The organism is Rhizobium sp. R86522 (genome assembly GCF_042466255.1).
In the GTDB taxonomy this organism is placed as follows: Bacteria; Pseudomonadota; Alphaproteobacteria; order Rhizobiales; family Rhizobiaceae; genus Allorhizobium.
Genome location: NZ_JAXHBX010000001.1, coordinates 4,362,501 through 4,418,555 on the forward strand (window position 1 = coordinate 4,362,501; position 56,055 = coordinate 4,418,555).

Genomic DNA, 56,055 nt, shown 5'->3' on the forward strand with positions numbered 1-56,055 from the left:
GGCCTGGTGGTAGTGACGGATCGCGTAACTTGTTCATTCTTATTGGATTGAATGGGCGAGGAAGCGGTTCCAGGAAATAGCTCCACCGTACAGACCGTACCCGAAACCGACACAGGTGGTCAGGTAGAGTATACCAAGGCGCTTGAGAGAACTATGTTGAAGGAACTCGGCAAATTGCACGCGTAACTTCGGAAGAAGCGTGACCCCTTTATACGCAAGTGTAATGGGGTGGCACAGACCAGGGGGTAGCGACTGTTTATCAAAAACACAGGGCTCTGCGAAGTCGCAAGACGACGTATAGGGTCTGACGCCTGCCCGGTGCTGGAAGGTTAAGAGGAGAGGTGCAAGCTTTGAATCGAAGCCCCAGTAAACGGCGGCCGTAACTATAACGGTCCTAAGGTAGCGAAATTCCTTGTCGGGTAAGTTCCGACCTGCACGAATGGCGTAACGACTTCCCCGCTGTCTCCAACATAGACTCAGTGAAATTGAATTCCCCGTGAAGATGCGGGGTTCCTGCGGTCAGACGGAAAGACCCCGTGCACCTTTACTATAGCTTTACACTGGCATTCGTGTCGGCATGTGTAGGATAGGTGGTAGGCTTTGAAGCAGGGACGCCAGTTTCTGTGGAGCCATCCTTGAAATACCACCCTTATCGTCATGGATGTCTAACCGCGGTCCGTCATCCGGATCCGGGACAGTGTATGGTGGGTAGTTTGACTGGGGCGGTCGCCTCCGAAAGAGTAACGGAGGCGCGCGATGGTGGGCTCAGACCGGTCGGAAATCGGTCGTCGAGTGCAATGGCATAAGCCCGCCTGACTGCGAGACTGACAAGTCGAGCAGAGACGAAAGTCGGTCATAGTGATCCGGTGGTCCCGTGTGGAAGGGCCATCGCTCAACGGATAAAAGGTACGCCGGGGATAACAGGCTGATGACCCCCAAGAGTCCATATCGACGGGGTTGTTTGGCACCTCGATGTCGGCTCATCGCATCCTGGGGCTGGAGCAGGTCCCAAGGGTTTGGCTGTTCGCCAATTAAAGCGGTACGTGAGCTGGGTTCAGAACGTCGTGAGACAGTTCGGTCCCTATCTGCCGTGGGTGTAGGAATATTGACAGGATCTGTCCCTAGTACGAGAGGACCGGGATGGACATATCTCTGGTGGACCTGTTGTCCTGCCAAGGGCATAGCAGGGTAGCTATATATGGAAGGGATAACCGCTGAAGGCATCTAAGCGGGAAACCCACCTGAAAACGAGTATTCCCTATCAGAGCCGTGGAAGACGACCACGTTGATAGGACGGGTGTGGAAGTGCAGTAATGCATGAAGCTTACCGTTACTAATAGCTCGATTGGCTTGATCGTTCTCATTGACCATGCTCATCGGCCCGGACAAAACCGGGCGATGATGCCAAATACGTGTTCAAAAAGACAAACAGGTAATCCCTGTACCAGCTTCTCAACAACATTGCCCTTAGCCGACCTGGTGGTCATGGCGGGGTGGCTGCACCCGTTCCCATTCCGAACACGGCCGTGAAACGCCCCAGCGCCAATGGTACTTCGTCTCAAGACGCGGGAGAGTAGGTCGCTGCCAGGTCTGCTAAAGGCAATGTTGTCAGGTTTTGTAAAAGCAAATACCTCACGTTTTGCTCACCGCAGAACCACAATCTTCTCAAGACACAATCGGCCCAAGCCGAAAACATCGGGCCGCATAAAGCGGCCCTTTTTGCTTGGTAAGAACTCTCAAGCGCAACAATAATAGTTGCGCTCTTGGCGCGGGGTGGAGCAGCCCGGTAGCTCGTCAGGCTCATAACCTGAAGGCCGCAGGTTCAAATCCTGCCCCCGCAACCACTGAGACTTGTAAATTCTCCCACTCCGGCAATTTGCGTGACAGTTCATCGATATAAGCCTCGATGAGCTTGTTCTTCTTGGCCTCCGTGTCGATCTCACCGGATGCCAGGCGCGTCATCAGATCATTCTGAGCGGCTGCGTAGAACTGCTGCTGCAGGATATCGATCACGTCCATCGATGCCATGATGTGGGCGATGTCCCCATGCACCTGCAGGCTTGCCGGCTGGTGGCCAGGCGTCTTGCCGATGACGACGGTCTGGATGAGGTCACGCACGATCGGCATCAGCCGCTGCTTCACCGCTTCGTCGGCGTTGTTGCGTGCGAGGAAGATGAGTTTGCGGATCCCGATCTCGATGTTTGCCGGGTTAAACTGCGCCTTCAGCTTCTCGATCTTCCCTTGAAAATCCTCTGCCGGCTCCTCGACCGTCGCGAGTTCTCGGGCGAGCTGTTCGCGCTTTACCTCGAGTTCGTCGAGCTGGTCATCGAGGATGGCAAGTCGCGGCCGGCCTTCGGCATGCCGGTCCTGGATCTGCTGCATAAGGCTCGTCTGTGTCGCCTTGATCTTTGCGAGTTCAGCCTCCACTTGCGCCTTGCGAGAAGGGGCGCTCTTAAGTTTGCTCACCTCGTGGGCGATCATCTTCTTGGAAATCCGGTCGAAGATGTCGACCGAGTAAAACGCGACCGGAAGGCAGTTGAGGACGCGCTCTTCCAGTTCATGGCGGGTGATCGTCTTGCTGTTGGTGCAGCATTCCCCGTCAAGCTCATCGATTGGCAGGCGCTTCTTGCGGTTGGTGCAGCTATAGCGATCTTTTCCGCTGATCGCGTAGGGCCCGCCGCACTCGGCACATTGGAGCATCCGGCTGAGGAGATATTCCGGACGGTGCGTCGCGTTGAGACGGTTTGTCGAGTGCCGGTCGAACTCTTCCCGGCTCTCGGCCTGGCGTTGCTTTGCCCGTTCCCACAGCTCATCCGAGATAATGCGCAGCTCAGGCTCGTCCCTGAACTCCCACTCGTCCCTGTCGTTCGCACGAGAGGTTCGCCGTTCTGTCGTCGGGTCCTTGCGGAACTTTTGTTTGTTCCAGACGACTTTCCCGACATAGAGGGAGTTGTTCAGGATGCCGGTCCCGTCAGTGACACTGCCCCGGATGGTGGTGTCGCGCCAGTATTTGGTACGCGCGCCCGGGATCCCCAAGTCGTTCAGCTTCTGTGCAATGGCGGCCGGTGAGACGCCATCGACGTAATCCTTGAAGATCCCGCGCACGATCTCGGCCTTGACCGGATCGATCTCCCTCAACCCCTTGAGGCGATCGCCATTGGCATCGCGCTGCTGGGAAAGCCTGTAGCCGTAGGAGAGGCATGTGGTTGCCTTTCCCTTACGAACGGCCGTCTTCATACCCTCCCGGGTTGCGTGTCCGGCCCTGCTCGACGAGTTCATGGCTCATCGTGGAACGCATGTGCAGTTCCATATCGGTGACCGCGCGGCCGGCTTCGACGGTCCAGATGGCGCAGTCGTGGTAGTTCAGATCCTTCAGGTGTTGATTTCCACTGAGAGCTGACCCGGCGTTTCCACCGAGAATTGACCCGCCTTTAGGTATCGTTCGTGTTGTTGGTCTGGGTCAAGTTCCTGCGTTTCTCCTTTGATGTTTTGGGCTGATGCGCCGAGCTGTTCTTGAAGCGGAAGCTGTCGTTTCCGGTTTCGAGGATGTGGCAGTGGTGGGTGAGCCTGTCGAGCAGCGCGGTGGTCATCTTTGCGTCGCCAAAGACGCTTGCCCATTCACTGAAGCTGAGGTTGGTGGTGATGATGACGCTGGTGCGCTCATAAAGTCTGCTGAGCAGGTGGAAGAGCAGCGCCCCGCCTGAAGTACTGAATGGCAGGTATCCCAGCTCGTCGAGAATGACGAGATCAGAGTGGACGAGCCGATTGGCGATCTGTCCTGACTTGCCTTGTGCCTTCTCTTGCTCGAGCGCGTTGACCAGTTCGACCGTCGAGAAGAACCTTACCCGCTTGTGGTGGTGTTCAATTGCCTGAACGCCGAGCGCGGTGGCAATGTGCGTCTTTCCCGTGCCAGGTCCGCCGACCAGAACGATATTGTTGGAGTCATCGAGGAAGTCACAGCGATGAAGCTGTTGCACGAGCGCCTCGTTAATCTCGCTGCTGGTAAAGTCGAAGCCATTCAGGTCACGGTAGGCTGGAAAGCGTGCTGTCTTGAGCTGATAGGCCGTTGATCGAACCTCGCGCTCCGCCATCTCTGCCTTGAGAAGCTGCGACAGGATCGGAAGGGCAGCCTCGAACGCGGGTGATCCCTGCTCAGTAAGTTCCCCGACGGCCTGGGCCATGCCATGCATCTTCAACTGCCGCAGCATGATGACGATCGCGCCGCTTGCTGGATTATGACGCATGGCGAGCCTCCGTCTTTCTCAAGGTGTCGTATCGTTCAACATTAGCCTTGGGTTCATTGGTGAGCGTCAGTGCCTGAGGGGTATCGAGGGTTGGCGGCGTGAAGGATTTGCCGTCAACGAGCCGATGCAGCAGGTTCAGCACATGCGTCTTGGTCGGAACGCCAGACTTCAGCGCCATGTCGACGGCAGACAGGACTGCCTGCTCGTCGTGCTGAAGGACCAGCGCCAGGATATCGACCATCTCCCGATCGCCCCCCGGCTTCTTGAGCAGGTATTGCTGCAAGGTCCGGAATGCATCGGGAAGCTCAATGAACGGTGCGCCGTTACGAAGAGCACCAGGCTTACGCTGCACCACCGCCAGATAGTGACGCCAGTCGTAGATGGTCTGACCCGGCCGATCATGGGACCGATCTATGACGCGGCGGTGCTCGCAGACGATCTGGCCTTCTGCGGCGACCACGACACGATCCGGATAGACCCGGAGGCTCACCGGTCGATTGGCGAAGGATGACGGAACGCTGTAGCGATTGCGCTCCAGATGCACGAGGCAGGTTGGCGTGACCCGCTTCGTATATTCGACGAACCCGTCGAACGGCCTGGAGAGCGCCATGAGAGCTGGGACTTCCTCGGCCCAGATGTCGGCAATGGTGCCACGCATCTGACCGTGGGGTGTGTTGGCCCAGAACTCCTTGCAACGCTCCTCGAGCCAATCGTTCAGGGCCCCCAGTGATGGAAAGCGCGGGATCGGTTGAAAGAAGCGATGACGCGCATCCTGCACGTTCTTCTCGACCTGTCCCTTCTCCCAGCCGGAAGCCGGATTGCAGAACTCGGGCTCGAACACATAATGGCTGGCCATCGCCATGAAGCGGACGTTGACGTCGCGCTCCTTGCCACGACCGACCTTGTCGATCGCCGTGCGCATGTTGTCGTAGATGCCGCGACCAGGAATGCCACCGAAGACACGGAAGGCATGGTTATGGGCATCGAACAGCATCTCATGCGTCTGCAGGAGGTATGCCCGGACGATGAAGGCCCTGGAGTAGCTCAGCTTCGTGTGGGCGATCTGCAGCTTGGTGCGCTCATTGCCGATGATCGCCCAATCTTCTGACCAGTCGAACTGGAAGGCCTCGCCTGGTTCGAACGTCAGGGGCACAAATGTACCGCGGCCCGTCGTCTGCAATTCCCTCTGACGATCATTGCGCCATTCCCGCGCAAATGCCGCCACACGATTGTAGGACCCCTTGTAGCCGAGGCTGACAAGATCAACGTGTAGCTGCTTCATCGTCCGCTTCTGCTTGCGGCCTTTCTTCGACTTCGTCTTCAGCCAGGCCGATAACCGATCTGCAAACGGATCAAGCTTGCTCGGCCTCTCCGGCACGTTGAACTTTGGCTCCACGCCGTCGGCGCGCAGATATTTGCGGATGGTATTCCGGGACAAGCCGGTCCTGCGGCAAATCTCCCGGATCGATAGATGCTCTCGAAAATGCCAGCGCCGGATCACGCTCAGTAACGCCATGTCGATCACTCCAGAGCCCCCGCTGAAAACATGCGAGGGACGGTTGAAACATGGGTCAATTCTCAATGGAAATATCTGGCTGCGCCGGGTCAGCTCTCAATGGAAATCAACAGGCGCGCCTATTCTTGTGGATGTACCTGCTTTCCGACGCCTTTCGACCTCCGCTCGTCGGTAGATCTGGCCGGATCAGGAAGCTGCGGCCTCTTGCAAAGCGCTTGACCGCTTCTGCTGTTTTTAATTCTCGGAGCTGCCAGTCCGCAATCGGCCCCAAACTTGACGTTCCAGATGCACTAGGTGCTTCATCTGCCGAGTTTATATCCCGGCTCGCATTCGAAAACATTGCGGGCCATAGGTTCAACTCTTTTCAAGACGTAGACCTCCATCAGGCGGCTGGCGCCCGATGCCGTGCCGGCTCGCTGTGCTAAGAGCGGCCGGTGCAGTACGGGCCGTGATCGTAGAGGACGATTACGGCAGTGAATTCGTCTGGGAAGGCCGAGGGATAGCCGCGCTGGCGGAGCTGCCTGATGCCGGCCATGTGGTTTTCCTGGGACGTGTTGCCAAAAGAAGCCTGCTGCCGGGGTTGCGCATCCCCTTGTCTTCACAGTACTGAGCCTCCTTTCTCCAGATCCAGAACGGCTTTGAGTTCACGAGAGCGTAAAACAAGGCGCCAGAACGGCTTTAGCCCCTCTAGCGCCAACAGCACCCCGATGCCGGCCAACGGCGGCGCGGCAAGCCAGGCGCCCTGCAGCACCCCAAAGCCGAACAGTTCACGAGCGGGCGCCCAGAACAGTGTCAGTGCGAGCAGCGCCGCCACAACCGGCAGGACTACCGCCAGCGCCCTGTTTGGCCGCAAGAGTGCCGACAGGATAGAGTTCGAGTTGGACCGGTCGATCAGGATTAGGGCCACGACGCCGAAAACTAGCGTGGCAAATGCCAGCCCGCGCACCTGATCGGGGTCGAGGCCGTAGCCCGGTGCAAACCACGCGGCAGAGCCAGCCGTGCCTAGCACCGTCAAGCCCTGAAGAAGGCTCCAGACAACTGTGGGCCAGGAAAAGAGCGGCTCGTCGATCCTGCGGGGTGGGCGGCGCATGACGCCGTCCTCCTCGCGTTCGGCCTCGAAGACCAGCGCGCAGACGGGGTCGATGACCATCTCCAGAAAGGCGATATGAACAGGGCCGAAGAGCAGCGGCATGCCGAAGAGCAGCGGCATCAGCGCAAGTCCGGCAATCGGCACATGCACGGCCAGAATGAAGCTCATCGCCTTGCGCAGGTTGTCGTAGATGCGACGGCCGAGGCGCACCGTCGTGATGATGGAGCCGAAATCGTCATCCAGAAGGACGATTGAGGCTGCCTCTCTTGCCACATCCGTGCCACGCTCGCCCATGGCAACGCCGATATCGGCAGCCTTGAGGCTCGGTGCATCGTTCACGCCGTCGCCGGTCATTGCCACCACCGCACCATTGGCCTTCAGCGCGTTGACGATGCGCAGTTTCTGTTCTGGCAGGATGCGGGCGAAGATATTGACGGTCGAGACGGCAGTGGCGAGCTCGTCATCCGGCATTGCCGTCAGATCGTCTCCGGTCAACACGGTATCGCCAGGCAGGCCCGCCGCAGCGGCGATCGCGCGGGCGGTGACCGGATGATCGCCGGTGATCATGATTACTCGTATCCCGGCCGCCTGGCACTCGGCCACCGCGGCAGGAACCGAGGCGCGTAAGGGGTCAGCCAGCCCGACCAGCCCCAGATAGACAAAAGTGAACTCAGTCTGAGCTTCAGGTAATGGACTCTCTGTCGGCCAGGAAGATTCGGCCACGGCTAGCACCCGCAGACCATCGCGGGCCATCGCCTCCACTTCCGCGGAAATAGCTTCACGCTGGTCTGCCGGCAGCTTGCAAAGCTCCGCGATCGCTTCAGGCGCACCCTTGGCGGCGATTATCCGGCCATCCGCAACCTGCCAGACTTGCGACATCGCCAGAAGATCGGTGGACAGGGGATAGCTATGGACCAGGGATTTCCCCGCACCCGGTAACGTATCCCCCGCACGCAAATTGCCGGAAGCCAGCGAATGAAATGCCTTTTCCATCGGATCGAACGGTTCCGGGGCGGAAGCTAGAACCCCCATCGACGCCAGGTCTCGAAACGCTGGCGGCAATGGCATGTCTACCGCAACCAGGCATGCTGTGCCCTCGGCCAGTCGCAGTGCTGCGATCGTCATGCGGTTTTCGGTCAGCGTACCGGTCTTGTCGGTACAAAGAACATTTGCTGCCCCAAGCGTCTCGATCGCCGAGGCGCGCCGCGTCAGCACGCGTTTTTTGGAAATGCGCCAGGCCCCCATCGCCATGAAGACTGCGAGCACCATGGGAAACTCTTCCGGCAGCATGGCCATGCCGACGGCGATCCCTGCCAGGACCGCATCCAGCCAGCCGCCGCGCAAGAGGCCATAAAGCAGAACGACAATGACGCTCACCGCGATGCCGATCCCCGCTGTAGCAAGGACCAGCATCCGCATCTGACGCTGAAGATGCGGTGTTTCAGGCTCTATCTGGCTCAGGCTCTTGCCGATCTGGCCAATCTCGCTCGCCGCACCGGTGGCGGTGACCTCGGCGAGAGCTGTTCCTCGCACGATTAGCGTGCCGGAAAAGACCTGCGGCAGATCATGGCCACCCGGACGCACATTGGTTTTGGCGGCGCCTGCCTGTTTGCGCACGGCTTCTGCCTCGCCCGTCAGCAGCGACTCGTCGGCGGAAAGGTCGGCTGCCTCGATCAGCAAGGCATCTGCGGGCACCCGGTCGCCTTCCGACAGCACAATCAGATCGCCGCGCACCACGTCTCGGCCCGCAATACGCTGACGTGCTCCGTCGCGGATTACCAGCGCTCGGGGGCTGGAGAGATCCCGCAGGGCTTCCAGCACGCGGCTGGTTCGGGCCTCTTGTGCTGCGGTGATGGAGATCGACATGCAGGCGAAAGCAAGCAGGATCAACGCTTCGGCCAGGCTCCCCAACAGGAGATAGACCACGCCACCTACCAGAAGCAGAGCCAACATCGGTTCGCGCACCACATCCAGCACGATGCGAAGAACCGATCGGTGCTTTGTCGCGGCAAGTTCATTTGGTCCATCGGCGGACAGTCTTATCCGGACCTCGTCTCCGGTGAGGCCTTTGTGCGTCGGCGTATGCGGGATTGGCGCAGTTGAGCTCGATCTATCCATGTAACTCATCCATCACAGATTGATTTGCAGTCTGGGCAATGCGGCCACACTGGAATTGCCGGGAGGTTTGCCGATCAGATCGTCGACACGGTCACTCGCAGCCATTGAGGCAGATCTAGAAGGCGAGCTCTCACGGCCTGCGGACCGAATTTCCACCCGCGACGATGCGATTGATCAGGGTTGCGACGGCCGTGTGCATTTCAACGTCCTCCGGCGCACCTTTTGCATTCTCATGCGAGGCTGCGGCGTCTTGGAGAATGCCCACGATCTCGCGTTCAGGCAGCACCTTGGCATCGTTCAGCGCAAGAAGCAGAGCCTCGCAGATCGAAAGCGCTGCTATTCCGGAATGGGTGGCATGATCAGACATTTTGAGCTGGCCCTTCTTGATGCATGCTCTCGGAGAGAGAGTCCAATGAGCGCAACAGGCAACATTTCAGATTATCTGCTAGCTTGTGCTGATCGATATCAGCTACCGCTCAGATCTCCGTGCTAGGGTTTGGCTCGTTCAGGAGATTGGTCTGCATTTGGAAAAGACACCGCTCGCCCTTAAGCTTGGCGCTTTCGTTGCCTTGTCTGGCGCTGAACTCACTGTGCTGGAAGCGCTGCACAAGCGGCGCCGAACCTTTATCGCAGGACGCGATCTTGTTCATCAGGGACAATCCGACCAAGCCGCTTACATTCTTGTTTCTGGTTGGGCCTGTTCTTACAAGCTCCTCCAGAATGGGCAGCGGCAGATCGTCGATTTCCAGATTCCTGGCGACTTCCTGGGGCTGCGCAGTGTGTTGCTGCATATGTCGGACCACAGTATTGAGCCGATCACCGACATAGAGGTGACGGAGGTGACTGTCGCCGACCTGCTGGTTGCTTTTTCGCAGACACCCAGGCTGGCCACTGCCGTCTTTTGGGCCGCATCGCGTGACGAAGCGATGGTGGTCGAGCATCTGATCGACATCGGGCGCCGCAATGCCGCAGAACGCATGGCGCATTTCCTTCTGGAACTGGGCGCCAGGCTTTCGCTCGTGGGTTTGGGCAGCAAAGCTGGCTTTGCCTGCCCTCTATCTCAGTACCTTCTGGCTGACGCACTCGGGCTAAGCGCAGTTCACGTCAACAGGGTGCTCAGAACTCTGCGCGAGAAAGGAATGGTCACGTTCCGCGATGGGCTCGTGACGTTCGACTCCTATAGCAGGTTGACGGAGTTTGCCGAATTCGACCCAGTCTATCTTGATCACACCGGGCCGCTTCTCAGATAAGCGGAACTGGTTTTTCCTGTGTCACGCGTGTCCCGGCACGTCCTTCAAGGATGGCGCGGGCGTCAGCCAACTGGCCGATACCGGCAAGCTTGCCGCTTCTCCTGGCGAAGTCAGACGCAGCGGCTACCTTTGGCCCCATGGAGCCCGGCGCCAGATCGAGACCGCCAAGGGCATCCGCCGTAGTCGCGCTGAGGGCGCGTTGGTCAGGGCCACCATAATCTTCAAATACGGCGATCACGTCGGTCAGCAACAAAAGTGCATCCGCCTTGAGTTCCAGGGCCAGCAGTGCTGCCGTCCTATCCTTGTCGATCACCGCCTCCACGCCCTGCATTTCGCCAGCCGAATTTCGGACGACCGGAATGCCGCCGCCCCCGGCGCAGATCACCGTCTGTCCCGCGCCAAGCAGCACCTTGATGGCATCGAGCCCGATTATTCTCTGGGGCAAGGGTGAGGGGACCACGCGGCGAAGGCCGCCGGACACTTCGGTGACCAGTGTCCAGTCGTGTGTTCTCTTTGCCTGCGTTGCCTCTTCCATGGAGTAGACGGGGCCGATGGGCTTGCTTGGTGCCTTGAAGGCCGGATCAGCCGGGTCCACTTCGACCCGGCTGAGCAGGGTGGCACAGTGTGCGCCCTCTGGCAGCGCGTTCATCAGTTCCTGCTCGATCAGATAACCGATCATGCCTTCGGTTTCCGCACCCAGCACGTCCAGTGGCCAGGGCTTGGCTGGATCGTATGCCGCGCCCTGAAGGGCCAGCAGCCCAACCTGTGGGCCATTGCCATGTGCAATCACGATCTGGTGGTCTCGCGCCAGATCGGCCAGCGCAATTGCCGCAATTTTCACATTGGCGATTTGTGCGGCAGCCGTCATAGGCTCGTGACGACGAAGAAGGGCGTTTCCGCCCAGGGCGACGACGACGAGCATCTCAAGACCCCATCGTTGCCACAAGGACGGCCTTGATCGTATGCATCCGGTTCTCTGCCTGGTCGAAGACCACCGAAGCGCGGGATTCAAAGACCTCTTCGGTCACCTCCATGCAATCGATGCCGAACTTCTGGAAAGTAGCTTCGCCGACTTCGGTATCGCGATTGTGGAAGGCCGGCAGGCAGTGCATGAATTTGGCGTAAGGGTTGCCGGTTTTCTCCATCACGGCTTTGTTGACCTGATAGGGCGACAAAAGCGCAATCCGTTCTTCCCAGACCTCGTCTGGCTCGCCCATGGACACCCAAACATCGGTATAGACGAAGTCGGCGCCCTCAAGCCCTTCCGCGTGTTTCTCGGTCAGGGTGATACGAGCACCTGTGGTTTCAGCGATCGCCCTGCATTGCGTGACAAGGTCTGGATCAGGCCAGCAGCTTTGCGGCGCGCACAGACGAATATCCATGCCCATCAAGGCGCCACCGACCATAAGGGACGAGCCCATATTGTTGCCTGCATCTCCCATGAAACAAAGGGCGATGTCAGATAGGTGCTTATGGGTGAATTCGCGCATGGTCATCAGATCGGCGAGGATCTGGGTTGGATGGAATTCATCTGTCAGACCGTTGAAGACCGGCACGCCGGAATATTGCGCCAGCACTTCGGCGTTCGTCTGGCTAAATCCGCGATACTCGATGCCATCATAGAACCGGCCGAGCACGCGAGCGGTATCCTTCATCGATTCCTTGTGACCGATATGACTTCCCGACGGGCCGAGATAGGTCACGTGCGCACCCTGATCGTATGCAGCCACCTCAAAGCCGCTGCGGGTCCGGGTACTGTCCTTCTCGAAGATCAAAGCGATATTCTTGCCCTTGAGCCGTGGCACCTCGAAGCCGCCATGCTTGGCCATCTTCAGGCTTGCTGCCAGTTGCAACAGATGACGGATCTCGTCAGGGGAAAAGTCGAGCAGTTTCAAAAAACTGCGTCCGTGTAGGTTCTGTGGCATGGAATGGTTCCTTAAATGCTGTCGCGGATCAGGGGGCAGGTCATGCAATGCGAACCGCCGCGTCCGCGCCCGAGTTCGGCGCCTGGAATGGTGATGACCTCGACGCCGGCCTTGCGCAGCAGGGTGTTGGAATAGACATTGCGCTCGTAGCCAACGACGACGCCAGGTTCGAGGCACAGAAGATTATTGGCGTCGTCCCATTGCTCGCGCGCCGATTCATAGGCGTCGCCGCCGGTCGGGACAGTCCTGAGTTCCTTGATGCCGAGCGCCTTGGCAACGACTTCAAGGAAGGGCTTCGTCTCCGCCTCCACCACGATATCCGTGCCGTCTCCGGGCCGCAGGCTGTAGCACTTGATGGCATCCGTCACTTCGGCAAAGACAGTCACCAGATCGCGATCGCAGAAGGTGAAGACCGTATCGAGATGCATGGAGCCGCGGGCTCGGGGAAACTGGCAGGCAATCACCCGGGTTGCGCCGCCGCCGGCAAACAGATTGCGGGCTATCTGGCCCACTGCCTGGGGTGTAGTGCGTTCGCCCATGCCGATCAGGACGGTACCATTGCCGATCGGCATAACATCGCCGCCTTCCACCGTTGCCGGTCCATGATCCTGCATCGGGTCACCCCACCAGATGGGAAAGCCGGCATCCTTGAAGTCGGGATGAAAGCGGTAGATCGCGGCCACGTTCAGTGTTTCGAGCCGCCGCGCGGGCCAGTGCATCGGGTTGACCGTCACGCCGCCATAGATCCAGCAGGTCGTGTCGCGGGTGAAAATATGGTTGGGCAAGGGTGGCAGGATGAAGTCCGCAGGCTCCAGCATCGGCGCAAGAACGCCCTTGGAAGTGATGGGGAGTTCTGCGCGGCTCATGCCCCCGATCAGGATTGTGGAAAGGAGATCGGCGCTGATCTCCATCAGGTGGGCCAGAAGATCGCCGGCAAGGCCGACGCCCACGGTATTGTCGTTGATCCGCGCCTCAAGCAGCCAGCGGCGCGCCTCCATGTCTGCCAATGTCTCGGCCAGCAATTCCCGCAGATACACAACCTCAACGCCGCGGTTGCGCATGGCGTCGACAAAGGTCATGTGCTCAATCCGGGCCTGCTTGACCCAGATGACGTCATCAAACAGCAGCTCGGCGCAATTGGCGGGTGTCAGACGGGCCATCGCTGCGCCGGGCTTGTGGACGAGGACGCGACGCAGCTTGCCCGCCTCGGAATGGACGCCGTAGGAAATGCTCATGTCGGGGTTCCTTGCAGAAGGACGCCAAGGCTGAGGGCGGCCATGATGATAATTGTGAGGACCAGAAGGACTGGCCAGATGAAACGAAGCCAGCGATCGTAGGGAACGCGGGCAATGGCGAGACCGCCCATGACGACGGCGGATGTGGGGGTGACCAGGTTGACGAGGCCTGCTGCTGACTGAAACGCGGTCACTATGAGGCTGCGCTCGACGCCGGCAAAATCACCGACAGGGGCGAGGATCGGCATCGACAGAACGGCAAGGCCTGACGTCGAGGGCACGAAGAAGGAGAGCACGACCTCGATCCAGTACATGACATTGATGAAGACGATGCGGTTCAGGCCGGCAATGCTCGCTTCGGCCCAATGGAGAATGGTGTCGGTGATATGACCGGCGTCCATAATCACGACGATGCCGCGCGCCAGCCCGATGATCAGGGCCACGCCCAGAAGATCGCGCGCGCCGCCGACGAAGGCTTCAGTCAGTCCCTTTTCGCCCAGTCGCCCGATCACGCCGATGCCAATACCCGCAAACAGGAACAGGCCGCTCATCTCGGCCATCCACCAGCCGCCCAGCGAGACGCCCCAGATCATGACTGCGAAGGTTATCGCCGCCAGAACCAGGATGATCTTGTGCAACCGAGTGAAATCGGTTTCGGCGCTTTGTGCGGTGCTGCCAAAATGCGCTTCGTTCTCGGCTTTCCGGTCAAAGACCAGCGATGTCGAGGGGTTCGCCTTGACCCGTGCGGCGTAGCGCATGACATATGCGACGGTGACTGCAAATGCGACGGACAGAATGGCGAGCCGCAGCATCAACCCATCGGTAAAGGGTACGCCCGCTGCATTTGAGGCGATGACTGTCGAAAATGCGTTGACGGTCGAGCCGAGGACACCGATGCCGGCCCCCAGCATGATCACCGCCGCGGCTGTCAGTGAATCGTAGCCGGCAGCAATCATCACGGGGGTCAGCAGGATATAGAAGGCGAGCGTCTCTTCGGCCATGCCTTCCGTGGTGCCACCAAGCGCGAACAGCCCCATCAGGATCGGGATCATCCATTTTTCCCGACCCTTCAGCTTCGTCATGGCACGCTTGATACCGGCGTCTATTGAACCGGTGGCCGTGACCACACCGATGAAACCACCAATCATCAGAACGAAGAGGGCAACATCAATGGCATTGGCGGTGTTGCTGGCCGGATCGTAGAAACCGGCAATCGGGGCGAGGATGACGTCAAAGAAGCCCTGCGGATTAGCATCGGTCGGTGCATAGGTCCCGGCAATCGGGATTTCCTTGCCCAGCAGCTCGGACGCCACGCGCTCATACTTGCCGGCAGGAATGATCCAGGTCATCGCTGCAACCAACACGATGAGCGCCAGAAGGATCGTATAGGCCGTGGGGAAGTTGAATCGAGTCGGTTGCTCGGGTGGCGTCGGAACAGTTGCGGCCATGAGGGTGCGTCCTTTGCCTGCCCGACCAGAAAGCGCGCGAGCAGTACGGTCAGACTAAGCAAGGATGCCGGAGTGCGGACTGATCGAGGTTAGGTTCGAGCAAGGAGTTCTCAGTCGAACGAGAACTGGACCGCGCCGGATGCGTCAGCTCAGGATCCGACTGCCGGAATAGATCAACGCGCGTCACGCGCTGCGGCAGCACCTGTTCCAAGCTCAATAATCTCTGCCGTGATCGCCTCCTGTCGGACCCTGCGCAGTGAAGCCTGAAACACGTCGAGCTCGCGGCTGATCTGGCTGCTTGCCGCGGTCATGGTCTCAAGTCGTGCCTCGTTCTCGGCTGCAAAGGCGTGGAGTGCGGTCCTGCAGACGAGCGCATGAAAATAATCGGCTCCCAGACTTTCCATCAGCGCGCCGACAGGGAGTTGCATCAACGGAGCTCTAAACACTGATTGCGGAAGATCGGACAGATCGATCGGGAAGAGAGTCTGCCGCTTGACCTCGGGCCGTCCGGATCTCCACCCGGTGAAGTGAACATCGAGACGGTTGATGTGTCCGGATCCCACCGCTCCGTAAATAGCCTTGGTGATCCTGTCGGCGAGCTTCGGGATGCCGAGTGTGTGGGATGGCATGGCAGCGCTCCATCCAGGCACAATGCCGCGGGCAGCAACAACGGAAAGGCCACGGGTTCCGATCAGGAAAAGGGTCTGCGGATCAGGCTCTGCACCGATGCTGTCCAGCACGCGCTCGCTGAAAGCACCGGCAAACCCTTGTTCCGCGCAAAACACCAGCAAGCCGGTCCTGCTTGCAACCGTGCGTGTTTGTGCGGGAGGTCTAGCATCAGGTCCAAGCGCGCTCGACATCGCAGCGGCAATGGTGGCCGCATAACTATCGACCGCATCGATCTGAGCTCGAGCAGTGTGGGCGCGTGCGGCGGCGATGCCTTTCATGGCGTTCACGACGGCTCCCAACTGACCGACACTTTCGATCCGGGCACTAATATCGGCCAGCCGTTCGGTCATTGTCCTGGTGTCCCTCCAGGTGTCTTGGCCGCTGCATCGTCAGTTTTGCCCTTCATGCCACCGCCGCCCAGCAGCGATTTGGCGAGCTGCGCCCCCGCCGCCATGAGCGTCTTGCGGGTTTGCTCGGTGATTTCGCCGGTTTCGGAAATGGTGCTCAAAACCTCTGTTGCATCCCGGTCCAACGCGGCTGGAAGGCCGGCCCGGAACGCAGCCACTGCCTCCAACGACAGCGTGTCGAGCAGACCGGACTGGACGGCCAGCATCAGCGCGACCTCGTCGCCGAGGCGAAACGGGGCATGCTGTGGCTGGCGAAGGATCGCCCTGATCCGTTCCCCGCGCTTGAGTTGGTCGCGCACGCGCCCTTCAGGCATGCCGCCGAAGCGGGTGAAAACCTCGAGCTCGAGAAACTGCGCATAGTCCAGCCGCAGCGTTCCGGCGGCACTGCGCAAACCTGGTGCCTGTGTCTTGCCGCCCACGCGGCTGACACTCAGCCCGACATCGACCGCTGGCTTCTGGCCCTGGTGAAACAGTGCTGCGTCCAGAACGATCTGCCCGTCGGTGATAGAGATCAGATTGGTCGGGATATAGGCCGACAGGTTGCCCGAGTCCGTTTCGGCGATCGGCAATGCAGTGAGCGAGCCGCCGCCGCGATCCTTTGACAGCTTCGCAGCCCGTTCCAAAAGACGGGCGTGGATGTAGAATACATCGCCCGGATAGGCTTCGCGCCCCGGCGATTGCCGGGTCAGAAGCGCGATCTCGCGGTGGGTGGCAGCGTGCTTTGACAGATCATCGATCACGATCAGCGCGTGCTGGCCCTTGTCGCGGAAATACTCCGCCATTGTCATCCCGGCATAGGGTGCGATCCATTGCAGACCAGGTGCCGAGGCCGAGCCGGCGACAAGGACGATGCAGCGCTCGAAATTCCCTTGCGCCTTCAACGCATCAATGGCGCGGCGGACGCTGGATGTCTTCTGTCCGACCGCGACATAGATGCAGATCATGTCGCTGTTGCGCTGGGCAATCAGCGCATCGATCGCCAATGTCGTCTTGCCGGTCGAATGGTCTCCGACAATCAGTTCACGCTGGCCCCGGCCAAGAGCGAACAGCGTGTCCATCACCACTATTCCCGTCTGGACAGGTTCTGTCACCAGATCGCGCTCGATAATTGATGGCGCCGGGCGCTCAATGGGTAACCGTGTGGTCGCCTCGATCGCCCCCTTGCCATCGAGCGGTCGACCAAGCGGATCAACGATCCGGCCGAGCAAAGTCTCGCCGACCGGAACCTGGACTACTTCACCCGTGCCAAACACCGCATCGCCGGCCTCGACATCGGTCGCAGCATCGAGGAGCACGCAGCCGATCAGGTCGCGGTCCAACACCCGAGCAAAACCGACCTGACCGCCTTGAAAACGCAACACTTCATCAAGCCGAACATTGGCGAGCCCCGAGATCATCGCGACGCCGTCGCCGATTGTCTCGACCCGGCCTCTATGTTCGACACGTGGCCCAAGGGTCGTGTTGTGGAGTACGCCTTGTGCGGCGGCAAGCCAGTCCAGTGTATGATCAGGCGGCATCCGTCATCTCCTCCAGGATCGCCGCAAGGTCCGCGCGCCAGCTATTGTGCAAGACAAGATGCGCGCTTCTCAGTTCCAGCCCAGCCAGGAGAGAGGGATCGGTGATGAACGTCAGCTTCGGCGCTCCGCCCAGTGAGGCAGTGACCGCCTCCTCGATCTCTGCCCTGTCCTCGGACCCCGGTTCCGTGGCGGTGACAACCTCTATCTGGGTAGAAGAAGCGACGAGCGCCGTGCGCTCGTTGAGCGACATTCCTTCGATGGCTTGAACCAGTCGTTCAAGCCATTCAGCCAGAGCTGGTGATCTCTTGAACCGAGCGAGAAGCTTTGCGGCAATCTCCACCGCCAATGCGGAGGCCTGCGCCGCGTTGTCCTTACGCGCAGCCGCAGTGTCGCGCTCGATGGAGGTCTTTGCAGTCGTCAAAAGGGTCTCGGCTTTGCCCTTCGCATCGGTCAGTTGCACCTTTGCGGCGGTCTCGGCTTTGTCCATAGCCTCTGCCAGCAATGTCGAGCGTTCTGCTGCTATGCCAGCGCGGCTCTCGCTGATGTCTGCAAGTGCGGCGTCGACCTTCGTTTGTGTGGCCTTTGCGTCGTCCAGCATGTCCTGGGTGAAATCCCGGCGTTTGGCGATCGCTGCCGCAACCGGACGCCAGAACAGCCACGAGAGCAGCCAAACAAGGATCAGGACGTTGACTGCCTGCAGTGCAAGCGTCCACCAGTTGATGGTCATGGGATCACGCCAGCAACGGGTTGGCGAAGAGCAGCAGAAGCGCGATTACCAGGCAGTATATCGCCGTCGTCTCGATCATGGCGAGACCGACGAAAAGTGTGCGCGAAATCGTGTTGGCCGCCTCCGGCTGGCGCGCTATGGCATCCATCGCGGCAGCGACGGCACGGCCTTCGGCCAGAGCTGGACCAATGGCGCCAAAGGCGACGGCGAAGGCTGCGCAGACAATGCTGGCAAGGGGGAGGTAGTCCATCAGGAATCCTTTGCGGTTGAAGCTGTCGCCGGTGCGGCGTCGGTCTGTTTGGGCGCGCCGTCCTCGACCGTCGCTGCGATGAACACCATCGCGAGAACGGCGAAAATGTAGGCCTGTACCAGCCCGGTCAGCAGATCGAGCGCCATCAGCGGGATGGGCACCAGAAGACCTGCCAATGAGGCGACGATGCCAATAATGAACACGCCGCTCATGACGTTGCCGAAGAGGCGCACGAACATGGAAAAAACACGGGTGATGCTTTCCAGTATGTTCAGAGGGATCATCACGGGGTTGGGTGCGGCGAAGGATTTCAGGTAACCGCCGACACCGCCGCTGCGCACACCAAACCAGATCACCGAGAGAAAGACGAGGATCGCCAGTGCCGCATCGGTTTCGAGCTGCGCTGTTGGCGGATCCAGACCAGGCACCAGAGACGACCAGTTTGCCACGAGAATGAACAGGAACAGCGTGCCGATAAAACTGCGATAAGGGCCGGGGGCTGCACCTGAGGTCTCGTGGATCTGGCCGTCAAGCGTGGCGACAATTAGCTCCAGTGCCGCCTGCCTTCTTGTTGGATTCACCTCAAGCCGTCGGGTGAGCAGGTATGCACCAATGACAAGCACCGCCATGATCACCCAGGTCGTGATGACCGCCTGCGTGATCGGGACAGGGCCGATCTGGAAAAGCGCGACAGAATCGAGCGGGGAGTTCATGCACTGGCCCTCCGGGAATGGCGCAGCATCAGGCCTTTCGCACCAATGACACCGGCCAGTGCTGCCAGCAACGCAAAACCGCCCGCTAGAACGGCCAGGTAGAAACCGGCACACAGCAGCGCCAGACGGCCCAGTGTCAGGATCATAGCAAGGAGGGGATGACCCTGGCTGACAATGAGATTGGCGGTTTCGCGCAAGGCGCGGAAATAGACATAGCCCAGCACGAGTCCGCCCAGAAAACACAAGGCCAGGAGTAAAGGTAGCGGAAAAATAGCAAGCTTGATCATGGTGCGTTCATCCATTTCCATGCGGTCCAGCCACCGAGGCAAAGTCCCAGAATCATGAAGGGAGCGGTCCAAAAGATCCCGCTGCCGAGCTGCGCATCGAGCCAGCGGCCGAGAAACAGGCCCGCAAGGGTCGGGGCCACGAAGATCCAGCCCAGTACGCCGATCTGCGCCAGACGCCGACCGACCGACATATCGCCTTCACGCAGCCACCGGTCGCGCCGGTCGCGCCGCAAACGGGTTTCGCGGATCAGCGGGTCTTCGCCTGGCACTTCAGGTTTCATTGGAATTCACCCGCGTTCGAGCCGGGCCTAAGCCGGCTGATCATCCGACGAATGGCATTCAATTGCAGACGAACTGTCTCGACATGGTCCATTCGCTCCTCATCGGCGTCCGACAGATAGCGGGCCAGGACATCTGTATCGAGCGTGGCGAGATCGTCGCCGGCCACAGCCTCGCGTGTGGCAATCGCAATAGCGACGTCACCGCCGACGGTGATCACACCGCCGCGGACCGCGCAAAACCGTTCGTTTTCGTTCCGGCGCCAACTGACAATTGAGACCGCAAGCGCCGTCAGGAACGGGGCATGGCCGGACATGATGCCAAAACTTCCGCTGGCATCCTCGGCGCGCAGGCTATCGATGTCTTCATCCACCACCACCGACAGCGGTGTCACGATCCTTAATCTCATGTAGCAGCCCCCTCTGTCGGACTGTCTGCGGCCTGTGCATCCGCTTCTTTCTTGCGCGCATCGTCCAGCGTGCCGACCATATAGAGCGAGCTTTCCGACCAATCGTCGGCCTCTCCGTCCAGAATGGCCCGGCAACCCGCCAGGGTATCGGCGAGCTTGACGCTCGCGCCCGGTGTGCCGGTAAAGGCCTCGGTCACCATGAAGGGTTGAGTCAGGAAACGCTGCAGCCGCCGCGCGCGCTTCACGGTCAGCCGGTCGGCGGTGCCCAATTCCTCGACCCCGAGCAGAGAAATGATGTCGGCCAGTTCGCGGAACCGGGCGAGCGCCTGACGGACAGCCTCGGCCGTTCGGTAATGCGCATCACCGACCACCAGTGGATCGAGGAGCATGGAGGACGAAGCCAAGGGGTCTATCGCCGGATAAAACCCTTCCGCCGCTTGCGCACGCGACAGCACGATCACGCAGTCCATATGGCTGGATATCGTGGTGACGGCAGGGTCCGTGAAATCGTCTGCGGGCACATAGACGGCCTGAATCGCGGTTACCTCAGAGCCTGCGACAGAAGCAATGCGCTCTTGCAGCGCGGCAACTTCGGTTGCGAGCGTTGGCTGATAGCCGACGCGCGAGGGGAGGCGCCCCAAAAGGCTCGACACCTCCGCGCCCGCCTGGACAAATCGGAAGACATTATCCATCAGCAGCAGCACGTTCTGATGCCGCTGGTCGCGGAAATATTCCGCGATTGTCAGGGCGGTCAGTGCGGCGCGCCAGCGGGCGCCCGGCGGCTCATTCATCTGGCCGTAGACGAGGACGGTGCGATCCAGCACGCCGGACCCTTGCATTTCGGTCAGCAGCTCGTGTCCCTCGCGCGATCGCTCGCCAATCCCTGCAAAGACCGAGATGCCTTCATATTTCTCAACCATGGCGCCGATCAGCTCCATCACCAGAACCGTCTTGCCGACGCCTGCACCCCCGAACATGGCGGCTTTCCCGCCCTGGGCCATCGGTGTCAGGAGATCGATGACCTTGATGCCGGTTTCGAACACGTCGGTCGTACCGGTCTGGTTCTTCAGAAGGGGCGGAAGCGCATGGATCGAGCGGCGGGGAGTTTTCTCTGGAAGCGCAGGTCCATTGTCTTGGGGATTGCCTACGACATCCAGAAGCCGACCAAGGACCTCCGTTCCAACGGGCACCGAAACAGGTCCGCCGGTTGCGCGAACCGTCACCCCACGGGCAAGCCCTGCTGTGGACTGAAACGCAACCGCGCGCAGGGTTTGCAGATCGAGATGGCTTTGGACTTCGAGAACAAGAGGTGTCGGCCGATCCCATTCCACGATCAATGCAGAATTGATCTGCGGCAGGTCGGCCGCGTCAAAGACGACATCGACCACAGCTCCGCGGACAGCATCGATGATGCCGGTGGGAGGATTGGAGCTATCCCTGTTCAAATCGCGCTTTCGCATTGGTTCTGGAACTTTCGATCGTCCGTCGCTGGCTTGTCCATCAAGTGTATGGGCTAGCATCAGTTGCGCGCACTGATCGGTGTTAGGAGAGCGGGGCGAGTAGCTGAGGGACGAAAAACTTAAGGCAACTAACCCTGATCAGTGCGCGTTTGACCCATTCATTGCAGACTTCGCGTTGTCACCGGCCAGGTGACGGAGTTTTGGGAGCGCCGCTGTGATTGGATATGTCGCGAACATCGAAGAGCTGACCGAAAGAAACACCGACTTTCGCCGTGTTCTCTATTCGGGGTTGAAGCTGCAACTGGTTTTAATGTCGGTTGCGCCGGGCGAAGAGCTCGGCGGAGAGATGCATTCTGATACGGATCAGTTCTTCCGTATTGAACAAGGTGAGGGGCGGATCGTAATCGACGGCGTGACCCACAAAGTCAAACCCGGTGACGGCATCGTGGTCCCGGCAGGCGTGCATCACAATCTGATTTGCACCGGCCATGATGCTCTCAAGATCTACACCATCTACGGCCCTCCGCACCATCGCGATCAACTGGTTCAGAAGACGAAGGCCGAGGCGGATCAATCCGACGAAACATTCGAAGGGCAGGCTACCGAACAAGGGCCAGCCGTCCTGCTCGTCTAGCGTTCTACACGCTCGGAAGCCTCCTGTTGTGCCCCCGGCGCTGGCCGCCGATCCTTGAAAAGGAACTTAGTGATGAAAATCCAAGTCAATACCGACGAAAACATCGAGGGTGGCGAAGAACTGTCCGCTCGTGTTTCGGCCGAGATCCATACCTATCTTGACCGTTTCAGTGACCATATCACCCGTGTTGAAGTCCATCTCAGCGACGAAGACGGCGACAAAACCGGCGGCTCCGACAAGCGTTGTATGATGGAAGCACGCATCGAGGGGCGGCAGCCAGAGGTGGCCAGCGAGCGGGCGGCTACCCTTGAAGGCGCTTATTCAGGCGCTGCTAAGAAGCTGCAGCGGGTTCTTCAGTCCACCCTCGGCAGGCTCCATCATGCCAAAGGCGCGGACACGATCAGAACCGGAAGCCTGTAGGCGCGCGCTGGCACAAGACGCGAAAATCAACACTCAGGAGAAACAGGATCATGGCAGATAAAGAACCCAAGACACCGATCCTAAAGAACGCGTCCAAAGACAAGCGCGACGAGGCAAACCCCGTTGACAAGGTCGCAGACAGTTCATCTCAGCCCGCGCCAGTCGATCGACCTGGCTTTGATCTCGGTGGATCGACTGGCAAGACGAGTGCGGGCACAGGTGTTGGTCTGGGTCCGGACGCGGCCGAAAATCGCCAGGATCGAAGCCTGCCGGGGCGCCGCGGGAAACCTGAATAGGGAAGAACACCGTTCCGACACGGCAGGCAGAGGCAATCAGATTGTTCGGTTAGAATGGTATTGAGGTGGGATCAGTGCATGAACGACCCTTATGAAACTCTCGGCGTCGCCCGAACCGCGACCGATAAGGAAATCAAGGAAGCGTTCAAGAAACTGGCGCGAAAGTCCCATCCCGATCTGCATCCGGGCGACAAGACCGCTGAAGAGACATTCAAGGCCGCCTCCAACGCAAACGATTTCCTCAAGGACAAGGAGCAGCGACGGCGCTTCGATGCAGGCGAAATTGATGCCAGCGGCGTGGAAAGAAAACAGGAAAGATTCTATCGCGATTTTGCCGATGGGCCGTCCTACACATCTCACGCAGCCCAGGATGGCTTCACCAGCAATGAGGACCTTGAAGAGTTTCTCGCGCGGGCATTCAAAAGCGGAACGCAACGGCAGCAGAGTGCATTCCGGGCGCCTGGGCAGGATTTGACCTATGTGTTGCCGGTGGATTTCCTCGATGCCGCCATTGGTGCGACGCGTACCATTACGCTGCCTGAGGGCAAGACGCTCCAGGTGAAGATCCCGGAAGGGGCCGACGACCGGCAGATGCTGCGACTGAAGGGGCAGGGAATGCCCGGCTTTGGCGGTGGGCCTGCAGGAGACGCCTTTGTCGAGCTGCATATCGAGCCGCACCCGTTCTTCCATCGCAAGGATGACAATATTCACATTGAGTTGCCAGTCACCTTGCGGGAGGCCGTGTTGGGCGGGCGTATCGAGGTCCCGACCATTGGTGGCCCTGTATCGATGACTATCCCGAGGGGCGCCAATACCGGCCAGACGCTGCGACTTCGTGACAAGGGCGTTCTCAACCGCAAAACCGGCCAGCGCGGGCACCAGCTCGTTACTTTGAAGGTCGTTCTTCCACAGGGCGAGGAACCGGAACTGTCATCGTTCCTGGAAACCTGGCAGCCAAGAACTCCGGACCTGCCTCGCAAGGAGATGCTAAAATGATGCGCGTCGAGGATATTGTGGAGCGGATAGAAGCGCTTCAGCGGAGCGATCTCGATGCGTGGATCAGCGAGGCGCTGATCTCGCCGCAGGAAGATGCCGGTGTGATCGTCTTTTCGGAGATGGAGTGCGCACGCATTCGGCTGATCTGCACGCTGCGTTACGAGCTTGAGATCGATGCGGACACGCTGCCGACCGTCCTCTCTTTGGTCGATCAACTCTACCAAACTCGCCGGCAATTGTTGCGACTGACGGCTGCCGTGGCCGCACAAGACAAGTCCGTCCAGGCGGCAATTCTTGGTGCAATTGGCTTGAATGATGGGCTGGATGAAGAAACGTCGTCTGGTTCGCTGGCTTGAAGTCGAGGGACATAGTCTCGTGTAGCTAACCCCGATCAGTGCGCACCAAACCGCTTCCTTGCACAATCTTCGTGTTCGCTGGCCATGTCTCGAAGCCCTAGGTGCGCCACGGTGAAAATCTATGCCAATCGTCCGTCGGCAGAGGTCCCCCAAGACAACAAGGAATACAAAATGTCTCATCAAGCAAAAGTTGCCCTCGTCACCGGATCCGCACAAGGGATTGGCCGGGGCATCGCCCTGCGACTGGCCAGTGACGGTTTCGATATCGCACTGGTTGACCTCAAGGCGGACAAGTTGAATGCGGTGGCCAAGGAAATACAGGCGCTCGGCCGCAAGACATCAGTCTTTGCCGCCGATGTCAGTGATCGCGATCAGGTCTACGCCGCCATTGATCACGCCGAGGCGGAGCTTGGCGGCTTCGATGTCATCGTCAACAATGCCGGTATTGCCCAGGTCAAGCCCATCGACGATGTGATGCCCGAAGACGTGGAGAAGATCTTCAAGATCAATATCGATGGCGTGTTGTGGGGAATCCAGGCTGCTGCCAAGAAATTCAAGGCCCGCGCGCAAAAGGGCAAGATCATCAATGCCTCGTCGATTGCCGGCCACGAAGGCTACGCGATGCTCGGTATCTATTCGGCGACGAAATTCGCTGTGAGAGCGCTCACCCAGGCATCCGCAAAGGAATACGCAAGCGCTGGCATTACCGTCAACGCCTATTGCCCCGGCGTGGTTGGCACCGACATGTGGGTCGAGATCGACGAAAAGTTTGCCGAGCTGACCGGCGCGCCGACGGGCGAAACCTACAAGAAGTTCGTCGACGGCATCGCGCTTGGTCGTGCGCAGACGCCTGAAGATGTCGCGGCACTGGTGTCTTTCCTTGCCAGCCCTGACGCCGATTATATCACCGGACAAGCGATCCTATCCGACGGTGGCATGGTCTATCGCTGAATACAGCAATGCTGGAGGTGCCGTCAGCATCGCGCCACGCTGGTTAGCGAGCTGGAATGATTGATCCACCCACGCGTTAGGCGTGTTATAATGCCAAAGTCGAATTGGGCTTATCAGCTTTTCGACGTTTCTGCCGAGTGATGACTTGCTCCGTGAGTCTCCGGCCCCTGGGGGCGCATCATGCCACAGATACCCGCAATTCATTTCGAAGCGGCGAGCACGCTTGCCGTTGTGATGTCCTCCCATGAACCGCTGTTGTTCCTGTCTGACGATCTCAGGGTCATCGCGGTAAGTGCATCCTTCTGCCGGGCATTCGAGATTGACCCAGCCTCCGTCAACGGCAAACGCCTCGGCGAACTTGGGCAGGGGGAGTGGGCGATGGCCAAGCTCGAGTCACTGTTGATGGCGACCGCAACCGGCAGTGCAAGCATCGATGCCTATGAGATCGACCTGAAGCGACCGAACCAGAAAACGCGGCAGTTGGTGGTCAATGCACAGACGCTGGACGATGGCGACCCCGACCATCTTCGCCTGCTTCTGGCCGTTACCGACGTGACCGACATCCGCGCTGAGGCTCGCCTGAAAGACGATCTGGTTCGCGACAAGGGCATCCTTCTCCAGGAAGTCCAGCACAGGGTCGCCAACAGCCTGCAAATCATTGCCAGCGTGCTCATGCAGAGTGCGCGCCGCGTTCAGTCGGAGGAGGTCCGCGGGCATCTCCATGACGCCCGTCACCGCATCATGTCGATTGCAGCCCTGCAGCGACAGCTTTCCACGTCCGCCGGTGGCAGTGTGGAGTTGCGTACCTATTTCACGCAGCTTTGCCAAAGTCTCTGCGCATCGATGATCGCGGACCCAGAAAGGCTGTCGATCCAGGTGAACGTCGATAACAGCTCCGTCCTTGCGGACGTATCTATCAGCCTCGGGCTCATCGTCACGGAACTGGTGATCAATGCTCTCAAACATGCCTTCACAGACGAGCGACCCGGGACGATCGAGATCGACTATCGATCCTCGGGCAAAGACTGGACCCTATCCATCTCCGATAACGGAATTGGAATGCCTGTTGGGGATGATATGCCAAAGGCAGGATTGGGGACCGGCATCGTAGAAGCGCTCGTCAAGAATCTTGAAGGCGAACTAATGTTGAGCGACGCCGACCCAGGTACAGTCGTGACGATCAGTCACAGGGAACCGTTAGGCCTGCGGGCCGATTTTTCGCCGGCGGCACAGGAACAAAATCGCTATCTGAACGCTAGAGATTAAGTGTTTAGGCCAGATCATACATCGAGTGTACAATGAAGAACGGTAGACCCGTCGTCCTGATCGTTGAAGACAGCCCTATGATACGCATGAGCGCTGTCGATCTCGTCCTTTCGGCGGGCTACGAAGCGCTGGAAGCTGGCGACGCCGACGAGGCGATCCGCATCCTGGAAGCACGAGATGATATCGATCTCGTGTTCACGGATGTCCAGATGCCAGGGACGATGGACGGTATCAAACTGTCCCATTACATTCGCGATCGATGGCCAGCCGTGAAGCTGATCGTCGCATCCGGTGCTGCCATTGTCGAAGAAAGCATGCTGCCGGGAGGAAGTCGGTTCTTCCCCAAGCCTTACGACGACCTCACCATCACCGAGGCGATGGCTCATTTGCTTTCGAGCGAAAGACCGCACGATCGCCCGAACTGAAGTCGTCTGACAAAGGAAGATGTGGGCCTTATACGGTCGTCCCCACAAGGGCACCAATACCTGCGGTGAGTGCCATGGCGGCCGCTCCCCAGAATGTGACGCGCGCGGTCGCCTTCAGCATGTTCGCACCGCCCGCTTTGGCGCCGATGGCGCCGAGGAGCGCGAGGAAGAGGAGCGACGCGATCGAGACCGCAGGGACAAGCGTATCTTTTGGCCATACGAACACCAGTGCCAGGGGAAGTGCTGCACCGATGGCAAAGGTCATAGCTGACGTCAGTGCCGCCTCGATCGGGCGGGCGGTCATATGCTCGACAATGCCCAATTCATCGCGGGCATGCGCGTCAAGCGCATTGCCGGCGGTCAGTTGCTCGGCAACCTGTCGGGCAAGGTCGGGGGTAAGACCGCGTGTCACGTAAATCTGGGTTAGTTCCTCCAGCTCAGCTTCCGGCATGGTTTCAAGCTCTCGGCGTTCACGAGCCATGTCGGCCGACTCGGTGTCGGCCTGTGAACTGACGGAGACATATTCGCCGGCGGCCATCGACATTGCGCCAGCAACCATACCGGCAATGGCTGCCACGAGGACATCGGAGGATGCCGCGGAAGCGGAGGCGACCCCGACGATCAGGCTTGCCGTCGAGACGATCCCGTCATTGGCTCCGAGCACTGCAGCCCGCAGCCAGCCGATGCGCGAGACGAGATGACTTTCCGTGTGCAGACGGGACATGGCATGGTTCCATTCAGGGGATTGGCGGTGATTGAGGAGTGTGGAAAGCAATGATGCGGGCTGTCACGGAACATGTCAGGGCGCAAACACGCCGCACCCGGCAGTCTTCTCAGATCCATGATACAGGAACAGGACGGAAAGCCCGAGCTTTTCGGCGAGCGGCAGGCCGCGGGTCTCGCCAAGCACCATCATCGCCGTCGCCCAGGCGTCGGCACTCATGCAGTCACTATCGATGACGGTCACAGAGGCCGGCGACTGGATGAGCGGCATGCCGAGACGCGGGTCCATGGTATGCGACAGGCGCCGGTCGTTGACATCGATCCAGTGCCGGTAATCACCCGATGTGGCGACGGCCGCATCGTGCAACTCAAGGATCGAGTGTGGGGCACGGGCGTCAAAAGCGGGTTCCTCGACGGCAATGGTCCAGGCCCGCCCATCTGGCTGGGTGCCGAGCGCCCGCAGTTCGCCGTCGATGGCAAAGAGGCCTGCGTCGATCCCGTGTGCGCGCGCCACCTCAGTCAGCCGGTCGACACCATAACCCTTGGCAATGCCGTTCAGATCAAAATGCAGGTCAGCATGTTTTCGGCCCCGTCCTCCGGCACTGTCTAGTTCCAGCCCTTCATGGGCGGCGAGCCGTACCATGACACGGGCGGCCTTGATCCGCTGCTGATCGGCAACATCGGCTCCGAAGCCCCATGCGATAACGGCATCGCCTATACCGATATCGAAGGCGCCACCCGAGGCGTGGCCGATAGCGAGACCCGCGGACAAAACAGTGAGCAACCGCTCCGGCAGCGTGATCCATTCGCCCGGACGTGCAGCGTTCAGGCGGTTGAGATCACTGGCCGGTTTCCAGGTGGACATTTGCCCATCGACCTCGTCCACGGCGGCAGCCATGGCCGTCTGCACGGGTGCGATGTCAAAGTCAGCCGGCATGTGGAAGAGTGCTGACCAGCGCGTGCCCATGGTCTCACCGTTCAGAGCGTGACGCGTCAGTTCAGTAAACGTCTTCGGCATAACGGCCCTCTGCTTTCAAAGTGGCAAGGGTCATACCTTGCGGGGCGAGACTATCGGCAAGGGCGGCGGCAACCCCTGAAGCCATCTCCCGTCCACCGCAGACGAGAACCTGCCCGCCGGCGGCGATCAGCTTGCCGAGCCTTGCCGCGTCCTTGCGCACGATATCCTGCACATAGGCAGGCGTCGCTGTCCGCGAATAGGCCATCGAAACCGAGGCGAGGCGGCCGTCGTCCTTCCAGCCGGCAAGCTCTTCTGCGTAAAGTGCATCGCTGGCGGGGTGACGGGCGCCGAAGTAAAGATGCATAGGCTGTTTCGCCTGATTGGCCCGCGCGAAGCCTGCCAATGGGCCGATCCCGGTGCCAGCTCCTATGAGGATGACCGGCTTGCGACCCCGCACTGGGCGGAAAGCCGGGTTCGATCGGACGAAGGCGGTCATCGTGTCGCCCGGCTCCAGAGCGGTCAGTTGTCCGGAACAGAGGCCGCCGGCCTGCTTGCGCACGCAGATTTCGATAAAGCCGTCCCTGGTGCCTGATGCCAGTGAGTAGAGGCGCGGCAGGTCGGAGCCTTGCGGCATGACGCCGATCAGGTCTCCAGCCTCAAAATGCGGTAGCCCTTGACCCGTCAGTCGTTGCCAGAGAGACGTTTTTGGCAGGGCAAAGCGCAGGATCGAGGTCAGCGCCTGCACGTCGGCACCGTAGTCGCGGCGCGATATCAGCGCGAATTGCAAGGTCTTTTGCGCCACCGGTTGATGGTTCAGCTCGAAATCGAGGTCGAGCGCATGCGCAAGATTGCGTCCCCATCGGGCGAAATCCTGGGGTGACTGGCGATCCACCGTGTCAAACGGGAGAAGCTGCGACCAGCCCTTTTCGTCAGCGGTCCGCGCGACCTCTGCCGCAAAGCCACAGAAGGCCGGGAAGCTGCGATCACCAAAGCCGAGGACGGCAAGTGACAGGCCGGGTTTTGCCGGAGATCCTTTGAAGTCGCGGAGAAAACCACTTGCCGATGCGGGTGCCGCGCCATCACCATAGGTCGCGGCAAGAAGGATGATCCGCGTTGCCTTCGGCCACAAGCTAGCATCGAATCCCGCCATCGATCCGACATGCACTCGAAGTCCTTGTGCTGACAGGGCGGTCTGAAGTGTGGCTGCAAAGCCGTTCGTCGTCCCGCCCTCGCTGGCGACGAGGAGAATAGTGTCAGCGTTGCCGGCGGGCACGGATGTGGCCTTGCCCGAGCGCCGGCCGGCAAGCCAGACCAAGAGGCCGCTCCAGCCAAGCACCGGCACACCAAGCGCCGACAAGCCCAGCAGCAGGCCAAGCCAGGCCATGCCTTGGCCGGTATGCAGCATCGTGACGAGATGGGAGACGCTGTCGATCCAGCCTGCATCAGTCCAGCCGAGAAGCGCGCCTGTCCCTTGGTCGAGATAGCCTTCGCCGGAAGCCGTCTTCAGGGTGAAGACATCGGTCGCATCGCCCATCGCCGGGAAACTCAAGGAACGCAGTTCATCCATGGGGATGGCTTGGAGTGTGGGGACTGCGGAAAGGACTAGGCCTGTCTGTCCGCTCACCTGTGCTGGAAAGACGGGCGCTGAAGCGCCTGCCGGCAGAAGGCCGAAGGTCGTCGCGGTCATCCACAGTGCCGTCAGCGAAGAGAGGAAAAGACCGGGCAGTGCAAGACGTGAGACGACCGCGTGAAGCTTCCCCTTGCCAGTGCCGCGCATCGGCTTGAAGAAGAACCGCCATCCGCCAGCGCGCCGTGCCAGCAGGAAAAGACCGGATATGGACAGTGCAAGCATTGCGGCGGCCCCACCTGCTGTAATCAGGCGCCCTGTGTCGTCCAGCATCAGCGATCGATGGAAATTGGTCATCCAGCGTTGGAGAGGCGACGTGTCAGCGCTGCCGGCAGGCTTTCCCGTTGCGGGATCGATGACCGAAGAGGCAGGCTGGTCACCCTCGAAGTAGTAGGCGGTGATGCGACCCGATGGAGACCGTCTGATCTGCTCCACCGTAGGTTCCGCAGACTGAACGCGGGCCGCGAGATCCGCAACGCTGATCGCCTGCGAAGCAGGCCGGGTCAGTGCCTCGGCTGCTGGAAAGATCGACAGGACCATGCCGCTCAGCGCGACCGCGATCAGAAGCACGGCGGCAATCAGTCCAAACCAACGGTGGAGTGATCGGATCATGACACGCGTCCTTCTTGATCAGCGGGCGTAGGTGAAGTCGGCGATGTAACGGGTGCCGCTCACAGGCTTTCCGGCGCCATCCGATGTCAGCGGCACGACAATCTCGTTCGGGGCGTCGCGCATGTCTTCGACGGCGGAATCGACGTGCAACTGGTAACCGGCATCGAACAGCGTATCGGCGAGATCCAACGTGATGCTCAGCGACCGCCCTGCACCGACACTGGCGCCGGTAATGCCGTTGATCTCCGCCGTGTTTCCAGCCGTCGCCCGGGTCCAGCCGCTCAGATGCTGGTAGTACTTTGCCTTTCCGCCCGCCATCCAAAGGCTGCCGGCATATTTGCCACTGGCATCGGTGACGTAATAGGCGAGGTAGGCGCCAGGGCCGCCGTAATCACGCATTGTGGTGGTGAATGTCACCTGGCCGGCACTGGCAATGCCGGGAAGGGTGAGGGCCGTGGTGACGGCGAGTATGGCAAGAAAGGACTTCATTTCGTTCTCCTTCGCAGGGCGGACAGGGTCAGTTCATCTGGACGGTTGGCTTGGAACCTGGCGCAAACAGGCCGTTGGCCGGCGGGGTCGCGCTCTGCGGCTGCTGCATGGCGCCGCCGTTGGCACCACAGTCGTCATCATCATCGTCACCGCCGCAGTCGTCCGATGCCTCGCGCTGATCGTCATCGTCGTCGCCATCGTCGTCGATCAGGGTGATTGCGGATTTTACATTCCGCTCGAAAGCGTCGAACGGCATTGCCATGCTGCCGAATGCGACCAGAATGGCGGTGCCCGCGCAGGCGGCCAAAAGTAGATTACGGTATGTCATCAAGGATCTCCTGGGTGGGTTGAGATAGGGGTTGAGCTTTTGGAGTGAGGCGCAGGCGCGATCAGCGCTCTTAGTCCTCATGTTCGATTTCGATGATCTCGAGGGTGGCGGGATCAATTTTCGCCTCGAAGCGCTGGCCCTGCCTGTCCGTGCCGTAGACTTCGTAGCAGCCATCGTCGATCTTGATGCGCTTCAGCCTCCAGGCGCGATCCTCAGCCATGGCGCGCACGGCTTCGCGTGGCTGCCACGTGGCAATCGCACTGTCGCAATCGTCCCTTGCCTGAGTGGACGTGGCGGCCATCAAGGCTAGAGCAACTGTGGGCAGGAGGACGGTTTTCATCATCTGTTCCTCGGTTCGTTGGAACGATGAATGGTCCCGCAATCTGACTGGCACCTTACAAAGGGTGAGAGATTGCTTCAGCTTCCCGTAAGCTGGCGGGCGCACAGCGGGATTGAGCCAGGAGGAATAGATGCGAGTACTGCTTATCGAAGACGATACGGCGCTGGGTGCCGCGATCCGTGACCAGATCGCTGCTGATGGCCATTCTGTCGATTGGGTGGTCAGGCTGGACCGGGCGGCAGACGCGCTTTTCTCAGCCGCCTATGATCTGCTCCTCCTGGATCTGATGTTGCCTGACGGCCTGGGCGTTCCCTTTCTCAAAGCACTCCGTGGCCGTGGCGATGTCACGCCCGTGATGATCCTCACAGCGCTCGACCAGGTTTCCGACCGGATTGCCGGGCTCAACGCTGGTGCTGACGACTACATGGTGAAGCCCTTCGATCTCGCCGAGCTTTCGGCGCGTATCGGCTCGGTCGCTCGTCGTTACACGGGTAACCCCAATCCCATCGTCACGCTCGGCCCGCTTTCAATCGATCTTGCTGCGCGAAGTGTGGCCCTTAGCGGCAAGTCGGTCATTCTGACCGCGCGCGAATGGGTTCTGTTCGAAGCCTTCCTGCAGCGTCCCGGGCAACTCTTTTCCAAGGCGCAGCTTGAGGAACGGCTCTATTCTTTCGACACGGAGATCGACAGCAATGCGATCGAGGTTCATGTCAGCCGGCTGCGCAAGAAGCTCGGCGCCCATGTGATCGAGACCGAACGCGGTCTCGGCTACCGGTTGGCGCGTGCATGAGCACCGGCACTTCACTTCAAAGGCGCCTGGCGATTGCGGTCGGTCTTTCGGTCACGCTGCTGTGGTTGGCCGCAGCGGCAGTAACGGCACATCGTCTCGACGGTGAGATGCGGCAAGTCTTCGACGACGGGTTGAAGGCGACTGCCCAGCGCATCCTTCCCATTGCCCGCCACGATATACGGGAAGACCACAGCAACGGCGTTTCCGTTGAGCATGATGACGACGAAGAGGGAGAGCAGGACGACGATCGGACGGGCCCCGACCGCGAGGCGCGATACGGCGAGGATGTCACCTTTGTCGTGCGTGATGGCAATGGACGTATCCTGCTCGCATCACGCGGTGCCGATGCCGCAATTTTTCCTCCCTTTGTCAGGCAGGGTTTTGTCAGAACTGAAACGCACCAGCTCTACTATGACATGGACCCTTCCAGGAGCCTGACGATTGCTGTTGCCGAACCACTTGACCGTCGCCTGGAGCTGTCGCGCCAGATGCTGCTGGGCCTCATAACGCCCTTGATCGTGGTTGTCCCGCTCAGCTTGCTGGCGATCGTTCTGGTGGTGCGCCGTTCCCTGCGTCCGATACGAGGGCTCAAAGAGGAACTTGCCCATCGTGGCGCACGGGACTTGTCGCCCTTGCCAGCCACCAATTTGCCGAGCGAGCTTCGCCCGATTTCCGCCGGCATCAACCAGTTGCTGGACAGGCTAAAGGCAGCGTTCAATGCCGAGCGTGCCTTCGCTGCCAATGCGGCGCATGAGTTGCGCACGCCCGTGGCTGGCGCCATCGCCCAGGCGCAGCGTATTCGCTCCGAAACCAAGGAAGAGCAGACCGGCCAGCGGGCAACCGAGATCGAGATGACGCTGAAGCGGCTCATGCGTATGTCGGAGAAACTGATGCAGCTTGCTCGCGCTGAAGGCGGGCGCCTGCAAAGCGACGAGCCATCCGACCTCAGACCGGTCCTGGAGATGATCGCTCAAGATTTCAGTCGCGCCGGAGAGGGGCGGATCGTCCTTACCCTTCCGCCGGATCCAGTGCTGTCCAAGCTGGACCCCGACGCTGTCGGCATCTTGTTTCGCAATCTGATCGAAAATGCGCTCAAGCACGGCGCACAGGATGGTCTGGTCGAAGCGGTTCTGAAAGCAGATGGATCGCTGTGCGTCGCCAATGATGGCCCGGTCCTGCCGATCGAAACCATGGAGCGACTGATGCAGCGTTTCGAGCGGGGAGATGCAAAGATCGGTGGCAGCGGTCTCGGACTTTCCATCATCAGGGCCATCGCTGACCGCACCGGCATGACCTTGAAAGTGATCTCACCGAGGCCGATCAAGGATGAAGGGGTCGAGGTTCAGGTAAAGCTGCCGCTCGCTTGAGTGTCTTGCTTTTGCGAAGTGTCGGAAACTTCAGCCGGGAAGACGACGTTTGGATCAAGGTCAAATTTGCCGGTGGCAAAGAACGGTAAGGTGCAATTGCAGCTCCGGAGGAAGTCGCGCCACCCTTGGGCCAAAATGGGACCCTGTCACTAGGTGTTTGGATGTCCGCTTTCAGTCTTCTGCACGCCAACATCGGACTGTCGCCTCCCGGCCCCATTCCGGAAATGATCTCCGCTGTGGCATGCTGCCGGTTTTTCGGACACCTAGTTAAGCTAATCCCACCTTGGTTTCAAAGTCATTGGGGCTGAGATAGCCCAGTGTCGAGTGGCGACGCTTCGGATTGTAGAAGCGCTCTATGTAATCGAACACAGCCGCTCAGGCTTGCCTTGATTGAGGGATACGCAGACAGGCCGTGAAGGCTTCTGCGGCTTGTTCGAATTCCAGGGCTCCGCCGTGGGCCCTCGCCACCTGGTCGACGATCGCCAATCCGAGGCCCGTGCCTTCTCCGCCGCGGGCAACATCACCTCGGGCAAACGGGCGAATGAGGTTTCGTGCTTCTCCAAGTGAAATGCCAGGCCCCGAATCCCGCACCTCGATCAGCAGGTCTCCGCCATCAGTCCGCGCGCTTACGCTGATCGGGGCTTTTCCGTATCGGATCGCATTGGTCAGAAGGTTCTCAACAGCTCTGAGAAGGGCTGCTTCCCGAACCCAGGCCAGGTCATTGGTCGGCGCGTCGAGTGCTATGGTGTCTGGTCGATCGCTCGCCTCGATTGCCTGCTGGAGAAGCGGTCGCAATGGAACTGCCCGCGTCTCTTCCACCTCAAACCCACGGGCGAAGTCGAGGAATTGACGCAGCATGGTCTCAATCCGGATCACGTTGCGCTCCGCACCAGCAACGAGATCGGGATCAGAATTCTTCATCATCGCAAGAGACAGGCGCAGCTTGGTCAGTGGCGTTCGCAAATCGTGACTGACCCCAGCCAGCAACAGCGCGCGGTCAGCCTCTGCCGTTTGTAACCGATGCGACATATCTTTAAGTGCGCCGGAGACCGCAGCGATTTCCCGCGGACTATGGATGGCGTTCTCATAAGTATAGGATGGCCCGGACATAACACCGACCGCATCCTCCAAATGCTTCAGCGGTCGAGCGATCTTTCGTTGCAGCGTGATCCCACCGGCTAGAGAAGCAAGCAATGCGACGGCGGATGCCATGAGCACACCAACCACGGGATCGGTCGCCGGCAATGTCCTGACGGTCAACCAATAGGGTTGATCCGCCGTGAGGAGCCGCACCCAGACCCGTCCCTCACCATCTATTAGGACATCGGGGCCCGTAATCCCGTACTGCTCAGACAGAATTTGCAGGAAGTATTCTTTGAACCAACTGCGCGGTCCGCCTGCCTCGTCGGGCGCAGCGTCGGTCAAAAGCATGCCGCGCTCATCGTCCGCACTGAGCGCCTCGGTGAAGAGGATCTGCTGGAACGGATCCATCTGTGTCAATGAAAGTTGGAGATTTCGGATCGTCTGTGCCGTGTCTGCTGCCGAGCGTTCGATCTGGGGCCGTATCACGTATCCGGCGATCAGAAGGAGTGACACCAGAAGTGCGCCGAGGATGGTCGCGGCAAGGACCGCGATGTTCTGCTTCAGGAGTGAGTCAAGCACCGTCGGACACCAACACGTAGCCCACACCCCAGACCGTCTTGATCAATTCGGGCGCATCGGCCCGGTCGCCGATCGCGCGCCTTAGTCGCGCGACGTGGACATCCACCGCGCGGTCAGTGACCTCCGCGTCGCGTCCTAGAGCGCGTTCGATCAACTGGGCCCGGCTCAGCGGGCGTCCGCGGCTCTGTAACAGAGCCTCCAGCAGAGCGAATTCACGGCTGGAAAGCTTCAGCGACGCGCCGTCACGTTTCACCGTTCGGGTCGAGAGATTGATCTCCAGGGAACCGATCGTCATGACCTCATCTGCGGCCACAGCCCGCATGCCCCGCGTGCGGCGGAGCACGGCTGCAAGACGTGCCACCAGTTCGCGCGGTTCAAACGGTTTGGGCAGGTAGTCGTCGGCGCCGGTTTCGAGGCCGACAATCCGATCGATCGGATCCCCCCGTGCTGTGAGCATCACGATAGGCGTCAGATCGCCGGCTGCTCGAAGCCGCCTGCAGATGGCAAGCCCGTCTTCGCCTGGCATCATGAGGTCGAGGACGATGACATCCGCAGGGTTCCGCGACAGCTCCCTGTCAAGCGCGCTACCGCCTTCGACAGCGCGGGTCTCGAAGCCATGCTCCGTCAGGAACCGGCGCAGCAGCGCACGGAGTTCAGCGTCGTCGTCCACGACGATCACTCTGTCTGATTTGCCGTTCATGGCACTGATCGTGTCACGTATCCGAGACGTAACGCAAGATTGAGTTATGTCAAAACATGACGGACGGGGTCCTTTGAAACACCTTGTCACATCTCGCCCAAAATCCGTAACGCCTGTGACATTCAGCTCCTGCAAACGGCTGATCACGAGACGAAAAAGTTGCATCGTCGGAGATGGAGCAAAAACTATGCTGAAGAAGATTTTCGTGATTTTAGCCTTGGTGATGGGCGGGGCAACGGTCGCCTCGGCGTCAACCGTTGCTGTATCGACGGCAAACGTCAATCTGCGCGCCGGACCGGCAACAAGCTATCCGGTGGTGACAGTATTGCCCCAGGGCGCGCGCATCGTCACCCATGGTTGCGTTGCTGATTATGCGTGGTGCGATGTTGCATTCGGCCAGTATCGGGGCTGGGTGTCTGCAAGCTATATTCAGGTGGTCTACAAAGGCGGCCCCGTCGTCTTATCCGCCGCAGTCGCTCCCACCGTCGGTGTGACCGTGGTGACCTATGACCGCACCTACTGGAACACCCATTACGTGGCGCAGCCGTGGTACCGGTCCTGGACATCCTACTACCGTCCCTATGCTCCCGTCGCACCACGGGTTGAGACCTATGGTCGAAGCGCGACATGCGTTGATGGCAACTGCACGGGGACACGCACGGCGACGGGAATTTATGGTGGAACGACGAGCCAGACCCGTAATTGCTCAGGTGGTGAATGCAGCGCGACCCGTGAGACCACCGGACGCTTCGGCAATTCCGCTTCCCGCGTCCGCACCTGCAGCGCCAATGACCGCAGTTGCAACATGACGCGCACTGGCCCGGCCGGTGGTACTGCGACCGGAACCCGCACCTTCAGCCGCTGAGGCGTCACTCGCCTCCATCACCGGGGCATCTGCGGGACAGCCCGTCGGCGGAGAGAGAACACCTTGGTCGGAACGACGGTCATGGCCCTCACTCTGTCCGTCGGAATGAGCGCGCCAGACACGACAAACTGCAATTCATCTGAAGAGGAGAAATAGGGACATGAAACCTAATGTATTGGCACTGCTGGCTTGTGCCGCTTGCGTTGCCCTGCCGCTGTCTGGCGTTCAGGCCCAGACAATGTCTGATGCCGACAGACAAAAACTGGCTGAAAACTATCTCCAGGCAGATGCAGATGGCGACAAGGCTCTGACTCGCTCGGAGTTTCACACTCTTCTTTCGCTCAATGCACAAGACAACCTGGGTAGGGCAGGCCAGGTCGTGAAGTTTGGTCGCCAGGACATGGCCTTCAACCGGATCGACGCTGATCGGAACGGCCTTGTGACACAGCAAGAATTGCAAGCGCTGGCGCGATGAAGCCCGCTGGTACTCCCTTGGAAGACACGACTGTCTCCGACACCTTGCCACTGCTCGACAACGGCAAGGATTGGTCTTCGTCGAAGATCACCCAGCGGAAGAAGACGAGTTGGCCATTGAAGGCCCTCATCGCTGTATCGCTTCTCCTGATCGGTGGCGTCATCGGTCTCTATTTTCAAGGGCCCGCCATACGCGCCGTCTTCGACTGGACGAAGCTCGAGCCCGGTGCTGGTGCCCGTCGACCCATCGCTTTGCCCGTCGAACGCGTCCCGTCGCCCGATCGGGTCGCGGCGATGGCGACCGGTGACGTTGTCTCTCTCGGTCGTCTTCAGCCGGCCGGAGGGATCGTCTATGTGGCACTTCCGCAAGGGGCCGGCGACGCGCGCATCGACCGTATTCTGGTCGATGACGGCGATGTCGTGGCCAAAGGCGAGGTATTGGCCGAGCTCGACAGTCTCGTGCTGTATGAATCCGCTCTGACCAGCGCGGAAAGCACACTTGCGATCCGGCGTGCAGCACTTTCCCAGGTGAAGGTTCAGGTCGCGGCGGCTGAAGCCGAGCTTCGTGCGCAGATTAGGGGAGCAGAGGCTTCGCTTGCGAGGTCCGAGCGCGAATTGGCCCGCGTGACGTCCCTGTTGGGCACAGGCGTCTCGACCCAGGCGACGCTCGAGGAGGCAGAACGGGCCGCCGACACAGCCCGCGCCGATCTCGACCGACTGCGGGCGTCGATGACCCGTTATGAGTTCGGACCGGACGACCAGCAGGTCGATATCGCCGTGGCGACCGCGGATCTCGCTGCGGCAGAAGCCGCCGTTGAACAGGCGCGCCGCGACCTCGACAGGGCCCGGGTGCTGGCGCCGCAGGATGGGGCCATTATCGAGGTGTCGGCGCGCGCCGGAGAACGGCCGCCTGCAGACGGGCTTTTGCGGATGGGCGACACGGCGCGAATGGAGGCTGAACTCGAAGTGTTCCAGACCATGGTTCCCAGGGTTGCGGTCGGTCAGTCCGTGTCGCTCGTCTCCGGCGTGCTTGGCGACGAACAATTGACAGGAACGGTCTCGCGCATCGGCACGCTGGTCGGGCGGCAGAGCGTAACAGCGGACGATCCGGCCGCGAACACCGATGCGCGCGTGCTTCTGGTCACGGTCTCACTCGATGAGGCTTCAAGTCTCCGTGCGGCATCCTATGTCAACCTTGAGGTCGTTGCTCGGATTGCTGTCGCCTCGGACACGCCTGACGAGGGAAGCGGACAATGACCGGCTTCCTCTCACGCCTTCTTGGTCGGCTCCCCATCGGGTATCTTCAGCTCATGCATCACCCGGGGCGGCTGATGGCTGCTTTGGCCGGGGTGGCCTTCGCCAATGTGCTCGTCTTTGTTCAGCTCGGTCTGGCAGGATCGATGGCGGAATCAGTGGCCATTCCCTATCGGCTCTTCAAGCCCGATCTTCTGATCATGTCACCTGTCGAATCCGAGACACTGTCCGATGCTGCCACGCTGGCGCGACAAAGACTTTTCCAGGCGCAGGTGCACCCGGATGTAACGGACGGCACGCCTGTCTACATGGGGCGCTCGACCTGGATCTCGGGTCATGACGCGTCATCCTCGATCCAGTTCATCGGGCTCTCGCCGGACGCCGGATCCTTCGTAGACGACGCGCTGGTCGATCCCCTGATCAGCCTGTCCCTGTCCGACACGGCGCTTGTCGATAGGCTGACGCGCTTTGTCGATATGCGCAGTTTTTCCGGGGCAAGTCCGGAGGCACCGGTTTCGTTCGAGATGCAAAATCGTCAGATCGGCGCGATCGGAACCGTGTCGATCGGTGGCGGGTTCGGTGGCGACGGCGTCTTCCTTGTCTCGGATCAGACCTTCTTCCATCTGTTCCCACAGCGGAGCTCCGCCACACCGAGCCATATTCTGCTGACGCTTGCTCCCGGCGCAGATCCCGGACGGGTTGCAGCCGAGTTGATGCAGCTCTACCCGCCCGACACAGTTCGGATCCGCGCGGTCACGGACGCAATGGAACACGAGATCCGCTACCAGATGACAGAGCGTCCGACCGGTCTGATCTTCGCCTTTGGCGTGGCCATCGGCGTCGTCGTCGGCATCGTGATCGCCTATCAGGTGCTGTCTTCAGATGTTGCCGATCACATCCGCGAATACGCGACCTTCAAGGCCATGGGCTTCCGCCAGGGCTTTTTCGTCGGGATCATCCTGGAAGAGGCGATCATCCTGGCCGCCATCGGCTTCTGGCCCGGCCTGGCGTTTTCTCACCTGTTTTATGAGGCGTTGGCTTATCTCACGAATATCCCAATCTTCATGACGCCGGAGCGCGCCGTCGCGGTCTTCATCGGGACGATCACGGCCTGCACACTGTCCGGCCTTCTCGCCATGCGCAAACTCGCCGCCGCCCAGCCGGCCGACCTGTTCTGAGGCCCCATGACAGACGCAGCCATTTCAGTCAGAGGTCTCGACCACTTCTTTGGCGAGGGCGAGGCCCGCAAACAGGCCCTTTTCGATATCAACCTTGAGATCAGGCGCGGATCGCTGACGATCCTTATGGGGCCGTCGGGGTCGGGCAAGACCACGCTGCTGACCATTATGGGCTGTCTGCGCGAGGTTTATGCTGGCAGCATCCGACTTCTGGACCAGGAGCTGTTTGCATCGGACGAGATCACCCGGATCGACATGCGCAGGCGCCTTGGCTTCATCTTCCAGGCCCACAATCTGCATGACAGCCTGACGTCCCGACAGAACGTGATGATGGGTTTGCAGGTCCATGGCCGGGGCGATCCCAAGAGGCACGCCCAAGCGGCGGATCACCTTCTGGGCCTCCTTGGGCTTGGCGAGCGGCTGGACTACCGTCCGGCGAACCTGTCTGGCGGGCAGAAACAGCGTGTGGCCATCGCACGGGCTCTCGTATCTAACCCCGACATCATCTTCGCCGACGAGCCGACCGCAGCGCTCGACAAGGTCAGCGGAATGGCGGCCGTGCGCCTTTTTAAGGATCTCGGTCGCGCCCGCGGCACCACGACCGTCATGGTCACCCACGATTCCCGCATCCTCGAACTCGCGGATCGCATCATCACGCTGGATGACGGCAGGATCCTCGAAGATCGCGCGGTATCTGGCGCCTAGGCAATACTGCGGCAATGAAGGTGCCAATAATGGATCGAGATCGCCCCCGTTGGACTGCTCTGCCTTCTTGGTGTTCGGCCAGCGCTAGCAGAAACCTGTCTGGAGGCTGGCGCCAATCCCATGCGAAACGGTTTGATCCGGGCTAACGATCAGAGTCAGTTTGATTGAGGGTCACGGCTGCCGGTCACAAACCAAGAGGAGCCTGTCTCTATCATCGTTATCTCTCTGGAGTGATCATCTAGACCAGCTTGTCTGATTTCGGCCCCGTCACAGAACCGGGGGCTATGCGTACTTCCTATGGCCAATAGTGGCCACAGGAGAACAGAAATGGGTATTTCACAATATGATCCTGTCGCACCGGGTCGACCGGCATGCAACGCAGGCAAGCAAGTTGGTGTCAACAAGCCCCCTCGTTGATCTGCCGGGATGCACCCGAAGTTATGTCGGGTCGGTGGTTCGCATCTGTTCAAGAGCGGAGGCACGGCTGTTGCGGTCGGAGGTGCAACCCTTTCTGTGGGATGCAAACTTAGCCGCGGCAGTGGATGCCGCTGACCTCAGAGCAACGGGAGTGCTCAAGGTTGACCTCGATGGAAAAAACAGGCCCGAGTTTCGAGGAGAACTGGCCCCGCCATTGAAGCAAGAGATGAGCTTCTTTGTGAGCTGGAAAAAAATCGCGTGGCCGACTGTAATGTTCCCGAGTTGGTAGCGTCTAATGGACAAAACCAGTCGCGGCCCTCATCGGCCATTGTCATCCATCCGGAGGTTCAGGTTTTGCGAAAACCCACATGCGCGATTGTAACCGGTGCGGCTGGCAATCTTGGGCGAGCGATAGCAGTTAGACTCGCTAGCGAGGGCGTGAACCTAGTTTGCGTAGATCGAACGTCTGAAGCATTGAACACCATGGTTCAGACCCTTCCCCCGAAAACGAAGGTCCTCACCTTTGCGGGCGCTGACTTGAGCAATCCGGCGGTTGCCCAAGCCATGGTCGAGGCAGCGGCAGATTCGTTTGGCGGCGTGGACGCTCTCGTCAATACGGTCGGAGGGTTCGCCTCCGGGCCGGTTGATGGCGATGCTCTCGATCAGTGGGACCTAATGATGAACCTCAATGCTCGGGTTGCTCTCGTGACTTCGATCGCAGTCCTGCCCACCATGCAGACCGCCCGATACGGCCGCATCGTGCATATCGCGGCAGCGCCGGGATTAAAGGCTGGCGCCAATCAGGCAGGCTATGCAGCCTCCAAGGCTGCGGTGCTTCGACTGACAGAGAGCATTGCGGCCGAACACCGCGGCAATCGCATCACGGCCAACTGCATCCTGCCCGGCACGATCGACACGCCACAAAATCGCGCAGCCATGCCGGATGCCAAAGTCTCCGACTGGGTTTCTCCCGATGCGATCGCCCGACTGATAGCCTTTCTCGTCTCTTCCGAGGCTGCCGTTGTCACAGGCGCTGCCATTCCCGCAACCGGTTTGGAATGAGGGTAAGGCCATGGCTGCTTTCGCCGATCCAGCGCAGTTCCTCCTCCTTTTATGGGGTACGCCGGGTCTTATTGTCGCCGTAGCATTTCTGGCTGTCGGCATCGACCGGATCGACCACGCAGCCGCGGGTGCCTACACGTTTCGACCGCTGCTAGTCCTGGGCGTTATCCTGTTGTGGCCGCTGGTCGTCTGGCGATGGGTTGTGCTTGTTCGACACCAGGGAGAGTAGCGGCATGCAGCGCGCTCATCGAAAAGCCCATGCGTGGATATGGACGATATTGGCAATCGCCCTGCCTGTCCTCCTAGCGTTGGCCTTTGCTTCGACGTCCCGGCTCTCGCCAGATGCCCCCTCCATCAAGCTTGGGACATCCGAGGGGCAGGTCCAGCCATGAGCACGGCATACAAACCTGTTGGATGGAACCGCAACAAGCTGATCTACGACGCTGTCCTCTTGGCCGGCGTGGTCGTCTACATCCTTCTCTATCTCAAGCTTGCGCCGCTTCTCTCACCCTCCGTGCGCGCGGTTGATACGCCGATCTTACGCATGCGCGCCTTCGGCTCGTTGGCCTTTCTGTTGTTGACCATTGTACTTGCCATGGGCCCGCTCGCGAGACTCGATCCGCGTTTCCTGCCTCTACTCTACAACCGACGCCATTTCGGCGTGCTCACCGCAGCGGTCGCGTTCACGCATGCCATGTTCGTGCTCGACTGGTACTTCGCCTTCAGCGCGACGCCGAAGCTCACGGCGCTGTTCACTAGCAACACGAGCTTTGGCAGTCTGGCAGGTTTCCCATTCGAAGTGTTCGGCGTCTTTGCTCTCGTGATCCTGATCGTTTTGGCTGCAACAAGCCATGATTTTTGGCTGTCCTTCCTGTCGCCTGCCGTCTGGAAGGCGATCCACATGAGTGTCTATGCAGCCTATGCCGCAGTCGTCCTGCATGTGGGCCTTGGTGCCGTCATCGGTGGATCCAGTCCGATGGCGGCCGTGTTTCTGGGGGCAAGTCTGGTCGCGCTGTCGGTGCTTCATCTGCTGGCAGGGCGCCGGGAGAAAGTGATCGACGAGGCGGCACCCCGGATCGAAGCGGAGACAGGCTGGGTAGACGTTGGCGACCTGCACGGCATCGAGGAAGGCCGGGCTATCATCGGAGTGCTACCACAGGGCGAACGCGTTGCCGTCTTTCGTTTCAAGGGCCGGTTGTCGGCTCTTTCCAATCTATGTTCACACCAGAATGGCCCCATCGGGGAGGGCAAGATCGTCTTGGGTTTTGCGACCTGCCCCTGGCACGGCTACCAGTATCGCCTCGAGGACGGGTGCGCGCCGCCGCCATTTCGCGAGCGCGTCCGCAAGTATCGTATGAAAGTCGTTGGAACACGGGTCCTCGTCGATCCTGTCGCCGTGCCACTCGGAACAAGGATCGAGCCTTTCACTATCGCCGAGGCGCCGTCTGCCTCTCCTCCGCCAACGTCAAGGCCAACGAGGACGTCGCCATGATGCCGCAACCACCAGATCCTGGTTTCTTCATCGGCTATTCGAAGAAGGTCCCGCCGGTGATCGCGCAATGTGCGCTTCTCTTCGGCGTGTTCCTATTCCTGGGACTTGTCTCGGCGTCACTGGCCTTTTCGCTTTCCACGCAGAACCCAGGCTCCGGTGGTTATGTCGACGAATTGCGGGGCGGGCAGTTGTCCGGTGTCCTGGAAACGCTGCCCTATCCGATCTTGCGCGTGCCCGCACAGGATGGGCAAAGCCCACGCGCCATCATGCTGTCGGGGCAGGGGAAAGCTGGTGTCGCGAACCAAGCTGATCCCCTGAATGGACAATGGGCGGCAGTATCCGGCATCTTCGTCAAGCGTGGTGCGCTGGATATGCTGCTGGTGGGCGGCAAGCCCGGTCTGGTGGGTACAGAACCGCCAGCGGGTGCCAGTCAGCCTAATGCGCCGGTGTCCTTGGGCCGCTGGCGGCTGACCGGGGAAATCTGCGATGGCAAATGTTACGCAGGCGCCATGCGGCCGGGAACCGGGCTTGCGCACAAGGCCTGCGCCAATCTCTGCATCACCGGTGGTGTGCCGCCCGTGTTCGTGACGACCTCACCAGTCGAAGGCCATAACTTCCTGCTGATGGCAGGGTCGGACGGTGGTCCCTTGCCGCGCGAGATGCTGGATCAGACGGGTTTGCTGATCGAGCTTGAGGGCGAGGTTGAGCAGCGTGACGATCTTCTGATCTTCAGGGTCGAATTGCCAACCGCGCGGGGAGCCAACTCATGAGCGAGAAAACTCGGCCTTCACGCCTGCGCCATCTCCTCGGGCTTCTGTTCGTTGCGGGCCTTGTGTGGTTGCTTGCGATCCTGTGGTACTCAGGCCCGGCGTTCCTGCGCGGCACGATCTTCCAGGATCTCTTCATAATTGCCTATGTCGCCGCCGCTTTCGGCGTTTTGACATTGGCTGAGCGGATCGCAAGCGTTTGGACGAAGCGCTGAAGCAGGCGGCGCCCCACCTCAATCCGCGTCTGGTTTCAGAAGCCTCAGCACCGCCTCGCGATCCGCGTCGAGATGCGGAGGACGGCTGCGGTACTGAACCGGCGTCACCGACATCTTGAGCGGATTGCCGAGCAAACGAACCGGGTTCTCGGTCTCATCGCCCGGCAGTTCCACCACCATACCGCGCGCCAGCGTATGGGGATCGCTCAAGACGGTATCGATCGTCGCGACGCGACCAGCCGGCACACCGGCGCCGAGCAGACGTTTTTCCCAGGATAGCGCGGTGTCCTTCGCGATTTCCGCCTGGATCAGGGCCTGCAGCTCCTCAAGGTTGACAAGCCTGTCCCTGTTCCTCTGGAACCGGTCGTCGAGCGCGAGTCCTCCAAGTCCTATCGCTTCGGCAAAGCGCTGGAACTGTGTGTCATTCCCCACCGCAACGGCCAGATATTCGTCGGAGGCCGCAAAGGTCTGGTAGGGTGCGATATTCGGGTGTGCATTGCCGAGCGGCTTGGGAACCCGGCCTGAAACCAGATGATTGGTGGCGGCATTGATGAGCCAGGCAACCTGGCTGTCATAAAGGGCAAGGTCGATATGCTGACCTTCTCCCGTCCGGTCGCGGTGTCTGAGCGCTGCCAGCACGCCGACCGTCGCATACATGCCGCACATCACATCCGCGATCCCGACGCCCACCTTTACCGGCTTGCCGCCGGCTGCCTCTGGTTCGCCGGTAATGCTCATGATCCCGCCCATGGCCTGAATGAGAAAATCGTAGCCGGTGCGATCGGAATAGGGACCCGTCTGGCCAAACCCTGAAATCGAGCACCAGATGATATCCGGCTTGATCTGTCTGAGGTCCTCATAGCCGATGCAGCGACGGGAGAGATCGCCGGGTTTGTAGTTTTCGACCACGACGTCCGAAATGGCAACCAGCCGGCGCAGCAAGGCGACGCCGTCTTCGCTCGCGATATCGATGGCGATCGATTTCTTGTTCCGGTTGGCGCAGAGGAAATAGGCACTCAGGTCACTGTCATCGCCGTTCGCATCGGGTAAGAACGGAGGTCCCCAGCTACGCGTATCATCGCCGCTCTCGGGTTTTTCGACCTTGATGACCTCGGCGCCGAGGTCGGCCATCAGTTGGGTTGCCGTCGGGCCGGCGAGAATCCGCGATAGGTCCAGGATGCGCAACCCTTCCAGGCTGCCCGGTGGAACCGGTCTGTCTTCCTGGGTCATTGTTTCACTCGTCTCTGACGTCATATCGTCTCATGCTTTCCAGGGGGCGGCCTTGAACCAGGCGACCAGATAAGCGGTCGCGATCAGCAGGGCGAAACCAGTGAGGTTGGCAAGTGCCGTCCACAAGGGCGTGCGCCCCACGTGATCGAGCCAGATGCCGATGATCTGTGCAACGACCATGCCCGTCGTGAAAACCGCCAGGGATTGCTGCCCTACCTTCATCAACACGCGTGTGAGGGGATAGATGCGCGGATGGATCAATCTCTGGCCCCCGACGCCGACGGCATGGAAGGCGATATAGGCAAGCGCCACGAAATGAACGAGCCGCAACAGGCCGAACGTGGTCTTGTCGGTCAAAGGCCGGATGGCACTGGCCGCATCCCGGAAGAAGACTGAAGCGTCGAGGACCATGTACCAGGCGAAGGGCACGGTCGCGAGAACCACTGCGATGGCCAATGCCATCAGCCAGCGCGTATCCGGCGGCGAGACGATCGTGCCGCGCATCAGGAAGAAGCCGAGAAAGAAGAGGAACTGCCAGCCGAAGGGATCGAAGAACCAGGAACGGTCGGACCAGGGCTCGGCTGGAAAATGCACCAGGGCAAACTGGGCGGACAGCCAAAGCACGGTCATCAGCAGCAAGGGCAGATACCGGTTCAGCCGCTCGGCGAGCAGCATGACCGGCATCAGGGCCAGGATGACCATGTACATCGGCAGGATGTCGAAATAGTTCGGCACATAGGTGAGGCTCATCAGCCCGATGAGAAGCGGAGCAGGTTCGCTAAACAGCCGGACGAGGTTAAGGCTCTGGATGTAGGAGGTCCCATCCGGCTTATTGCCGGCAACGGCCATCAACGTTGCAATGACGAGGAACACGCAGATATGCGACCAGTAGATCTGCCAGATGCGCTGCACCACCCGGGCCGACAGCATGACGATCCCCTCCCGGTCGAAGAGACGACCGAAGGCAATCGCTGAAGCCATGCCCGACAGGAAGACGAACATTTCGGTGGCGTCGGAGAAACCGAACCGTGCCGGTATCCACAGGGCCCAGTGATCGTTCGGCACATGCGCCAGAAGAATGATCAGCATTCCGATCCCGCGAAACACATCGAGGCGCGGATCGCGAGGCCGCTTGATGCGCGGTGGCAGGTCGGACCTTGCGGTCGGCTCAGAAGGCGTTTTTGTAAGCATCGGCATCAAAACTGCATGAAATCAGAGTAAAGGTTGTCCGGCCTTCGGCGGCGACAAGCTCGCGGCGGAGATCGTCGGCCGTCTCGACGCGAACGCCGTGACCACCAAATCCGGTCGCAATGGTGGCAAAGTCGGTTTCGCCAAGCGCGACACCGGCCGGCGCCAGGCCGGCCGAGGCCTGCTTTAGTGCGATGAGCGCGAGGCTGCGATCCTGGAAGACGACCACGGTGACGGGATGGCCGAGATCCCGCAGCGTTGCCAGTTCGCCGATCCCCATCTCCAGCCCGCCATCGCCCATCACCGCAAAGACGCGGCGTGCGGGATCGGCGACCTTCGCTCCGATCGCCAGAGGCAGCGCGGCGGCCATGGTGCAGAAGCCGGCGGACTGCAGGAGCGACAAGGGGCGGTGGGCAATCCATTTTTGCGAGAGCAGGATCCGGTGTGCGCCGCTGTCGACCGTCACAAGGCCACCCGCGCCGGCCGCCTCGTTGAGCAGGTCGATGATGGCATGGGGACCCCAGTCCGAGCGGGTCGCAAAGATCTCAGTGACCTTTTGCCGGGCGCTGACGTGTTCGCCATCAGGCCAGGATGCCTTGGTCTCAACGGCACTGGCCAGGACGGCCGTTGCGTCGGCAGTATTGGCGACGAACCGGGTGGCCGCATGATGCATGGCATGATCTGGCGCAGCGGAAGTGATTTCGATGATCCTGTCGGGATCCGAAACCGGATCCAGCCAGCCTAGACGCATCTCGATCGGATCGTAGCCGATCAACAGGATCAAATCGGCGCGCCGCATCAGGTCGAGCATGATAGCGTCTGCCAGTGGCGACAGTCCGGCACCGCCGAGAGAGAGAAGATGTGTTTCCGGGATCAATCCCTTGCCCTTGTAGGTCGTCAACACAGGTGCACCGATCGCTTCGGCCAGACGCAGGATGTGAGGACCCGCATTCGCCCTTGCCGCCTCGAAGCCGGCGAGGATCAGGGGCCGCTCAGCCTTTGCAAGTCGCTGTGCCAGGGTCTGGATCGCCGGATCGTCTGCCCCGATTGCAGGCGCAAGGATCTTGGTCGGGCTGATCACCCTCGGATCGGGATCGACCATGGCTGCAACGGCAGGGGAGAGATCGAGATGAACAGGCCCCATCGGTTCTGTGAGAGCAAGCGCCAGCGCGCGGGCAACGGTGGGTCCAGCGCTCTCGCATTCGATCTCGAAACTCGCCTTGACCAGAGGCCGCAGGAGCTGAGCGTGATCGATCACCTGATGCGTGTAGCGAGCGCGTGTGGCGCGGTCGACGATGCCGGAGATGACGACGAGCGGTACATGCTCCTGGGCTGCGTCCGCAATGCCGTTGACGGCGTTAGCGAGACCAGGCCCGACAGTGGTGACGAGCAGGCCGGGTGTGCCGGTTGTGATGCTGGCGCCCGCCGCCATCGAAGCGGCTGCCGTCTCGTGACGAGCCAGATGAAAGGCGATCCCGGCTTTTTCCAAGCCGTCGATCAAGGTGACGACCTCGCCGCCCGGCATGCCAAAGGCGTGGCGGACCCCGTGAGCATGCAGCGTGGCCGCAACGGCTTCAACTACCCGCGCGGGTGTGGTTTCGATGGCATCTGGCATTGGGCAAAAGCCTCTCTCAATATCGTGAAGTACCGCCAAATTGCGGCACCTCACCAAAGACTGTACGTGGAAATGAAGGTCTGGGGCAGGAGGCGACACGGTGACATTTCGTAAAGTTCTGCTGATCGCGGCTGGTCTTCTGGTTCCTGCTGTGGCTCATGCCGATGACTGCGGCGCGGAGGTGCCTTGCGTCGTCGAAGACGGTTCCTATCGGATCGAAATGCCCCTGTCGGGTACGCCGAAAGGCGTGCTGGTGTTTTTTCATGGCTACAAGAGTTCGGCCGAACTGCAGATGAAGCACCGGGCGCTCGTTGAGGTGGCTCATACCCATGGCCTGGCCTTTGCGGCCGTCGATGGCCTCAACGGAACCTGGTCGCATCCCAACGCGCCGGGACGATACCGCGACGAGAAACGATTTGTCGGCCACGTGCTTGATGATCTCAGCACGCGTTTCGGCTTCAATGCGACAAACACGCTTGTCGGCGGTTTCTCCCAGGGTGCCTCGATGGCCTGGTATACGCTCTGCCAACAGGGAGATCGTCTCGCGGGTGCCGTGACCTTCTCCGGTGTGTTCTGGAACCCGCTGCCGGACCCGAAGGATTGTGTCGCGGATATGCCGCCGGTGGTGCAGATTCACGGTTCGGCCGACAAGACATTCCCCCTGAGCGGCCGCGCCATCGGCTCGGACTTCCACCAGGGTGATACATTCAAGAGTATCGCCATCATCCGCCAGCAGAAGACCTGCAAGCCAGAGATCGCTACCCAGAAGGTCATCGGCGGCATTCCCTGCGAAGTCACCCCCGACTGCAACCGTGGTGAAGTCGCGCTGTGCATTCATGACGGCGGCCATCAGGTTCGTCCTGATCATCTGAACGCTGCTCTCAAGGATCTCGGTTTCTGAGGTGCCGTTCCGCACACCCTCGAAGCGGGGTGCGGAACTTCCGATTTGATGTCGGAGAGGCTTCACGCGGATGAACGCTCGCGAAACCAGACCACATAGGCGACAACAAGCCCGAACAGCAGGTGGCCAGCAAGAGATGCCCAGGTCAGGGGAATGAAGCCGAGAAAAGCTGGGAAGCCAGCGATCAAGTGGGCCATCACGTAGAGGGCAAAGATCCACAGGCCGACCCCGAAACCGAGCCCGGTCAGGAACAGGGGCAGACGAGGAAAAATCATCCGCTGCAGCGGCCGTGCGATGAAGAGGTAGCCGATCGGGTAGAAGATGATCCCGACGATGGCGTGGATCACTTCAGCCAGGAACAGGTTCTGAAAACCGAAGACGCTCTGGACGAGACCTGCCGGCTCGAGCGGGCCGCCGACGAGGAGCGGCGTTATTGCTCTTGCCCAGAATTCCCATGTGATGTCCGCAGCCAGTCCAGCAATGACGATGGTGGCCAGCAGCCGGCCGGACAGGCGTGGAAGAATAGGCGTATGGTGTGTTTCGATCATGGTCATTGTCGTTCCCCCTTGTTGAACGTCGATAGGGTGCAAATCGGAAAGATTAGAGAGCCCTGTGCATTTCGATTGACCCCAGCAGTCGATCTTCGGCTCGCAACAGGCCTCGAACGGCTCGAATGCGTGAGAAGCCGGCGCTGTCACCGTTTGTGCCGGCAGCTTTTGCCACAGCGAGTAGGAAGAAATCGCGCTGCGCGTTGCTGCCACCGATCATCGGCATGTCGAGCACTAGTTGATCCAGCATCTTTCGGTCAGCCGCAGTGCTCATTCCGGCAATCACCCGGGCAAGAGGCAGACCGACCTGAGCGGCGACCCGTGCCTGGTCGCTGTTGCCGGCGGCCTTCACCTCCAGCCCGGCGATGATATCGCGCACGGCAGTATATTCGCCGAGCGCGACGAGAGCGGCCAGCGTGTGCAGAGAGGCAAAAATCAGCGTTGTATCATGCCGCCGCTTCAGTGCGATCTCCGCCAGATCAGCCCAGCGGGACCCAACATCCACCCCGGTCTGGTTGAGCCGCCACAGCAGCGATACGGCATTTGCCACATCGCGGAAGTCGTCCGTCTGTTGCGGGCGGACTTCCTCGTCATAGATCCTCAGGACCTGCACGTGGTCGCCTCGCTCTAGATGCAGCAGCGCCAGATGCCAGGCCATATGGAAGGCGAAGTTGTTGCAGCGGGACCAGGAACGGCGGCCCTCTTCGAGCCAGGCAATGCCGGCCGCGGTATCGCCGCGCATCTCGTGCACATGGGACACGGCGTGCAGGCCCCACGCATCATCCGGCTGCAGTTGCACGGCACGCTGTCCGGCCCCTTCCGCGGCATCGTAGAAGCCATGCTCCTCGAGCGCGAATGCATGGCAGCCGAGCAGGAAGCCAGCCGCCGGCAGGTCTTCGCTCCAGACCTCCATCACCCGGTTGCTGGCCGACAGCATTCCGTTCGCATCTCCCAGCATGAAGCGCAGGGAGTGCGAGATCTTGAAGGGAAGAAAGGTCGCCGGTCGTTCAGAAAAGCCCTCATCTAGCCGCTCGGCGGCTGTCGAAAAAGAACCGCCGACGGCCGCCGAAAGCGCATGCACCATGACCTGTTCATCCCGGGTTCCTCCGTCGCGATTGGCCATGGCCCTTCGCGCGGCAGCCAACGCTTCTGCCGCCGGTGTCACCAGTTCGGACCGCGCAAGAATGAGGTTTGCAAAACCCTTGAGCGCAAGGGCCGCCACGTGGTCGGGATCCGCCGATAGTGTCGACTGGAGCGCCATCCCCGTATGTGGGCTATGGGCGGCCAGACCATGAACTGCCGCCTCGAAGGCCGTTTCTGCTTCTGAGCTCAGCGTGCTCGTTGAAAAATTGTAGGCATCCAGTCTCATTCGCTCGGCTCCTTCAAAGAACCATCACGATCCGGATTTTTTAGGCCAAGGGCTTGCAGGAGTTCGTCGCTCACAGGCTCTCGAAGACTTTCGGAGATCAAGCTCCGCGTGATCTTCAGCCCGCGAACATAGGTCCTGCAATTTTTGCATTGCGCGAGATGAAGCGACATCATCATCCAGGTTCGTGTCGAACCTTCCCGACTGATGTAGTCGCTGGCAATCTCAGGAACTTCTCTGCAAGTTAGCAATGCCGTTCGCCTCTTGGTCTAAACCCGGTCGGGTTCTGCCCGTAAGACTTGGGTCGGCGCAGAACGTTACAGCATTCCTTTCACGCTTGCGTGATGGTCAGTATTTTTGCCGAGAAGCAGAGCCTCGATCTCGTTCCGGATCCGAGTGCGAGCGCGGTGGAGCATGACGCGCTGGTTTTCTGGGCTGAGTTCGAGAGCCTTGCAGGTTTGGGCGGCATCATGACCTTCAACATCGCGCATGATCAGAACGGCCTTTTGTGCCGGCGGAAGTTGCTCGATGATGTCCCGGACGTGGTTCCACAATTGGCGCCCGGCAAGTATACGCTCAGGGTTCAGCCCGTCGAACGAGCGCGGTTCAACGACCCAATGCCCTGACGCATCAAACTTCGATGCCGACAGGTCTTCGCTTTCACTGCCCAGATCGGTTTCCTCGGCAAGCGGTGCGTAACGACCTTCGCGTTTGGCGCATGTCTTGGCCTTGTTGAGCAAAATCGCAATTATCCAGGTCGAGAGGGCTGCCTTGCCTTCAAACCGAGATATGTTTGCGATGACTGCAAGCCAGGTTTCCTGCGCAACGTCTTCGGCTGATGCCCGGTTCTTCACGATGGTCTGCGCCAGTCCGACAAGGGCCGCATGATGACGTTCGATGAGAAGTCGAAGGGCGTCAGCATCTCCACTGCGAAGCTGGTCGAGAAACAGTCCGTCCGCATGAATGCGCAGGCCAAAGCCGACTGCTGCAACGAAGAATGTGAAGCTCATCTGTACTCCGCTCCGTATGCGCTTGCCGGACACCCAGGAGACCAGTAACCTCGCTAAAGGCAGGAAAGTAAAGCACGCGAACACTGTGTCTCGGGAAATTGAACGAGTGTGTCATGGTCACGGGTCCAAGACAGCGGGGTGTCCTGTAGCCAGGAAGCTTTTAGCAATAGTATCCGGCGCAGGATGAACCGCGCAGGGTTTGCCGAAGGCTCCAACTTCTCAGAGAGGGGAGCCGTCATGACCAAGACCACGAGCAAGTTTTCACTTGAAGTCCGCAACCGTGCCTTCCGCATGGTTTTAGATCACGAAGCCGAGCGTCGATCACGCTAGGCTGTCGTTTCACGTATTGCTGCCAGGATAGGCTGCTCGCCAGCCAGGCTGCACGAATGGGGCAATTGGTTCAGCCACCGCGGCCTTCTGGAACCCATCGGGAACATCCAGCCAGCCAAGGCCGAAGAACGATACTACGCCATGCTGGACGTGCCAGCCATGGCCGCACAACTTACACCAAACGGTCTCCGGTAAAGTCGGGGCGGTTCAAATCCTTGAACGCTAGGAACGGGCTATCGGGAAGCGGCCCAACTTCCCATTGGTCTGAGAACCGAGCTAGCCGTGTGATCGGATCACAGCGTTGAACTCCGTTCCCGCTAGGGAGGCGGATTCTACAAGTCTCCGCGCAATCAGGCCCCCGCAACCAAAATCTCGAAAAAAAACCGCCATATACTGAAAAGCTCCTCGCAAAACACGAGGAGCTTTTGGCGTTTGATCGAGAAGACATCGAGCAGGTGACTTGTGACCTGAGATCCAATTTCCCTCCAGTTTCAGGAGAATCTTGGGCTAATAATATGGCCTCATGCGGCGTGGTTTTCCATAGCCATTTTTATTGCGAATTCGCTGGTGGTGATATCGCCGAACGACGAGTGCGGTCTGTTTGTGTTGTAATCCTCCTTCCATGCGGTAAGGTCGGCGCTGGCTTGAGCAAGCGACGAGAACAGGGTCCCGTTGAGGCACTCGTCGCGGAAACTGCCGTTGAAGCTTCGACGAAGCTGTCTGCATCGGCTTGGTACAGGTCACCTGCCGACTGCCTGAAGGGCCCGTCTTGTTGATCTCCTGACATCCTACTCTTGCGCCCTTTAATCTCGCGGCGGGCATGCCGACTAGCCGGCGACGATCAGGCGTTTTGCGGTGCTTGGAAATCAGCAAAGGTCGTGGCAAAACAAGAGGTTCGGTTTCGTCGGGTCGTTGTTCGCTTTTGGAAGACCGGCAATTACTTCGCGGGCTTTCGTGAGAAGCGCGACCAAAACAGGGCTTGGCTGTATACTGCGCATACTGCAGCCTTAAGTGATGGGGATACTGTGACGGGCACTGGTACTTCGGTGATGCCGGGCCGTTCCGGCCTGCAAGCCTCCAAGCGTGTCTGCCTGCTGGGCGCCACCGGTACGATCGGTCGGGCGACATCTGCGGCACTTGTGCGGCGGGGATATGAGGTGGTCTGTTTGGTCCGGCCGCCCGCTGGTTCCAGTGGAGCGAGGCTGCCAACGACACTCTCTCGAGTAATGGAGGGTGCATCTGTCCGGTTCGTGGATGTTTCCGATCCCGTATCACTGGATCGCGACGGGTTTTCCGGCTCCAGATTCGATGCTGTGATCTCGTGCATTGCCTCGCGCACCGGCGCGCCGAAAGATGCCTGGGCCATCGACCACCGCGCGCAGCTGAACGTTCTGGAAGCGGCACAGCGTGCAGGCGTTGATCACTTCGTCCTTTTGTCTGCAATCTGCGTGCAAAAGCCGCTCCTCGCCTTTCAACGCGCCAAGCTGGCGTTTGAGGCAGCCCTGCTGACATCCGGTCTTCGCTATTCCATCGTGCGCCCGACCGCTTTCTTTAAATCCTTGTCCGGCCAGATCGCACGCGTCCGCAATGGTCGCCCCTTTCTGATCTTCGGAGACGGCACACTGACCTCCTGCAAGCCCATCAGCGATGGCGATCTGGGCGGTTATCTTGTCGACTGCCTGGAAGATGCACGCCTCTGGAACTGCATCTCGCCGATCGGCGGGCCGGGTGAGGCGATCACACCACGCCAGCAGGGCGAAAATCTCTTTGAACTCCTCGGGCGCCAGCCGAGGTTCCAATCGGTTCCAATCGCCTTGCTCGACGGCATTATCGGTGGCCTCGCAACCCTTGGCCTGATCGCACCGTCCCTGCGCGAGAAGGCGGAACTGGCACGGATCGGCCGCTACTACGCAACCGAATCCATGCTTGTGCTCGATCCGCAGACAGGGCGGTACGATGCGGATGCCACGCCCTCGACGGGGACCGAGACTTTAATCGACTTCTACCGCTCTGTCGTGGCCGGCGGTGTCTTGCCTGAGAGGGGAGACCACGCCGTCTTTTAGGTTTCTGTGAGGCCTGAAGGATTAGCGGTCTGAGAACGCAGGGTTCCATTGCCACTTAGTGCCTCGCCGGCGGTGGGTTGAGGCGATCTTAAGGCATGATGGGGTGCAGGACATGGCCAGAAGAGGGAAGATGATGAGGACGATATTTGCCTGGGTGGCCGGGTTCACTGTCCTTGGGATCATCGCCATCGCTGTCTGGCTTTATGAGCCCGACAAACAGCGTGCCGCATTGGAGGAAATCTATGAAGGGGAATATCGCATTGTCGACGGGGTTCGTCTGCGACTGCGCGACACCGGCCCTACGGCCGCCCAGGCCATTGTCATGCTCCACGGTTTTGGCGCCAGCCTGGATACCTGGGAGGATTGGGCACAGGCCTTGTCGACACGGTACCGGGTTATTCGCTTCGACTTGCCGGGATTTGGGCTGACCGGTCCAGATCCGACGGGCGACTACACCGACGCTCGCAGCATGAAGATCCTGGGCGACCTGATGGACCAGCTGGATGTGGCCCGCGTCAGCCTGATCGGCAATTCCCTGGGTGGACGTATTGCCTGGAACTTTGCCGCCTTGCATCCGGATCGGGTTATCAATCTCGTCCTGGTCTCCCCCGATGGTTTCGCCAGTCCGGGCTTTGACTATGACAAGCAATCAGAGACGTCGCTGATCATGCGCGCTCTGCCCTACACGGCACCGCGCAGCATGTTGAAGGCTAATCTGGCTGCGGCATACGGAAACCCGGACGTCCTGAGCGAGGCAAGCGTCACCCGCTACCACGACATGATGCTGGCACCTGGTGTGCGTCCAGCAATCCTCGCACGCATGAGCCAGGTGATCCTGCGCGAACCCGGTCCAACGCTCGCCCGCATACAGGCCCCAACGCTGCTTCTCTG

The 56,055-nt window shown here is 60.1% G+C and carries 55 protein-coding genes, 1 tRNA gene, 2 rRNA genes and 3 pseudogenes (2 of these 61 running past the window's edge); 27 read left to right on the top strand and 34 right to left on the bottom strand.

The genetic code is table 11. The features are described 5' to 3' along the window. The 3 genes from SJY08_RS21080 to SJY08_RS21090 all read left to right on the top strand — a co-directional run. Window positions 1-1,358: ribosomal RNA gene (locus tag SJY08_RS21080) — 23S ribosomal RNA — on the top strand; it begins 1,441 nt to the left of the window's first position. 117 nt (window positions 1,359-1,475) lie between these two features. Continuing rightward, a 5S ribosomal RNA gene (rrf, locus tag SJY08_RS21085) occupies window positions 1,476-1,590 on the top strand. A 177-nt stretch (window positions 1,591-1,767) separates the two neighbouring features. Continuing rightward, window positions 1,768-1,844, top strand: a tRNA-Met gene (locus SJY08_RS21090). Here the strand turns inward: SJY08_RS21090 and SJY08_RS21095 are convergent. Further along, a complete protein-coding gene (locus SJY08_RS21095; protein ID WP_377278699.1) occupies window positions 1,801-3,279 on the bottom strand; it encodes a recombinase family protein in 1,479 nt (492 codons plus the stop codon). The genes SJY08_RS21090 and SJY08_RS21095 overlap by 44 nt on opposite strands. On the opposite strand from SJY08_RS21095, the gene SJY08_RS21100 reads away from it, so the two are divergent. After that, window positions 3,203-3,400, top strand: coding sequence for a hypothetical protein (locus SJY08_RS21100; protein WP_377278073.1), 198 nt, complete (start codon window positions 3,203-3,205; stop codon window positions 3,398-3,400). The two genes, SJY08_RS21095 and SJY08_RS21100, sit on opposite strands and share 77 nt — an antisense overlap. Window positions 3,401-3,431: 31 nt before the next feature. Here SJY08_RS21100 and istB read toward each other — a convergent pair whose 3' ends face one another. The 4 genes from istB to SJY08_RS21120 form a co-directional block, all read right to left on the bottom strand. Next, entirely contained in the window at window positions 3,432-4,244 is an 813-nt protein-coding gene (istB, locus tag SJY08_RS21105; protein ID WP_340542100.1) for an IS21-like element helper ATPase IstB, read from the bottom strand. Beyond that, complete coding sequence (istA, locus tag SJY08_RS21110) at window positions 4,234-5,760, bottom strand: IS21 family transposase (RefSeq protein ID WP_377278075.1); 1,527 nt, start codon at window positions 5,758-5,760, stop codon at window positions 4,234-4,236. The genes istB and istA overlap by 11 nt, the downstream gene beginning before the upstream one ends. A 598-nt stretch (window positions 5,761-6,358) precedes the next feature. Beyond that, window positions 6,359-8,968: a cation-translocating P-type ATPase gene (locus SJY08_RS21115; protein ID WP_377278077.1), complete on the bottom strand. Its 2,610-nt coding sequence runs from the start codon at window positions 8,966-8,968 to the stop codon at window positions 6,359-6,361. A 130-nt stretch (window positions 8,969-9,098) separates the two neighbouring features. Beyond that, complete coding sequence (locus tag SJY08_RS21120; protein WP_377278079.1) at window positions 9,099-9,335, bottom strand: hypothetical protein; 237 nt, start codon at window positions 9,333-9,335, stop codon at window positions 9,099-9,101. A 157-nt stretch (window positions 9,336-9,492) separates the two neighbouring features. Between SJY08_RS21120 and SJY08_RS21125 the strand changes: the two genes are divergently transcribed. Further along, on the top strand, window positions 9,493-10,218 hold the full coding sequence (locus SJY08_RS21125; protein WP_377278081.1) for a Crp/Fnr family transcriptional regulator: 726 nt from the start codon (window positions 9,493-9,495) through the stop codon (window positions 10,216-10,218). On the opposite strand, the gene SJY08_RS21130 is transcribed toward SJY08_RS21125, so the two are convergent. From SJY08_RS21130 to atpD, 13 genes are all read right to left on the bottom strand, one after another. Beyond that, window positions 10,211-11,140 carry a carbamate kinase gene (locus SJY08_RS21130; RefSeq protein WP_377278083.1) on the bottom strand — a complete coding sequence of 310 codons (930 nt, stop codon included), beginning with the start codon at window positions 11,138-11,140 and terminating at the stop codon, window positions 10,211-10,213. The two genes, SJY08_RS21125 and SJY08_RS21130, sit on opposite strands and share 8 nt — an antisense overlap. Window position 11,141: 1 nt before the next feature. Beyond that, window positions 11,142-12,143 (bottom strand): ornithine carbamoyltransferase, encoded by a 1,002-nt coding sequence (gene argF / locus SJY08_RS21135; RefSeq protein WP_377278701.1) that lies wholly within the window; start codon window positions 12,141-12,143, stop codon window positions 11,142-11,144. Window positions 12,144-12,154: 11 nt separating this feature from the next. Then, window positions 12,155-13,378, bottom strand: coding sequence for an arginine deiminase (gene arcA, locus SJY08_RS21140; RefSeq protein ID WP_377278085.1), 1,224 nt, complete (start codon window positions 13,376-13,378; stop codon window positions 12,155-12,157). Beyond that, on the bottom strand, window positions 13,375-14,826 hold the full coding sequence (locus SJY08_RS21145) for a YfcC family protein (RefSeq protein WP_377278087.1): 1,452 nt from the start codon (window positions 14,824-14,826) through the stop codon (window positions 13,375-13,377). The genes arcA and SJY08_RS21145 overlap by 4 nt, the downstream gene beginning before the upstream one ends. Before the next feature lie 173 nt (window positions 14,827-14,999). Beyond that, on the bottom strand, window positions 15,000-15,845 hold the full coding sequence (locus SJY08_RS21150; protein WP_377278089.1) for a F0F1 ATP synthase subunit gamma: 846 nt from the start codon (window positions 15,843-15,845) through the stop codon (window positions 15,000-15,002). Beyond that, window positions 15,842-17,419, bottom strand: a complete 1,578-nt coding sequence (locus SJY08_RS21155; RefSeq protein ID WP_377278091.1) for a F0F1 ATP synthase subunit alpha — start codon at window positions 17,417-17,419, stop codon at window positions 15,842-15,844. The genes SJY08_RS21150 and SJY08_RS21155 overlap by 4 nt, the downstream gene beginning before the upstream one ends. After that, window positions 17,409-18,146 (bottom strand): F0F1 ATP synthase subunit delta, encoded by a 738-nt coding sequence (locus tag SJY08_RS21160; RefSeq protein ID WP_377278093.1) that lies wholly within the window; start codon window positions 18,144-18,146, stop codon window positions 17,409-17,411. Before SJY08_RS21160 ends, SJY08_RS21155 begins: the two co-directional genes overlap by 11 nt. A gap of 4 nt (window positions 18,147-18,150) precedes the next feature. Then, window positions 18,151-18,396, bottom strand: a complete 246-nt coding sequence (locus tag SJY08_RS21165; RefSeq protein WP_377278095.1) for a F0F1 ATP synthase subunit C — start codon at window positions 18,394-18,396, stop codon at window positions 18,151-18,153. Then, entirely contained in the window at window positions 18,396-19,109 is a 714-nt protein-coding gene (locus SJY08_RS21170) for a F0F1 ATP synthase subunit A (protein ID WP_377278097.1), read from the bottom strand. The genes SJY08_RS21165 and SJY08_RS21170 overlap by 1 nt, the downstream gene beginning before the upstream one ends. Then, a complete protein-coding gene (locus SJY08_RS21175; protein WP_377278099.1) occupies window positions 19,106-19,411 on the bottom strand; it encodes an ATP synthase subunit I in 306 nt (101 codons plus the stop codon). The genes SJY08_RS21170 and SJY08_RS21175 overlap by 4 nt, the downstream gene beginning before the upstream one ends. Beyond that, window positions 19,393-19,677 (bottom strand): AtpZ/AtpI family protein, encoded by a 285-nt coding sequence (locus tag SJY08_RS21180; RefSeq protein WP_377278101.1) that lies wholly within the window; start codon window positions 19,675-19,677, stop codon window positions 19,393-19,395. The genes SJY08_RS21175 and SJY08_RS21180 overlap by 19 nt, the downstream gene beginning before the upstream one ends. Beyond that, entirely contained in the window at window positions 19,674-20,084 is a 411-nt protein-coding gene (locus SJY08_RS21185) for a F0F1 ATP synthase subunit epsilon (RefSeq protein ID WP_377278103.1), read from the bottom strand. The genes SJY08_RS21180 and SJY08_RS21185 overlap by 4 nt, the downstream gene beginning before the upstream one ends. Next, window positions 20,081-21,544, bottom strand: a complete 1,464-nt coding sequence (gene atpD, locus SJY08_RS21190) for a F0F1 ATP synthase subunit beta (protein ID WP_377278105.1) — start codon at window positions 21,542-21,544, stop codon at window positions 20,081-20,083. The genes SJY08_RS21185 and atpD overlap by 4 nt, the downstream gene beginning before the upstream one ends. 214 nt (window positions 21,545-21,758) lie before the next feature. Between atpD and SJY08_RS21195 the strand changes: the two genes are divergently transcribed. The 7 genes from SJY08_RS21195 to SJY08_RS21225 all read left to right on the top strand — a co-directional run bounded on the left by SJY08_RS21195 (window position 21,759) and on the right by SJY08_RS21225 (window position 26,888). Continuing rightward, entirely contained in the window at window positions 21,759-22,178 is a 420-nt protein-coding gene (locus tag SJY08_RS21195; RefSeq protein ID WP_377278107.1) for a cupin domain-containing protein, read from the top strand. Window positions 22,179-22,250: 72 nt separating this feature from the next. Next, window positions 22,251-22,598 carry an HPF/RaiA family ribosome-associated protein gene (locus SJY08_RS21200; protein WP_377278109.1) on the top strand — a complete coding sequence of 116 codons (348 nt, stop codon included), beginning with the start codon at window positions 22,251-22,253 and terminating at the stop codon, window positions 22,596-22,598. Window positions 22,599-22,972: 374 nt separating this feature from the next. Continuing rightward, window positions 22,973-23,890, top strand: coding sequence for a DnaJ C-terminal domain-containing protein (locus SJY08_RS21205; protein WP_377278111.1), 918 nt, complete (start codon window positions 22,973-22,975; stop codon window positions 23,888-23,890). Beyond that, entirely contained in the window at window positions 23,887-24,246 is a 360-nt protein-coding gene (locus SJY08_RS21210; RefSeq protein WP_377278113.1) for a hypothetical protein, read from the top strand. Before SJY08_RS21205 ends, SJY08_RS21210 begins: the two co-directional genes overlap by 4 nt. A 171-nt stretch (window positions 24,247-24,417) precedes the next feature. After that, the gene (locus SJY08_RS21215; protein ID WP_377278115.1) at window positions 24,418-25,197 is read left to right on the top strand and encodes an acetoin reductase; all 780 of its coding nucleotides are present in this window, start codon (window positions 24,418-24,420) and stop codon (window positions 25,195-25,197) included. Window positions 25,198-25,377: 180 nt separating this feature from the next. Continuing rightward, a complete protein-coding gene (locus tag SJY08_RS21220; RefSeq protein ID WP_377278117.1) occupies window positions 25,378-26,463 on the top strand; it encodes a sensor histidine kinase in 1,086 nt (361 codons plus the stop codon). A gap of 32 nt (window positions 26,464-26,495) precedes the next feature. Further along, window positions 26,496-26,888 carry a response regulator gene (locus SJY08_RS21225; protein WP_377278119.1) on the top strand — a complete coding sequence of 131 codons (393 nt, stop codon included), beginning with the start codon at window positions 26,496-26,498 and terminating at the stop codon, window positions 26,886-26,888. 28 nt (window positions 26,889-26,916) lie between these two features. Here the strand turns inward: SJY08_RS21225 and SJY08_RS21230 are convergent, their stop codons facing one another. The 6 genes from SJY08_RS21230 to SJY08_RS21255 form a co-directional block, all read right to left on the bottom strand. After that, window positions 26,917-27,612 (bottom strand): VIT family protein, encoded by a 696-nt coding sequence (locus SJY08_RS21230; RefSeq protein ID WP_377278121.1) that lies wholly within the window; start codon window positions 27,610-27,612, stop codon window positions 26,917-26,919. A 75-nt stretch (window positions 27,613-27,687) separates the two neighbouring features. After that, the gene (locus tag SJY08_RS21235) at window positions 27,688-28,629 is read right to left on the bottom strand and encodes an FAD:protein FMN transferase (protein ID WP_377278123.1); all 942 of its coding nucleotides are present in this window, start codon (window positions 28,627-28,629) and stop codon (window positions 27,688-27,690) included. Continuing rightward, window positions 28,610-30,808: a PepSY domain-containing protein gene (locus SJY08_RS21240; RefSeq protein ID WP_377278125.1), complete on the bottom strand. Its 2,199-nt coding sequence runs from the start codon at window positions 30,806-30,808 to the stop codon at window positions 28,610-28,612. The genes SJY08_RS21235 and SJY08_RS21240 overlap by 20 nt, the downstream gene beginning before the upstream one ends. A gap of 18 nt (window positions 30,809-30,826) precedes the next feature. Then, complete coding sequence (locus SJY08_RS21245; RefSeq protein WP_377278127.1) at window positions 30,827-31,297, bottom strand: DUF2271 domain-containing protein; 471 nt, start codon at window positions 31,295-31,297, stop codon at window positions 30,827-30,829. A gap of 28 nt (window positions 31,298-31,325) precedes the next feature. Beyond that, complete coding sequence (locus SJY08_RS21250) at window positions 31,326-31,625, bottom strand: hypothetical protein (protein WP_377278129.1); 300 nt, start codon at window positions 31,623-31,625, stop codon at window positions 31,326-31,328. A gap of 70 nt (window positions 31,626-31,695) precedes the next feature. Further along, window positions 31,696-31,968 (bottom strand): PepSY domain-containing protein, encoded by a 273-nt coding sequence (locus SJY08_RS21255; protein ID WP_377278131.1) that lies wholly within the window; start codon window positions 31,966-31,968, stop codon window positions 31,696-31,698. A gap of 127 nt (window positions 31,969-32,095) precedes the next feature. On the opposite strand from SJY08_RS21255, the gene SJY08_RS21260 reads away from it, so the two are divergent. Both SJY08_RS21260 and SJY08_RS21265 read left to right on the top strand, forming a co-directional pair. Next, entirely contained in the window at window positions 32,096-32,755 is a 660-nt protein-coding gene (locus SJY08_RS21260; RefSeq protein WP_377278133.1) for a response regulator, read from the top strand. After that, on the top strand, window positions 32,752-34,122 hold the full coding sequence (locus tag SJY08_RS21265; RefSeq protein ID WP_377278135.1) for a sensor histidine kinase: 1,371 nt from the start codon (window positions 32,752-32,754) through the stop codon (window positions 34,120-34,122). Before SJY08_RS21260 ends, SJY08_RS21265 begins: the two co-directional genes overlap by 4 nt. A 267-nt stretch (window positions 34,123-34,389) precedes the next feature. Here SJY08_RS21265 and SJY08_RS21270 read toward each other — a convergent pair. The 3 genes and pseudogenes from SJY08_RS21270 to SJY08_RS21280 form a co-directional block, all read right to left on the bottom strand. Beyond that, window positions 34,390-34,497 (bottom strand): annotated as a pseudogene (locus SJY08_RS21270) (IS3 family transposase); the annotation flags it as partial. Then, window positions 34,498-35,718, bottom strand: a complete 1,221-nt coding sequence (locus tag SJY08_RS21275) for an ATP-binding protein (protein WP_377278137.1) — start codon at window positions 35,716-35,718, stop codon at window positions 34,498-34,500. A 58-nt stretch (window positions 35,719-35,776) separates the two neighbouring features. Beyond that, window positions 35,777-36,484: a response regulator gene (locus SJY08_RS21280; RefSeq protein ID WP_377278139.1), complete on the bottom strand. Its 708-nt coding sequence runs from the start codon at window positions 36,482-36,484 to the stop codon at window positions 35,777-35,779. Between the two features lie 205 nt (window positions 36,485-36,689). Between SJY08_RS21280 and SJY08_RS21285 the strand changes: the two genes are divergently transcribed. The 9 genes from SJY08_RS21285 (at window position 36,690) to SJY08_RS21325 (ending at window position 44,913) form a co-directional block, all read left to right on the top strand. Beyond that, window positions 36,690-37,349, top strand: a complete 660-nt coding sequence (locus SJY08_RS21285; protein ID WP_377278141.1) for an SH3 domain-containing protein — start codon at window positions 36,690-36,692, stop codon at window positions 37,347-37,349. Window positions 37,350-37,509: 160 nt separating this feature from the next. Next, complete coding sequence (locus SJY08_RS21290) at window positions 37,510-37,824, top strand: hypothetical protein (protein WP_377278143.1); 315 nt, start codon at window positions 37,510-37,512, stop codon at window positions 37,822-37,824. A 17-nt stretch (window positions 37,825-37,841) separates the two neighbouring features. Next, window positions 37,842-39,080, top strand: a complete 1,239-nt coding sequence (locus SJY08_RS21295) for an efflux RND transporter periplasmic adaptor subunit (protein ID WP_377278145.1) — start codon at window positions 37,842-37,844, stop codon at window positions 39,078-39,080. A gap of 74 nt (window positions 39,081-39,154) precedes the next feature. Next, entirely contained in the window at window positions 39,155-40,255 is a 1,101-nt protein-coding gene (locus tag SJY08_RS21300; protein ID WP_377278147.1) for an FtsX-like permease family protein, read from the top strand. Window positions 40,256-40,261: 6 nt separating this feature from the next. Continuing rightward, window positions 40,262-40,960: an ATP-binding cassette domain-containing protein gene (locus SJY08_RS21305; protein ID WP_377278149.1), complete on the top strand. Its 699-nt coding sequence runs from the start codon at window positions 40,262-40,264 to the stop codon at window positions 40,958-40,960. Window positions 40,961-41,731: 771 nt separating this feature from the next. Further along, on the top strand, window positions 41,732-42,439 hold the full coding sequence (locus SJY08_RS21310) for an SDR family NAD(P)-dependent oxidoreductase (protein ID WP_377278152.1): 708 nt from the start codon (window positions 41,732-41,734) through the stop codon (window positions 42,437-42,439). A gap of 388 nt (window positions 42,440-42,827) precedes the next feature. After that, window positions 42,828-43,931 (top strand): Rieske 2Fe-2S domain-containing protein, encoded by a 1,104-nt coding sequence (locus SJY08_RS21315; RefSeq protein ID WP_377278154.1) that lies wholly within the window; start codon window positions 42,828-42,830, stop codon window positions 43,929-43,931. Beyond that, window positions 43,928-44,701, top strand: coding sequence for a hypothetical protein (locus SJY08_RS21320; protein ID WP_377278156.1), 774 nt, complete (start codon window positions 43,928-43,930; stop codon window positions 44,699-44,701). The genes SJY08_RS21315 and SJY08_RS21320 overlap by 4 nt, the downstream gene beginning before the upstream one ends. After that, on the top strand, window positions 44,698-44,913 hold the full coding sequence (locus SJY08_RS21325; RefSeq protein WP_377278158.1) for a hypothetical protein: 216 nt from the start codon (window positions 44,698-44,700) through the stop codon (window positions 44,911-44,913). The genes SJY08_RS21320 and SJY08_RS21325 overlap by 4 nt, the downstream gene beginning before the upstream one ends. An 18-nt stretch (window positions 44,914-44,931) precedes the next feature. Here SJY08_RS21325 and SJY08_RS21330 read toward each other — a convergent pair whose 3' ends face one another. The 3 genes from SJY08_RS21330 to SJY08_RS21340 are packed head-to-tail and all read right to left on the bottom strand — an operon-like array spanning window position 44,932 to window position 48,946. Continuing rightward, a complete protein-coding gene (locus SJY08_RS21330; protein WP_377278160.1) occupies window positions 44,932-46,143 on the bottom strand; it encodes a CaiB/BaiF CoA transferase family protein in 1,212 nt (403 codons plus the stop codon). A 30-nt stretch (window positions 46,144-46,173) separates the two neighbouring features. Continuing rightward, on the bottom strand, window positions 46,174-47,340 hold the full coding sequence (locus SJY08_RS21335) for an OpgC family protein (RefSeq protein WP_377278162.1): 1,167 nt from the start codon (window positions 47,338-47,340) through the stop codon (window positions 46,174-46,176). Then, window positions 47,312-48,946, bottom strand: a complete 1,635-nt coding sequence (locus tag SJY08_RS21340) for a thiamine pyrophosphate-binding protein (protein ID WP_377278164.1) — start codon at window positions 48,944-48,946, stop codon at window positions 47,312-47,314. Before SJY08_RS21340 ends, SJY08_RS21335 begins: the two co-directional genes overlap by 29 nt. Before the next feature lie 100 nt (window positions 48,947-49,046). On the opposite strand from SJY08_RS21340, the gene SJY08_RS21345 reads away from it, so the two are divergent. Next, window positions 49,047-49,847, top strand: a complete 801-nt coding sequence (locus SJY08_RS21345; protein ID WP_377278166.1) for an alpha/beta hydrolase family esterase — start codon at window positions 49,047-49,049, stop codon at window positions 49,845-49,847. A 62-nt stretch (window positions 49,848-49,909) separates the two neighbouring features. On the opposite strand, the gene SJY08_RS21350 is transcribed toward SJY08_RS21345, so the two are convergent. From SJY08_RS21350 to SJY08_RS21360, 3 genes are all read right to left on the bottom strand, one after another. Beyond that, complete coding sequence (locus SJY08_RS21350; RefSeq protein WP_377278168.1) at window positions 49,910-50,401, bottom strand: hypothetical protein; 492 nt, start codon at window positions 50,399-50,401, stop codon at window positions 49,910-49,912. A 46-nt stretch (window positions 50,402-50,447) separates the two neighbouring features. Beyond that, entirely contained in the window at window positions 50,448-51,764 is a 1,317-nt protein-coding gene (locus tag SJY08_RS21355; protein WP_377278170.1) for a tetratricopeptide repeat protein, read from the bottom strand. A gap of 314 nt (window positions 51,765-52,078) precedes the next feature. After that, on the bottom strand, window positions 52,079-52,804 hold the full coding sequence (locus tag SJY08_RS21360) for an RNA polymerase sigma factor (RefSeq protein WP_377278172.1): 726 nt from the start codon (window positions 52,802-52,804) through the stop codon (window positions 52,079-52,081). A gap of 204 nt (window positions 52,805-53,008) precedes the next feature. Here SJY08_RS21360 and SJY08_RS21365 point away from each other — a divergent pair. Continuing rightward, a pseudogene (locus SJY08_RS21365) lies at window positions 53,009-53,161 on the top strand (IS3 family transposase); the annotation flags it as partial. Between the two features lie 494 nt (window positions 53,162-53,655). Here SJY08_RS21365 and SJY08_RS21370 read toward each other — a convergent pair. After that, window positions 53,656-53,808 (bottom strand): annotated as a pseudogene (locus SJY08_RS21370) (transposase); the annotation flags it as partial. 384 nt (window positions 53,809-54,192) lie between these two features. On the opposite strand from SJY08_RS21370, the gene SJY08_RS21375 reads away from it, so the two are divergent. Further along, window positions 54,193-55,164 (top strand): NAD(P)H-binding protein, encoded by a 972-nt coding sequence (locus tag SJY08_RS21375; protein ID WP_377278703.1) that lies wholly within the window; start codon window positions 54,193-54,195, stop codon window positions 55,162-55,164. A 130-nt stretch (window positions 55,165-55,294) separates the two neighbouring features. After that, a protein-coding gene (locus tag SJY08_RS21380) for an alpha/beta fold hydrolase (protein WP_377278174.1) crosses the window boundary here: on the top strand, window positions 55,295-56,055 show its 5' portion. Its footprint extends 169 nt past the window's final position; the window shows 761 of its 930 coding nt (coding positions 1-761); it begins with the start codon at window positions 55,295-55,297; the stop codon falls past the right edge of the window.

Coding starts and splice junctions, on each gene's coding strand:
- SJY08_RS21220 (WP_377278117.1), top strand. CDS start 25,378: ATGCCACAGATACCCGCAATTCATTTCGAAGCGGCGAGCACGCTTGCC.
- SJY08_RS21355 (WP_377278170.1), bottom strand. CDS start 51,764: ATGAGACTGGATGCCTACAATTTTTCAACGAGCACGCTGAGCTCAGAA.
- SJY08_RS21280 (WP_377278139.1), bottom strand. CDS start 36,484: ATGAACGGCAAATCAGACAGAGTGATCGTCGTGGACGACGACGCTGAA.
- SJY08_RS21155 (WP_377278091.1), bottom strand. CDS start 17,419: ATGCCGCCTGATCATACACTGGACTGGCTTGCCGCCGCACAAGGCGTA.
- SJY08_RS21200 (WP_377278109.1), top strand. CDS start 22,251: ATGAAAATCCAAGTCAATACCGACGAAAACATCGAGGGTGGCGAAGAA.
- SJY08_RS21235 (WP_377278123.1), bottom strand. CDS start 28,629: ATGCCGAAGACGTTTACTGAACTGACGCGTCACGCTCTGAACGGTGAG.
- SJY08_RS21320 (WP_377278156.1), top strand. CDS start 43,928: ATGATGCCGCAACCACCAGATCCTGGTTTCTTCATCGGCTATTCGAAG.
- SJY08_RS21305 (WP_377278149.1), top strand. CDS start 40,262: ATGACAGACGCAGCCATTTCAGTCAGAGGTCTCGACCACTTCTTTGGC.
- SJY08_RS21255 (WP_377278131.1), bottom strand. CDS start 31,968: ATGATGAAAACCGTCCTCCTGCCCACAGTTGCTCTAGCCTTGATGGCC.
- SJY08_RS21315 (WP_377278154.1), top strand. CDS start 42,828: ATGAGCACGGCATACAAACCTGTTGGATGGAACCGCAACAAGCTGATC.
- SJY08_RS21170 (WP_377278097.1), bottom strand. CDS start 19,109: ATGAACTCCCCGCTCGATTCTGTCGCGCTTTTCCAGATCGGCCCTGTC.
- SJY08_RS21265 (WP_377278135.1), top strand. CDS start 32,752: ATGAGCACCGGCACTTCACTTCAAAGGCGCCTGGCGATTGCGGTCGGT.
- SJY08_RS21185 (WP_377278103.1), bottom strand. CDS start 20,084: ATGAGATTAAGGATCGTGACACCGCTGTCGGTGGTGGTGGATGAAGAC.
- argF (WP_377278701.1), bottom strand. CDS start 12,143: ATGCCACAGAACCTACACGGACGCAGTTTTTTGAAACTGCTCGACTTT.
- SJY08_RS21240 (WP_377278125.1), bottom strand. CDS start 30,808: ATGATCCGATCACTCCACCGTTGGTTTGGACTGATTGCCGCCGTGCTT.
- SJY08_RS21350 (WP_377278168.1), bottom strand. CDS start 50,401: ATGACCATGATCGAAACACACCATACGCCTATTCTTCCACGCCTGTCC.
- SJY08_RS21115 (WP_377278077.1), bottom strand. CDS start 8,968: ATGGATAGATCGAGCTCAACTGCGCCAATCCCGCATACGCCGACGCAC.
- istB (WP_340542100.1), bottom strand. CDS start 4,244: ATGCGTCATAATCCAGCAAGCGGCGCGATCGTCATCATGCTGCGGCAG.
- SJY08_RS21325 (WP_377278158.1), top strand. CDS start 44,698: ATGAGCGAGAAAACTCGGCCTTCACGCCTGCGCCATCTCCTCGGGCTT.
- atpD (WP_377278105.1), bottom strand. CDS start 21,544: ATGCGAAAGCGCGATTTGAACAGGGATAGCTCCAATCCTCCCACCGGC.
- SJY08_RS21230 (WP_377278121.1), bottom strand. CDS start 27,612: ATGTCCCGTCTGCACACGGAAAGTCATCTCGTCTCGCGCATCGGCTGG.
- arcA (WP_377278085.1), bottom strand. CDS start 13,378: ATGAGCATTTCCTACGGCGTCCATTCCGAGGCGGGCAAGCTGCGTCGC.
- SJY08_RS21175 (WP_377278099.1), bottom strand. CDS start 19,411: ATGGATGAACGCACCATGATCAAGCTTGCTATTTTTCCGCTACCTTTA.
- SJY08_RS21340 (WP_377278164.1), bottom strand. CDS start 48,946: ATGCCAGATGCCATCGAAACCACACCCGCGCGGGTAGTTGAAGCCGTT.
- SJY08_RS21160 (WP_377278093.1), bottom strand. CDS start 18,146: ATGACCATCAACTGGTGGACGCTTGCACTGCAGGCAGTCAACGTCCTG.
- SJY08_RS21180 (WP_377278101.1), bottom strand. CDS start 19,677: ATGAAACCTGAAGTGCCAGGCGAAGACCCGCTGATCCGCGAAACCCGT.
- SJY08_RS21095 (WP_377278699.1), bottom strand. CDS start 3,279: ATGAACTCGTCGAGCAGGGCCGGACACGCAACCCGGGAGGGTATGAAG.
- SJY08_RS21300 (WP_377278147.1), top strand. CDS start 39,155: ATGGCTGCTTTGGCCGGGGTGGCCTTCGCCAATGTGCTCGTCTTTGTT.
- SJY08_RS21335 (WP_377278162.1), bottom strand. CDS start 47,340: ATGCCGATGCTTACAAAAACGCCTTCTGAGCCGACCGCAAGGTCCGAC.
- SJY08_RS21165 (WP_377278095.1), bottom strand. CDS start 18,396: ATGGACTACCTCCCCCTTGCCAGCATTGTCTGCGCAGCCTTCGCCGTC.
- SJY08_RS21145 (WP_377278087.1), bottom strand. CDS start 14,826: ATGGCCGCAACTGTTCCGACGCCACCCGAGCAACCGACTCGATTCAAC.
- SJY08_RS21150 (WP_377278089.1), bottom strand. CDS start 15,845: ATGACCGAACGGCTGGCCGATATTAGTGCCCGGATCGAAAGTGTCGGT.
- SJY08_RS21120 (WP_377278079.1), bottom strand. CDS start 9,335: ATGTCTGATCATGCCACCCATTCCGGAATAGCAGCGCTTTCGATCTGC.
- SJY08_RS21260 (WP_377278133.1), top strand. CDS start 32,096: ATGCGAGTACTGCTTATCGAAGACGATACGGCGCTGGGTGCCGCGATC.
- SJY08_RS21330 (WP_377278160.1), bottom strand. CDS start 46,143: ATGACCCAGGAAGACAGACCGGTTCCACCGGGCAGCCTGGAAGGGTTG.
- SJY08_RS21245 (WP_377278127.1), bottom strand. CDS start 31,297: ATGAAGTCCTTTCTTGCCATACTCGCCGTCACCACGGCCCTCACCCTT.
- istA (WP_377278075.1), bottom strand. CDS start 5,760: ATGGCGTTACTGAGCGTGATCCGGCGCTGGCATTTTCGAGAGCATCTA.
- SJY08_RS21290 (WP_377278143.1), top strand. CDS start 37,510: ATGAAACCTAATGTATTGGCACTGCTGGCTTGTGCCGCTTGCGTTGCC.
- SJY08_RS21215 (WP_377278115.1), top strand. CDS start 24,418: ATGTCTCATCAAGCAAAAGTTGCCCTCGTCACCGGATCCGCACAAGGG.
- SJY08_RS21210 (WP_377278113.1), top strand. CDS start 23,887: ATGATGCGCGTCGAGGATATTGTGGAGCGGATAGAAGCGCTTCAGCGG.
- SJY08_RS21130 (WP_377278083.1), bottom strand. CDS start 11,140: ATGCTCGTCGTCGTCGCCCTGGGCGGAAACGCCCTTCTTCGTCGTCAC.
- SJY08_RS21205 (WP_377278111.1), top strand. CDS start 22,973: ATGAACGACCCTTATGAAACTCTCGGCGTCGCCCGAACCGCGACCGAT.
- SJY08_RS21225 (WP_377278119.1), top strand. CDS start 26,496: ATGAAGAACGGTAGACCCGTCGTCCTGATCGTTGAAGACAGCCCTATG.
- SJY08_RS21250 (WP_377278129.1), bottom strand. CDS start 31,625: ATGACATACCGTAATCTACTTTTGGCCGCCTGCGCGGGCACCGCCATT.